This is a genomic window from Streptomyces sp. NPDC088707 (genome assembly GCF_044752725.1).
In the GTDB taxonomy this organism is placed as follows: domain Bacteria; phylum Actinomycetota; class Actinomycetes; order Streptomycetales; family Streptomycetaceae; genus Streptomyces.
On the sequence record NZ_JBIVLV010000012.1, the window covers coordinates 230,687 to 288,357 of the forward strand.

General features: G+C 70.0%; 35 protein-coding genes and 3 pseudogenes (2 of these 38 running past the window's edge). 26 read left to right on the top strand and 12 right to left on the bottom strand.

Annotated features, from left to right (window positions below):
• A protein-coding gene (locus ACIP84_RS31730) for a class I SAM-dependent RNA methyltransferase (RefSeq protein WP_401802530.1) crosses the window boundary here: on the top strand, nucleotides 1–994 show its 3' portion. Its footprint begins 335 nt before the window's first position; the window shows 994 of its 1,329 coding nt (coding positions 336–1,329); the start codon falls outside the window, past its left edge; the stop codon is at nucleotides 992–994.
• 296 nt (nucleotides 995–1,290) lie between these two features.
• Here ACIP84_RS31730 and ACIP84_RS31735 read toward each other — a convergent pair whose 3' ends face one another.
• Nucleotides 1,291–1,962 carry a hypothetical protein gene (locus tag ACIP84_RS31735; protein WP_401802533.1) on the bottom strand — a complete coding sequence of 224 codons (672 nt, stop codon included), beginning with the start codon at nucleotides 1,960–1,962 and terminating at the stop codon, nucleotides 1,291–1,293.
• Nucleotides 1,963–2,136: 174 nt separating this feature from the next.
• Between ACIP84_RS31735 and ACIP84_RS31740 the strand changes: the two are divergent.
• The 7 genes and pseudogenes from ACIP84_RS31740 to ACIP84_RS31770 all read left to right on the top strand — a co-directional run bounded on the left by ACIP84_RS31740 (nucleotide 2,137) and on the right by ACIP84_RS31770 (nucleotide 15,448).
• Nucleotides 2,137–3,620, top strand: a pseudogene (locus ACIP84_RS31740) (hypothetical protein).
• A 498-nt stretch (nucleotides 3,621–4,118) separates the two neighbouring features.
• Nucleotides 4,119–5,789, top strand: a complete 1,671-nt coding sequence (locus tag ACIP84_RS31745; protein ID WP_401802536.1) for a hypothetical protein — start codon at nucleotides 4,119–4,121, stop codon at nucleotides 5,787–5,789.
• On the top strand, nucleotides 5,786–6,433 hold the full coding sequence (locus tag ACIP84_RS31750) for a hypothetical protein (RefSeq protein WP_401802538.1): 648 nt from the start codon (nucleotides 5,786–5,788) through the stop codon (nucleotides 6,431–6,433). Before ACIP84_RS31745 ends, ACIP84_RS31750 begins: the two co-directional genes overlap by 4 nt.
• Entirely contained in the window at nucleotides 6,430–8,526 is a 2,097-nt protein-coding gene (locus ACIP84_RS31755) for an Hsp70 family protein (RefSeq protein ID WP_401802540.1), read from the top strand. The genes ACIP84_RS31750 and ACIP84_RS31755 overlap by 4 nt, the downstream gene beginning before the upstream one ends.
• Before the next feature lie 2 nt (nucleotides 8,527–8,528).
• Nucleotides 8,529–11,495 carry a GTPase gene (locus ACIP84_RS31760; protein WP_401802543.1) on the top strand — a complete coding sequence of 989 codons (2,967 nt, stop codon included), beginning with the start codon at nucleotides 8,529–8,531 and terminating at the stop codon, nucleotides 11,493–11,495.
• A complete protein-coding gene (locus ACIP84_RS31765) occupies nucleotides 11,488–13,230 on the top strand; it encodes a GTPase (RefSeq protein WP_401802545.1) in 1,743 nt (580 codons plus the stop codon). Before ACIP84_RS31760 ends, ACIP84_RS31765 begins: the two co-directional genes overlap by 8 nt.
• Nucleotides 13,231–13,783: 553 nt before the next feature.
• Nucleotides 13,784–15,448 carry an N-6 DNA methylase gene (locus ACIP84_RS31770; RefSeq protein ID WP_401802548.1) on the top strand — a complete coding sequence of 555 codons (1,665 nt, stop codon included), beginning with the start codon at nucleotides 13,784–13,786 and terminating at the stop codon, nucleotides 15,446–15,448.
• 13 nt (nucleotides 15,449–15,461) lie between these two features.
• Here ACIP84_RS31770 and ACIP84_RS31775 read toward each other — a convergent pair whose 3' ends face one another.
• From ACIP84_RS31775 to ACIP84_RS31785, 3 genes are read right to left on the bottom strand one after another with little or no spacing between them, the layout of a single operon-like run.
• Nucleotides 15,462–17,603 carry a UvrD-helicase domain-containing protein gene (locus ACIP84_RS31775; RefSeq protein ID WP_401802551.1) on the bottom strand — a complete coding sequence of 714 codons (2,142 nt, stop codon included), beginning with the start codon at nucleotides 17,601–17,603 and terminating at the stop codon, nucleotides 15,462–15,464.
• A 40-nt stretch (nucleotides 17,604–17,643) separates the two neighbouring features.
• On the bottom strand, nucleotides 17,644–18,852 hold the full coding sequence (locus tag ACIP84_RS31780) for an McrC family protein (protein ID WP_401802620.1): 1,209 nt from the start codon (nucleotides 18,850–18,852) through the stop codon (nucleotides 17,644–17,646).
• On the bottom strand, nucleotides 18,852–20,699 hold the full coding sequence (locus tag ACIP84_RS31785; RefSeq protein WP_401802554.1) for a DUF4357 domain-containing protein: 1,848 nt from the start codon (nucleotides 20,697–20,699) through the stop codon (nucleotides 18,852–18,854). The genes ACIP84_RS31780 and ACIP84_RS31785 overlap by 1 nt, the downstream gene beginning before the upstream one ends.
• A gap of 265 nt (nucleotides 20,700–20,964) precedes the next feature.
• Between ACIP84_RS31785 and ACIP84_RS31790 the strand changes: the two genes are divergently transcribed.
• Complete coding sequence (locus ACIP84_RS31790; RefSeq protein WP_401802557.1) at nucleotides 20,965–23,073, top strand: DUF2786 domain-containing protein; 2,109 nt, start codon at nucleotides 20,965–20,967, stop codon at nucleotides 23,071–23,073.
• A 150-nt stretch (nucleotides 23,074–23,223) separates the two neighbouring features.
• Here the strand turns inward: ACIP84_RS31790 and ACIP84_RS31795 are convergent.
• Nucleotides 23,224–23,697: pseudogene (locus ACIP84_RS31795) on the bottom strand (ATP-binding protein); the annotation flags it as partial.
• Between ACIP84_RS31795 and ACIP84_RS31800 the strand changes: the two are divergent.
• On the top strand, nucleotides 23,696–24,535 hold the full coding sequence (locus ACIP84_RS31800) for a helix-turn-helix domain-containing protein (RefSeq protein ID WP_401802560.1): 840 nt from the start codon (nucleotides 23,696–23,698) through the stop codon (nucleotides 24,533–24,535). The pseudogene ACIP84_RS31795 and the gene ACIP84_RS31800 overlap by 2 nt on opposite strands.
• Nucleotides 24,532–24,717: a DUF397 domain-containing protein gene (locus ACIP84_RS31805; RefSeq protein ID WP_401802562.1), complete on the top strand. Its 186-nt coding sequence runs from the start codon at nucleotides 24,532–24,534 to the stop codon at nucleotides 24,715–24,717. The genes ACIP84_RS31800 and ACIP84_RS31805 overlap by 4 nt, the downstream gene beginning before the upstream one ends.
• Before the next feature lie 42 nt (nucleotides 24,718–24,759).
• On the opposite strand, the gene ACIP84_RS31810 is transcribed toward ACIP84_RS31805, so the two are convergent.
• The 3 genes from ACIP84_RS31810 to ACIP84_RS31820 are packed head-to-tail and all read right to left on the bottom strand — an operon-like array spanning nucleotide 24,760 to nucleotide 38,191.
• Nucleotides 24,760–28,920 carry an Eco57I restriction-modification methylase domain-containing protein gene (locus tag ACIP84_RS31810; protein WP_401802565.1) on the bottom strand — a complete coding sequence of 1,387 codons (4,161 nt, stop codon included), beginning with the start codon at nucleotides 28,918–28,920 and terminating at the stop codon, nucleotides 24,760–24,762.
• Nucleotides 28,920–31,841 (bottom strand): DEAD/DEAH box helicase, encoded by a 2,922-nt coding sequence (locus ACIP84_RS31815; RefSeq protein ID WP_401802568.1) that lies wholly within the window; start codon nucleotides 31,839–31,841, stop codon nucleotides 28,920–28,922. Before ACIP84_RS31815 ends, ACIP84_RS31810 begins: the two co-directional genes overlap by 1 nt.
• 29 nt (nucleotides 31,842–31,870) lie before the next feature.
• Nucleotides 31,871–38,191 carry a protein kinase gene (locus ACIP84_RS31820; protein ID WP_401802569.1) on the bottom strand — a complete coding sequence of 2,107 codons (6,321 nt, stop codon included), beginning with the start codon at nucleotides 38,189–38,191 and terminating at the stop codon, nucleotides 31,871–31,873.
• Nucleotides 38,192–38,374: 183 nt separating this feature from the next.
• Here ACIP84_RS31820 and ACIP84_RS31825 point away from each other — a divergent pair, with 183 nt between their 5' ends.
• From ACIP84_RS31825 to ACIP84_RS31855, 7 genes are all read left to right on the top strand, one after another.
• Nucleotides 38,375–40,504, top strand: a complete 2,130-nt coding sequence (locus ACIP84_RS31825) for an RNA polymerase sigma factor RpoD/SigA (protein ID WP_401802572.1) — start codon at nucleotides 38,375–38,377, stop codon at nucleotides 40,502–40,504.
• Nucleotides 40,505–40,568: 64 nt separating this feature from the next.
• The gene (locus ACIP84_RS31830; RefSeq protein ID WP_401802575.1) at nucleotides 40,569–43,688 is read left to right on the top strand and encodes a helicase-related protein; all 3,120 of its coding nucleotides are present in this window, start codon (nucleotides 40,569–40,571) and stop codon (nucleotides 43,686–43,688) included.
• Complete coding sequence (drmB, locus tag ACIP84_RS31835; RefSeq protein WP_401802578.1) at nucleotides 43,685–45,538, top strand: DrmB family protein; 1,854 nt, start codon at nucleotides 43,685–43,687, stop codon at nucleotides 45,536–45,538. The genes ACIP84_RS31830 and drmB overlap by 4 nt, the downstream gene beginning before the upstream one ends.
• An 8-nt stretch (nucleotides 45,539–45,546) precedes the next feature.
• Nucleotides 45,547–46,644: a DNA helicase gene (locus tag ACIP84_RS31840; protein WP_401802580.1), complete on the top strand. Its 1,098-nt coding sequence runs from the start codon at nucleotides 45,547–45,549 to the stop codon at nucleotides 46,642–46,644.
• 540 nt (nucleotides 46,645–47,184) lie between these two features.
• Entirely contained in the window at nucleotides 47,185–47,478 is a 294-nt protein-coding gene (locus ACIP84_RS31845) for a hypothetical protein (RefSeq protein ID WP_401802583.1), read from the top strand.
• A gap of 226 nt (nucleotides 47,479–47,704) precedes the next feature.
• Nucleotides 47,705–48,154: a hypothetical protein gene (locus ACIP84_RS31850; protein ID WP_401802585.1), complete on the top strand. Its 450-nt coding sequence runs from the start codon at nucleotides 47,705–47,707 to the stop codon at nucleotides 48,152–48,154.
• Nucleotides 48,155–48,156: 2 nt separating this feature from the next.
• Nucleotides 48,157–48,345 carry a hypothetical protein gene (locus tag ACIP84_RS31855; RefSeq protein ID WP_401802587.1) on the top strand — a complete coding sequence of 63 codons (189 nt, stop codon included), beginning with the start codon at nucleotides 48,157–48,159 and terminating at the stop codon, nucleotides 48,343–48,345.
• Here the strand turns inward: ACIP84_RS31855 and ACIP84_RS31860 are convergent.
• Nucleotides 48,342–48,707: a hypothetical protein gene (locus ACIP84_RS31860; protein WP_401802590.1), complete on the bottom strand. Its 366-nt coding sequence runs from the start codon at nucleotides 48,705–48,707 to the stop codon at nucleotides 48,342–48,344. The two genes, ACIP84_RS31855 and ACIP84_RS31860, sit on opposite strands and share 4 nt — an antisense overlap.
• A 125-nt stretch (nucleotides 48,708–48,832) precedes the next feature.
• Here ACIP84_RS31860 and ACIP84_RS31865 point away from each other — a divergent pair, with 125 nt between their 5' ends.
• Both ACIP84_RS31865 and ACIP84_RS31870 read left to right on the top strand, forming a co-directional pair.
• The gene (locus ACIP84_RS31865) at nucleotides 48,833–49,084 is read left to right on the top strand and encodes a DUF2399 domain-containing protein (protein WP_401802623.1); all 252 of its coding nucleotides are present in this window, start codon (nucleotides 48,833–48,835) and stop codon (nucleotides 49,082–49,084) included.
• 319 nt (nucleotides 49,085–49,403) lie between these two features.
• Nucleotides 49,404–49,982, top strand: coding sequence for a WHG domain-containing protein (locus ACIP84_RS31870; protein ID WP_355964987.1), 579 nt, complete (start codon nucleotides 49,404–49,406; stop codon nucleotides 49,980–49,982).
• Nucleotides 49,983–50,041: 59 nt separating this feature from the next.
• Here the strand turns inward: ACIP84_RS31870 and ACIP84_RS31875 are convergent, their stop codons facing one another.
• Nucleotides 50,042–50,677: a ScbR family autoregulator-binding transcription factor gene (locus ACIP84_RS31875; RefSeq protein ID WP_355964986.1), complete on the bottom strand. Its 636-nt coding sequence runs from the start codon at nucleotides 50,675–50,677 to the stop codon at nucleotides 50,042–50,044.
• 142 nt (nucleotides 50,678–50,819) lie between these two features.
• Here ACIP84_RS31875 and ACIP84_RS31880 point away from each other — a divergent pair, with 142 nt between their 5' ends.
• From ACIP84_RS31880 to ACIP84_RS31890, 3 genes are all read left to right on the top strand, one after another.
• The gene (locus ACIP84_RS31880; RefSeq protein WP_401802593.1) at nucleotides 50,820–51,818 is read left to right on the top strand and encodes a ScbA/BarX family gamma-butyrolactone biosynthesis protein; all 999 of its coding nucleotides are present in this window, start codon (nucleotides 50,820–50,822) and stop codon (nucleotides 51,816–51,818) included.
• Nucleotides 51,819–51,852: 34 nt separating this feature from the next.
• Entirely contained in the window at nucleotides 51,853–52,170 is a 318-nt protein-coding gene (locus ACIP84_RS31885) for a LysR family transcriptional regulator (RefSeq protein WP_355964984.1), read from the top strand.
• 153 nt (nucleotides 52,171–52,323) lie between these two features.
• Nucleotides 52,324–53,079, top strand: a complete 756-nt coding sequence (locus ACIP84_RS31890) for an HAD family hydrolase (RefSeq protein WP_401802596.1) — start codon at nucleotides 52,324–52,326, stop codon at nucleotides 53,077–53,079.
• 334 nt (nucleotides 53,080–53,413) lie between these two features.
• Here ACIP84_RS31890 and ACIP84_RS31895 read toward each other — a convergent pair.
• Nucleotides 53,414–53,578, bottom strand: a pseudogene (locus ACIP84_RS31895) (TetR family transcriptional regulator); the annotation flags it as partial.
• Between the two features lie 150 nt (nucleotides 53,579–53,728).
• On the opposite strand from ACIP84_RS31895, the gene ACIP84_RS31900 reads away from it, so the two are divergent.
• Both ACIP84_RS31900 and ACIP84_RS31905 read left to right on the top strand, forming a co-directional pair.
• Complete coding sequence (locus ACIP84_RS31900) at nucleotides 53,729–54,865, top strand: acyl-CoA dehydrogenase family protein (RefSeq protein WP_401802598.1); 1,137 nt, start codon at nucleotides 53,729–53,731, stop codon at nucleotides 54,863–54,865.
• A gap of 281 nt (nucleotides 54,866–55,146) precedes the next feature.
• Complete coding sequence (locus tag ACIP84_RS31905; RefSeq protein WP_355964981.1) at nucleotides 55,147–55,779, top strand: MarR family transcriptional regulator; 633 nt, start codon at nucleotides 55,147–55,149, stop codon at nucleotides 55,777–55,779.
• A 25-nt stretch (nucleotides 55,780–55,804) separates the two neighbouring features.
• Here ACIP84_RS31905 and ACIP84_RS31910 read toward each other — a convergent pair whose 3' ends face one another.
• The gene (locus ACIP84_RS31910) at nucleotides 55,805–56,296 is read right to left on the bottom strand and encodes an FBP domain-containing protein (protein ID WP_401802599.1); all 492 of its coding nucleotides are present in this window, start codon (nucleotides 56,294–56,296) and stop codon (nucleotides 55,805–55,807) included.
• Between the two features lie 104 nt (nucleotides 56,297–56,400).
• Between ACIP84_RS31910 and ACIP84_RS31915 the strand changes: the two genes are divergently transcribed.
• A protein-coding gene (locus ACIP84_RS31915; protein WP_401802600.1) for a DHA2 family efflux MFS transporter permease subunit crosses the window boundary here: on the top strand, nucleotides 56,401–57,671 show its 5' portion. 166 nt of this gene lie beyond the right edge of the window; only the first 1,271 of its 1,437 coding nucleotides appear in the window; it begins with the start codon at nucleotides 56,401–56,403; its stop codon lies off the right edge, out of view.

Here is a 57,671-nt window from a genome sequence, read left to right on the forward strand (position 1 = left end):
GCAGCTCCAGCGGCTCGCCGGCCTGGCCCCCGAGGAGGCCGGCTGGGACGGCACGGTCATGCCGGCCGAGGGCGACAAGCTCCCGCAGGGCGAGGTCCCGCAGTGGCGGACCCGCGTCCAGTACGCGATCGACGCGGACGGCCACGCGGGCCTGCGCAAGCACCGCTCGCACGAGGTCGAGGCCATCGACCACTGCATGATCGCGGCGCCGGGCGTCTCGGAACTGGGCATCGAGAAGCGCACCTGGGAGAACATGGCCTCGGTCGAGGCCATCGCCGCCTCCGGCTCGCACGACCGCCAGGTCGTCCTGACCCCGAAGCCCGGCGGCCGCCTCCCGCTGGTCGAGCTGGACAAGCCGGTCTCCGTCCTCCGCGTCGACGAGAAGGACGGCGGAGTCCACCGGGTCCACGGCCGCGCCTTCGTCCGCGAGCGCGCCGACGACCGCACCTACCGCGTCGGCAACGGCGGCTTCTGGCAGGTCCACCCGAAGGCCGCGCAGACCCTGATGCTCGCCGTCATGCAGGGCCTCACCCCGCGCAAGGGCGAGACGGCCCTCGACCTCTACTGCGGCGTCGGCCTCTTCGCGGGCGCCATCGCCGACCGCGTCGGCGACCAGGGCGCGGTCCTCGGCATCGAGTCCGGCAAGCGCGCGGTGGAGGACGCCCGCCACAACCTGGCCGCCTTCCCGCGCGTCCGCATCGAACAGGGCAAGGTCGAGTCGGTCCTCCCCCGCACGGGCATCACGGAGGTCGACCTCATCGTCCTGGACCCCCCGCGCGCCGGCGCCGGCAAGCAGACGGTCCACCACCTGGCAGGCCTCGGCGCCCGCCGCATCGCCTACGTGGCCTGCGACCCGGCAGCCCTGGCCCGAGACCTGTCGTACTTCGCGGACCGCGGCTACAAGGTCCGGACGCTGCGGGCGTTCGACTTGTTCCCGATGACGCATCACGTGGAGTGCGTGGCGATCCTGGAGCCGGCGAAAAAGGACGCGTGACCTACGGTTTCTAGTTTCTGACGGAATGTCACGCGTGATTGGTGGCCAGGGGACGGATCCCCAGCTGTATGGGGGCTGCAGGGACTCGGGCTGTGCGGCCGCGCGAGCCGTGGGGGCACGGGGACGGGTTGGAGGGGGCTGCGGAGGGCTGCAGGGTCTTCCGCGGGAGGGTACGTTCCGTGTGCCAGATAGTGCTGGCCGGCGTAAGAGCTGCTCTCCCATCCGTCGGCGGGACACCCTGCTGCCACCCACCCAAGTACCGCACCCGGGCGGATGGTGTCAGCGACCGTGGGGAGTTATTTCCGGCCGGGGGTCCATTTCATGCCGAGTCGGTACGCGCGGGAGATCACGTCCTGGACTCCGGGACCGTCCGCTGGGGTGAACCATCGCACCTCGCGTCCGATGACGAGTTCGCCCTTCTCGCGTTTGATGAGGGCGATGGCGCACGCGTGCGCCTGCGGAGGGCATTCGTCCAGAACCACGCGGAAGCGGTCGCCGCGATCGGAGGTCAGAGTCACCACCGCGTTGAGGCCGCGGAAGTCGCCGGACCCTTCGTAGATGTAGACGAACAGCAGGAGTTTCTGGAACTCGGCTTGGTGGTCCAGGTTGATGACCAGGTTCTCTCCCGTTTCCCGGGCCCCGGTCCGGTCGTCTGTGTCGAGCGCGACGTAGGGGAATCGGTCCGCCGCGCCGAAGGCGTTTCCCAGGGCCTGGACCACAGTCTTGGAGCCGTCAGTGCAGCGGATCATGCAGCCGAGGTCCAGATCCACCTTCCTGGCCGCAACCGAGCGCAACGACGCCCGGACCCGGCCGAACAGACCGCGGGCCTCGCCCGCCGCCTTCTGAGCGGCGACTTGCGGCGAGGCCCAGTTGAGGTTGACCTTGATCAGTCCTGAGGTCACTCCGTGCTTGTCCAGGGAGACCGTGGGCGAGGCTTTCGTCAGGTTCACAGTGGCGGGCTTGGTCATGCGGCACCTTTCGGGGAAGGCCACGGGGCCGAGGTGGTCGACGACCATACAGGCGGGGCGTGAGGCACCGCAGGGAATCGGTCGTTGACGGCCTAACGTGAGGATGGGTCTGTGGGGTGGGCAGCCGTCAGTGTGAGGGCTGTGGGGCGAGTCCGAGCCGGAGCGCGGAGAGGCGTGGGCGGTCTTACGGAAGCGACGTTGAGTGCGCCGGCCGGGGAGCGTTCGTTCGAGCGTGGACTCGCTTATGTCGACGAAGAGTTCGGGGTCGAGTTCGGTGACTGCTGGATCAGGGCGTCGGTACGCGGCACGGAGCGGTACGAGGTGGAGCTGCTCCTGGGCGGCCGCAGAAGGCCGACGGGCACGTGCGATTGCTCGTGCGGCCAGGAGGGCAACTTTTGCAACCACCCGCCTGGCTGATCCGGCATGTCACGTGACGATCTGCTCACTCTTGCACGGGAAGAGATGGCCGAGGACCGTGCCCGCGGAGTCGTCTGGAACTGTGGGCCGCGAGTACCCGCGGCGACGTGGCCGGGGTCCGTTCCCGTATCCGCGAGTTGCTCGACAGAGGCCCTTTCGCCCAGTACGGCTACGTCGAGTACGCCGACGTTCACGCCTACGCCGACCAGGCCGCGCAGGCGGTCGAGGCGATCCGATCACTGAAGGCTCCGGCCGGGCGGCCGACTCGATGGCTCTGGCCCGGGAGGCGATCGGGAGGCTGGCCGCTGCGGTCGAAATCGGCGATGACTCACACGGCCGACTCGGGTAGATCGGCACCGGCTTGGCCGACGCTCACTACGAGGCCTGCCGTGCGGACGGCCCCGACTTGGTGGACCTCCGGCACTGGCTGGTGACTCACGCCTGGACGACGCGGGTGATCTGACGGGCATCGTCCCGCTCGACTACGAGGGCCTGCTCGGCGACCCGGGGACGGCCGCCTTGCGCCGGTACGCGATCGAGGCATGGCAGGCGAACCGTACCGGCTGGGCCGAGAAGCGGTCACACCACCTGCTCATCGCCCGCGAACTCGACACCGCCGGGCGTACCGTCGAAGCCCTGAAATGAGCCGAGCGTGGCAGCCGGGAGACCGAGGATCTCGACACCGCCCTGATCGACCACCTCGCCGACCGCTACACCAGGACCGGCCGGCCCGCCGACGCTCTCACCCTCGCCGGGACCCCGTAGCGGCACGCGGCACCCTGCTTGCCTACCAGCAGCTGCGTGCCGCGGCCATCGCCGCAGCGTGCTGGCCGACCGAGCGCGAGAACGCACTGGCCCATCTCCGCGCCGATGCCGAACGGGCGGACGCGCGCGGTGGGCGGGTCCGGGGCGACATCGTCCTGGACGACGAGGACATCGACACCGCCTGGCGGACAGTCGGCGAGTACGGCGCCAGCGACGACCAGTGGCTCGCCCCTCGCCGACCGGCTCCGCCAGACCCGCCCGGATGTCCTGACGGTCTACCTCGGCCGGCCACCCGCCTCACCCGCGAGACCGGCAACCGCGCCCGTGAACAGCCCGTCAGCCTGCTCCTGGCCGTCCGCGACTGTCACCGCCGCCTCGGCACACCGGACGACTTCACCGCGTACATCACAGACTTGCGCGCCGTCCACAGGTGCATGCGGGACCTGATGCGACTGCTGGATGACCATGGGCGGTGATCCAATGCGTTGACGTTGTCAACGCGTTCTGTTCTTGTTTGCGATTGAACTCCCGTGTACGCTGCCTGCGGGGCTGGGGGGCTACCCGCGTTGTGAGACGCGGACATACACCCATGGGGAGTCGTGCGCTCGCAGGGCCGCACGAAGAAGCAAGGGGATGGGCTGTGGCGACGGAGATGATCGCGGGGCGGTTCCGGTCCTGGGTGCTGGGGACTCGGGCACGATGGGAGAGGTCCACAAGGCCGAGGATGTGGACGTTGCTCCGGGCGACGTCGACCGCCGGCCGACTGGGTCGCCGACGAGCCGCAGCTGCCGATATATGGGACCCGAGCGGTTCCAGGGCGGAGCCGCGCCCCGGCGGCGGACCTCTACGCCCTCGGCTGCGACCTGTACGAGACGCTCCTCGCCGGTGCCGCCGTTCGTCGGCACCGGCGAGAACCACACCTCCACTCACACCCCGCCTCCAGGCCACGGCCCCCGTCCCGAAGGGACCGTAAAGTGACGAGTTCGCCGCCGGTCGGCGGGGAGGGGCAGCTGGTGTCCGGGGGGCGCGCCGAGGCGGTCGCGCGGGAGCGGGAGCGGCTGAGGGCGCTCAGGGAGCGCAGGGAGGCGCAGAGCGCGGCTTCCGGGATCGACGGGTTCACCGTACGCAGATGGCGGAAGGCGGGGGTGCTCGGAGCCCAGGCGGTGCCGCTGGTCCACACCCTGCTCCGGCAACTCGCCGACCTCGCGCGCCAGGCGGCACACGACTTCGCGCACGACGCACTGACCGACGCGCTGCGCGACGAACCGGACGACCGGCTGCTGCCCGCTGTCCGGGCCGTACTCGAACGGGCCCACCCGGCCGTGGTGGCCGCGACGCTCACGGAGGTTCACGCGGGCGGCTTCCTCTGGCTGTCCGAGGCCGGGGAGCAACGGCTCACCGCGCTGACGGCGGGCGAGGACACGCTCACTGTCCCTGAGGGCGAGGACCCCTTCGGGGCCTTCGCTTTCCTCACGGAGTCCGCGAAGGAGGGTGCGGCCGCCTTCTCGCCCCGAGTGCTGCTGCGTGTGCTCCCCTGGATACCGCTGAGCGTCCTGGACGACCTGATCGACACCGGAGCGGTCGGTCCCGAGCACCAGCCCTGGCAGTACCGGGCCGAGGAGAGGGAGCACGCGTACCTCAAGGCCCGGCTGGTCCCCGACCAGGTGACCGCCGAGCAGGCGTCCGCGTTGGAGTGGACGGCCCGGGAACGGCGGAACGCCTTTCTCGCCGGCGGCGAGCCGCTGCCCTCTGCCGACGACGTCTACGACCTCTTGGAGCGGGTCGCCGACGGCGATGCCTCCGTCGTGAAGGAGCTGGAAAGGGCGCTGCCCCGTGACCTCGTGCTTCGGCTCCGTCGGCTCCTGGACGGCGTCGCGGTCGGCAACTGGGATCGGGACATATGGGAGGACCGGGGGTTGTGGCGGCTCATTTTCGCTCTGTGGGAGCCCAAAGCGGCCGTCAACCCGTCGCGCTCGCCGCTGCACGCTCTCATGGCCCTGCGTCAGGCCTATGACCTGCTGTGCATGAACGATCTCGCGCGTGCGTCCTCCCAGATCGAGAAGCTGGTGTCGTACGAGGCGGCCGACCCGGCCTGCCGGGCGGAGGCCCTCAACTTCCACGCGTACACGCTGCTCCTCCAGGAGGAACTCGACGCGGCGGGCGTGGTCCTGGAAGGCATCCGCGACGTGCACGAGCGGGCCCAGGCCAACCTTCGTATGATCCGGCGGCGTCGGGCGGTTCCGCGCAATGACAGACCGGCGGCCTCGAACCCCTACCTCGACCTCGGGCTGCCGCACGTCGCCCCGAGCTGGACGACCCGGTACCGGGACCTCCGCCGGGAGCACGTGCGCGATGTGGACATGAGTGCGCGGCTCAACAGCGCGATGAAGCGCATCAGGGACGCCGAGCGTGACGAGGACTGGTCCGGCTTCTTCGTGCTACCGCTCGACCCGGAGGTGTTCGAACTTCCGGACGAGGTGCCGGTCACGCTGGTCCCGACCCTGGCACCCCTGACCAGGCGAACAACATCTCACTCCCCCGACGGCCTGGAGCTCGTGCGACAGCGGGCGGTGGCGGATCTGCTGCCCCACCTGCTCAACGCGCCCCGGCGCCCCGACCGCAACGCAAGGACGCACACACCGTGAAAAAGGTGCCCCGCAGCCAGCGGAAGACCTCGGCGATCTCCAAGAGGGTTCCCCCCAAGGGAAACAACGGTCTCAAGCACCGTAAAGAGAAGCGGCGAGTGGAGGCGGACGCCCCTGCCGCCTCTCACCAGAATTCCCATCGATCTCCTGCGGACTCCCCGCGGACCTATCGCCCCGAGGAACTGCTCAGCCCCCACATGTTACTCGCCCGTTTCACCGAGCGGGCGACCGAACTCCTGGCCCCTGTCCCGGAGGAGGCGCGGCCCACGCAGACCGCTGTGGCGGCTGCCCTGCGCCAGGCCGTTCTGGAGGCGTTTCGCTCTCGGGAGGAGTACGTGGCCCGGATGGTCGAGGTGGATCTGCTCGCCGGTGCACCCAAGCAGAATGCCACCTCGCTTCGGAAGGGCATCCGTACCGCCCTGCTGGACCAGGCAGTGCGGTGCGTGGACACGCCTGACGGCGAACACGAGCTCTTCGTGGTGGTGGAAGGCGAGGGTGAGGCGTTCGAGGTGCTGCGTCCGGCCTACGTGGATCAGGCCACCGGCAAACTGGTGCTCGCCGGCCAGCTGCGTCGCCTGCCCGGCCCGGGCGGAGCGGACCACTCCGCCAGGGGTGTCGACCTCGCGAACGGGGAGGGCGTGTGACCGCGACCGGGATCGATTTCGGCACCACCAACTCGGTGGTGGCGCAGTGGCTGGGCGACGAGGTAGAGGTGCTATCGCTGGACGCCCACCACATCGACGCCGACTGGCATCACCCCGGCTTCGAGTATCTCTTCCCGTCGGTGGTGGGCATGAGCTCACTGCGCCGGGGAGCGTTGTTCGGCTGGGAGGCCAAGCTCCGCTCCGAAGAGGCGGCCGAGGCCTGCAAGCGCCTGCTCAAGAGCGACGAGTACGTCACGATCCACGGCCGCAGGTTCGCGGCCACGACGGTGGCGGCCGGTGTCTTCCAGGCCATGCGCAAGGGCGCGGAGCACAACCTCACCGCCATCGACCAGGCCGTGATCACCGTGCCCGCCAACGCCACGGGTGCCGCCCGCTACCGCACGCGCGCCGCCGCGCGGTTCGCGGGCATCGAGGTCCTGGCACTGCTCAACGAGCCGACAGCGGCGGCGATCTCGTACGTGCACGAGCTGCGGGAGGCCCGTACCATCCTGGTCTTCGACTGGGGCGGCGGCACGATCGACGTCACCGTGCTCGACTACCAGGACGGATTCTTCGAGGAACTCGCGTCACGCGGTGTGACCGAGCTGGGAGGCATGGAGATCGATCGCCGTCTGCGTGACCTCGGCCTCGAACGGGCTCCGGCCCGATCGGCCTGGACGCCCGCGCAGAAGCGGCAGTTCGGGCTGGACGTGGAGCGCAGCAAGATCCGTCTGTCCTCCGAGGAGTCCGTCCTCATCAGGACTCCGGACGGTGACACCGTCGAGGTGTGGCAGGAGGAGTTGGAGGACGCCATCACCGACCTCGTGGACCGTGCTCTCGCACCGGTCCAGCAATGCCTCACCGACCTCCACATGGCTCCTCTGGACGTGGACGCGGTGTTGATGATCGGTGGCACGAGCCAGATCCCGAGTGTCCGGGCCGCGGTCGCCGAAGTCATGCAGCAGCAGCCCGTCGAGGTCGACCTGTGCGATCCCATGACGGCGGTCGCCCGCGGCGCCTCTATCTCGGCGGCCGTCCTGTCGGGGGAGACCGACGGGGTGATCCAGGTTGCGACGAGCCACGCTCTGGGCACGGTCGTCACGGACGGCACCGGACAGCGGGGTTTCAGTCAGATCATTCCGCGCAACTCGCCCCTGCCGTGGAAGGAGCGCAAGAGCTATACGCCGCGCCGGGACAACGCGCGCAGCCTCGCTGTGGAGATCTGGGAAGGCGATCCCGACCGCCCCCTCGACCACGCCGACAACGTGCAGCTGACGGAACTCCGACTCACCTACCAGAATCCCCGGGCCCGCGAGGATTCCCGCTTCCTGCTGGAGTACACGTACGACACCAACGGGCTCCTGCACGTCAAGGCGATCCTTGAACGTACCGGCGAGGAAGTACTGAACGAGGAGATCAAGAGCTTCAGCTCCGGGGGTCCGACGCCGGCGGTACGGAAGGAACTCGACGTTCTCCTCGCGGGCAACACCGTCACCGGGTTCCCGCCGACGCAGGCGCGGAAGCGATCCACGGGCTCGGCTTCCAGGGTGCTCGTGGTCGACGGCTCCAACCTGGCATGGATCGGCAGGTCGCCTCGACAGGCCGGTGTGTACGGCAGGGACGACCGGCCGTCCTACGCCCAACTGCTGTCCGCGCGCGATGCTCTGATAGCGCGATATCCCGACGCCGTGCTCCACGTGGTAGTCGACGCCACCTTCCGGCACAAGGTCGCGGAGGGGGAACGCGCCGCGGTGGACTCGGCGCTCAGCACAGGGAGCCTCATCCAGCCCCCGGCCGGAACCGAGGGCAAGGGCGACGCGCTTGTCACAGCGATCGCGCAGGACACGGACGGAATCGTCGTCACCAACGACAACTACGCCGAACTGCAGGGCAGATACCCCTGGTTGCGGGACAAGGAGCGGGTGCTCGGAGCCACCCTGTCACAAGGCATGTGGGTCTTCACGCCGCGCACCTGCGTACCGCCTCGCCATCGGATTGTACGGGCGGAGTCGTTCCGGCAGTCGCGGGCCCTGATTCCTCCGGGTCCGCATCGACTGCCCGAGTTCAGGTACCACCGCCCACACGAGGAGTAGTGATGCGTGACAGGGCGGGGAACGACAGGACGAGTCTCAGAGCCGAAATGCTGTCGCTCCTGCTCGAACCGTTAGGGGTGGACGCCGTGGCCGGGCCGGCTGCACTCCAGCGATTCGCCAAGGAAGTGGACGCGGTCGCCCAGACGGCTGGGTGCGCCGGCCTGCCACCGTCCGGGAGCACCCTTCCGTGGGTGTCCGACGCGGTGGCTGCGTGCGTCGAAGAACACGAACTGGTCCGTCTGATCACGGAGGGGGGCCGGACTCCGGCGCCGGACGGGGGTAGATTTCTCCGGGAACTGAAGCGGCTCGAAGGGCTACGGACTCACCTCCGGGCACTGGAAGGTGTGCCGGTGGAAGCGCTGCGGGCGGACGCCGCAGCGGTGGTAACCGCGGAACGACTGCTGTCCGAAGTCCTTGAGCCGTGCCGTCGTGCGGACCAGGAATGGCCCAAGGAGATCTGGCACTCGATCCGTCAGATCGACATCGGACCCGCGCTGGCCGACCTGAGTCGTCGACCAGGAGGCCGGAAGGCGGCGGAGGCGCGCGAGCTCGTGCTCAGACACAGTGTCGCGGCGGCCCGGGACCTGCGGAACCGGGAGCTGGTGCCACTACTGGAGAAGGTGCGGGACTTCGTCGCCGCGGAGGAGTCGTACGAGACGGTCCTGTACGAGCGGTCACAGTGGTGGCGCTGGCTCGCACCGGACGCGCGGTCCGGGTTCAGACCGGATCGGCGTGACGCTCTGCTCTGGGCGATCGAGGCCCGTGACACCGGTGTCGTTTCCGGAAGCACGGTGGACATGCTCGCGGACGACAGCGTGCGGGCGGTGATCGGGCACGGGTTCGCGACGGCGCCCGTGGGCACGGCCGTATCTCAGGCCGCGCCCGCCGCGAGCTCGGCCGCACGGCTTACGGCGGGGCTGCCGGCGGTCGCCTCCCGGACCGACATCGACGAGCTGCGGGCGTTCGAGTCCTGGTACAGGAAGAACGCCGAGTTGTTCGACCGCGTGGCAGCGGCCATGGACCTGTGGCGAACCGAACCGGATCTCCGCGAGGCCCTGGTGGCCCTGGCCGGCGGGCTCGCGTCCGGGGCGGTGGACACGAGCCGATCGGCCTACCGCGACATCCAGACCACTCTCCGGGAGGAGGTCGAGGCTCGTCTTTTGCGAACGCCGTACTCCGCGCAGGTGATCGAGAGCGAGGACCTCGTCGGCGTCATCAGCCGCATCGGGGCGCTCGAACGCGAACTGCGCGATGCCGTACGAGTCATGCCCGCGGCGAAAGGCAGGCTGCGCGTGGCCATCGCCGGAAGAACCAAGTCCGGGAAGACCACGCTCCGCAAAGCGCTGACCCACGACGCGGATCGGACCGGGATCGGGCGAGGGGCGCACCGCACCACGCGAGAGACCTCCGCGTTCCACGTCGGCTCCGTGACGTACCTCGACACGCCCGGCTTTGCCGCGAAGGACGACGACCTCGACGCCACGTGCGCTCGAGCCGCGTGTGACAGCGCCGACGCGGTGATATGGAACTACGCCGACACCCTGCGGGAGGAGGAGTCCGCCGAGCTCCAGCGACTCCTCCTCGCAGGGAAACCCCTGCTCGCTGTCGTCAACGTGAAGGGACGGGTCGACGAACCGCACCGCCTTCAGCGTTTCGTCGAGAACCCGGAAAGAGAGTTCGCGTCGGCAGCGGGGCACACCGTGCGGATCGAGCAGGTCTGCAGAGCGGTCGACGTCGCACCGCCCGTCGTTCTGCTGGTCCACTCCGGTGCCGCTCATGAAGCGTTGTCCACGGTGGATCGCGCGCTGGGAGACAGGGCCCTTCGGGCGAGCAGGTTGCCCGAGCTGGAGCAGTCCCTCACCCGGATCCTGGCCGAGCGCGCGATTCCGCTTCGTGCGGTTCGTCTGGCCGAGGGGGTGCGGGTGCCGGTCGCCGCGTTCCACGAACGGCTGATCGAGGAACTCCCCGGGATCGCTCTCGCGCTTGGCGAACTCGAACGCTCTACGTCGAGTGACCGGGCCGCGTTGATCGGGGCTTTCCGGACAGCGGGCCAGGACGCGCGTGACCGGCTCGAAGCCGAGCGTCACCGTGCCAAGGAGCGGTTGCCGGATGTGGTTCGGGACCTGGGCGGCATGGATGACGCGCAGCGGTGGAGCGATTTCGTCACCGGTCTGGAGGTGGAAGGACTTCTCTCCGGTCTCGAGAACGAGTTCGAGCTGGAGGCGCGGAAACGGGGGATGATCCTGCGCCCGCCGGTGAGCACCCCGGAGCACCGGGACGACACCCGGCCGCGTGTACGACCGCGTCCCGATCTGAAGGAAAAGGCCGTGAACCTGGGCACGGCGGCCGCGAAGGGCGCGGCGACAGTCCTTTTGAGCTCCGTCGCCGTCAAGGGGATCCCCAAGAAGCTCGCGGTCTCCCCTCCCGCGGTGACGGTGAGCTACGTGGCGGAGACCCTAGCCGGAGCGGCGAAAGCGGTGAGCAGCGAGCTTGACCGCGCGCGGAGGGCGAAAGACAGGTGGACCAGCGCGACCACGACGGAGGCCGAGGCATGCCTCGATGAACTGTTCGATGGGCTGGCGGCGTGGTTGGCTCGCATCAGCGACGACGCGACGGTTCACGTCGATGCCCGGTCCGAAGCGCGGGCGGCGGACATCAGCAGCACGCGGAAGCGGTTCGAGCGGCTCTGTCGGCTGGGGCCGGTCGTGCGGTCCGCCCTCGAATCGATCGACCTCGTCCTGGCACGCCGGCTCCTGGCTCTCGCGGGCGGGGATCCGGTGGCCATCCGTCTGGCACGTCGGACGCCTGGAGTCGCACTTCGTGTCTGGACCGACGCGTCCCGCGTCGCGCACGTGCGGGCTTGTCTGCACGACCAGTTCGTGGATGTCCTTACCGAACGGATCGAGATTCACACGGATTCCGGATGCCTCGGCACCCGCGCAGGGAGCGAAGGGAACACAGATGACTGACGGTGATTCGGTGGACGCCACCGAGGGCGATAGGGGTCCGAGCGCTCCTGTACTTGCGCTGGCTGCGCGGGCCGAAAAAGTCTTGAACGCCCACCATCGAACTCGCGGCCTGACCGCGAGCCTGCCTCGTGCGGACACGAGCCCGCTGCGGATCGCGTTCATGGGCCCGTACAGCGCGGGGAAATCCACGCTCATCGCGGCACTGCTCCGGCTCCCGTCGGCCGAGGTCGACGAACTCGTCGACGCGGCGCCCAAGACGCATGAGCCGACGTCGTACGAGTGGAACGGCGTGACGCTCCTCGACCTGCCCGGGACGCTGTCGGGTATCGACGCGCACTCCGACGCGGCACGGCGCGGCGTGCGTGGTGCGGACGCGCTGGTGATCGTGACGACGAGCGAACTGCCGGGTGAAGCGGAGACCAAAGCGATTCTGCGGACGCTCGACGCCGACGGGTTCGCCGACCGAAGTGTGGTCGTCGTCAACAAGATGAACGCCGAGAACAGTGATCGCGACGTCATCCTCGACGAGGTCCGCGGGCGACTCGGATCCTTCGCCGATCGTGTCCCGATCGTCCCGGCCGACGCACGCGACTATGTCGACGGGGTCAATGACCCCGGGCTCTCGGCCGCTCAGCGTGAGTCGCTTGTCACGGAGAGCGGTATCGACGCTCTGACGGCCGAGTTGCGGAGAATCATCGCGCCCGGTGTCAGCGGTGTCCGGCCCCAGGCACAGGCCTCCGAACTCCTTCGCGTACTGGCGGACGCCAGACGGCAGTGGGTGCTGACCGGCGAGGAACTCGGTGCCGTGGAGACCACGAAGAAGGTTGAGGAGTCGATGTCCCGGGCGAGGGAGCGCGTCCTGAGCGCCCTGGAGAGGGAGAGCGAAGTCGTCGCTTCCAGGATCACGACGGCCGGAGTCAGAGCCGCTGCCGGCGTCTCGGACAAGGGCGGCGCCATCCCCGGTCCCGTCGCCCGCGCCGTTCAAGAGGAACTGGAGTGCGCCAGTTCCGAGTTCGACGCGAGATTTTCCTCGTCGGTGAGGACGGCGTTCGACATGCTGGTCGCCGAGTACGGAACCGGTGTGCCCGAGCCCGACACCTGGGCGAGCGACCTCGAAGCACCCAGTACGACGATCAACGCGTCCCCGGGCGACGCGTCACCCTTGGCGCATGGGGTGAAGGAAGCGGCGAAGAAGGTCGCGAAGACGGGCGGCGCGAAGGCCCACGAGTGGATCGGGAAGGTCGCCGACGGCGGCAACGCGCCGGGTAGCGCGGCCTCCACTGTTGTGCAGAAGCTCAGCAGGACCCGGGTGGGCCAGAAGGTCCTCGACGCCGGAGGGAAAGTCACCAACGGTGCGGGGAAGTTCAAACCGTGGGGCAAGACCAAGGCGGCCGGCAAGGTAGCCGGTGCGGCCGGCAAGGTGCAGTGGGCACTGGCGGTCATGGGGCCGTTGATGGACCTGACGAGCGTCGCACAGGATCAGAGCAAGTGGATGGCGGTCAACAAGCGGCGGAAGCAGATAAGAAATCACTTCGATGAGGAAGCGCGCGAACAGCGGACCGCTCTCATCGAGTCCGGCGGGCTCTACCTGAGCAAGTGGACCACCGAGGTGGAACGGTCGCTCAGTTGTCTCACGAAGCGGGGTGCGGAGATCAGCGCCGAGCGTGAATCGGCGTTGGCGGCGATCGGGGGGCTCCGCGACGAGGCCGAGAAGCTGGTCGGGCCGCTCCGCTGACCTGGCAGTCCCTGATCCCGGGGCGAACCTGCTCCATGACCACGCGACCGCCGGGACGGGTGCGGCTCAGCCTCCGAGGCGAACCCCGCCGACCGCGCCCTGGCTCCACGGCCGGGGAGCTCGGACCCGTCGGTGTGTCGGTGCCTTGTGCTGTCGGCACAACGGAGCGCGTCGTGCCCGACCGGGCGGACTGCCTGATCACCCTGGACGCCGCGGACGCGCTGTGGGTCGGTCGACGCCGTTCCGACGGCTTCCGGGGCGCTCACCCCTCACCCGGTCGTGCCCGGACGAGGTAGGTCCTTGCTCGGGTGTCGTTTGGTGGCGACGGTCGAGAGGCGGCAGTCAGCGGCGCGTCGCGGGGGAACTGCGGGAGCCTGGCGGAGCAGGGCGCGAGGACGGACGGCTGCTGTCGCCGCCGGTACCGGGCCCTCCCAGCGCCACGGCCTCTCGACGTCCCAGCCCCGCTTCTGGTTGCCTGAGGACGGTCGTGTGTGTACGACGTCAACGCGTTGTTGATGGGGGCTCCAATGGGTCCTCGTGTACGCTCGACGGTATGAGTGAAGGGGACGCAGCAGTGCAGGAAAGGCTCGTATCCGGTTCCGAGATCGCGCGCCTTGCCGGTGTGACGCGTGCGGCGGTCTCCAACTGGCGTCGGCGTTACGACGACTTCCCCTCGCCCCGGGGCGGGGGCGTCAATAGTCCGCTGTTCGCCCTGGACGAGGTGCAGGACTGGCTGGCGAGGCAGAACAAGGTGCAGGACATCTCGGCCGAGGTGCGGCTCTGGCAGGCGTTGCGGGCCGCCTACGGGGAGGATGTCGCCGTAGGAGTCGCGGACGTCGCCCGCCATCTGTCGGGACAGGAGCCCGCACCGGCCCTGCCCTCCGACGCAGCTCGGCTCTCCGACGAACTCGCCCGGACGGAATCCGCGGGCGCGCTGGTCGAGGGCCTGGTCGTTCGGCTTGCCGATTCGGCGGGCCGCGCAGGATCCGACAACGTCACCTCGGGGCGCATCGTCCGGGCCGTGCGCCACTTCGCGGGCGATGTACCGGCCGGGGCCGTGCTGTACGACCCCGCCTGCGGCAACGGCACCCTGCTTCTCGCGGTCGGCCCGGAGACTGGGACGAAACGATTCGGCCAGGACCGCAATCCGCACCGTGCCCGCCTGGCGCAGCTACGGGCGGAACTCGCGGGACGTACGGACGTCACCGTCGCCGCGGGCGACTCACTCGCCGGTGACCAGTGGCCCGAGCTCCACGCGGACCTCGTCGTCTGCGATCCGCCGGTGGGCATCACCGACTGGGGCCGGGAGTCCCTGCTGCTCGACCCCCGCTGGGAGTTCGGCACACCGCCCCGCGCGGAGGGTGAACTGGCATGGCTCCAGCACGCTTACTCTCATGTCGCTCCGGGCGGCCGCGTGTTGATGGTCATGCCGGCCTCGGTCGCGTACCGCAAGGCGGGCCGCCGGATCCGTGCCGAGATCGTGCGCCGGGGGCTGCTCACCCGGATCGTCGCGCTGCCCGCGGGTACCGCCGCCACGCACGCGGTTCCCGTCCACGTGTGGGAGCTCGAACGGCCGCGGGTTCCGGGTGACGCGCCCGGTGTCGTGCGGCTGGTCGACCTGACCGGGAACAGCCCGGACGGACCGCTGGAGCCCGCCCCGCACCAGGTGGCGGACGTGCCGTTGATCGAGCTCCTGGACGACGCCGTCGATCTCACGCCCGGCCGGCACACCGCGGCGGCGCACCGCAATTTCCACGCCGAGTACGACTCCCTGCGCGCGCGCCTTGAGCAGCAGCTGGAGCGGCTTGCCGTGCTGCTGCCCACACTTGCCGAGGGCGCGGGCCCCGGAACCCTTGACACCTCGACGGTCGGCGTCGCCGAGCTGGCCCGGGCAGGGCTCGTGGAGTACGGCGGGACGGAGCCGGTGTCCGTCACCGATCAGCTTGACACCGACTACCTGCGCGGCTTCCTGCGCAGCCCGGCGAACGTCCGCCACTCCACCAGCGCCAGCGGTACGTACCGACTGGACAGCAGAGGCGCCCGCATCCCGCAGCTGGACATCGAGGTGCAGCGCCGCTACGGGCAGGCCTTCAGAGAGCTCCAGGAGTTCGAGGAGGGGCTGGGTGCGGTGGCACAGCTCGGCCGGGAGGCGGTGGAGCTGGCCCGGGGCGGCCTGGGGAACGGTGCCCTGACCCCACCGCCGGCCCCGGTCGACTGAGCGCCGGGGCCGGTCACCGGCTGGCCGCGCGGGGCACGAACTCGCTCGGCACCCCGGTCCAGGAGACGGACAGTGCCTCCCTGGCGCGCGTGCATGCGACGAACAGCAGGCACCGCTCCCGCAGGAGATCCGATGCGTGCTGGATCGGGTCGAGCGCGGCCGGAGTCACCTCCCGGGAGAACGGCAAGGCGGTCGACGTCGCCCCGAGGACCCCGACGCACCGGAACTCCAGACCCTTCATCGCGTGCATCGTGGCGAGCCGCACCCCAACCGACTCCGGCCCGGGATGGTCACGGACCTTCACCACGGGGATGTCCGCCGCGCGCAGTTTCTCCGCCGCCCTGTCGAGGAGGAGGTTGAAGCGGGCACATACGCCGATCTCGGACGGCCGGATGCCCTGAGCGATCCATTGCTTCACGCGCTCGACCAGGGCGGCGACCTCGGCCGACTCGGAGTCGTGCTCCTCCACCTGGGGGATGCGGCCGTGCAGCAGGGAGCGGTACCCGGCGAGGCTGTCTGCCCCCTGCCCGCCGAGATCCTCGACGGTCACCGGCGTCAGGACGCCCGTGGACCAGGTCAGGATCTCCTCCGTACTCCGGTAGTTGATACGCAGGCGGTTCGACCGGCCCGCGACCGAGATTCCCAGCGATCCGAGGGACACCTTGGAGTCGTAGATCCGCTGGTGGGGGTCGCCGGTGAGAAACAGGTCGTCGCTCCCGGGCGCGGCGGCGCCCCGCAGCACCCGCCACTGGGCCGGGTGCAGGTCCTGGGCCTCGTCCACGACGACATGGTCGTAGCCGGGGCCGGTCCGCTCGAGGACGCGGGCGGCCCGGGCACACACCTGAAGGTGTGTGCTCACCCCGCGCTCGCGCAGGATCGACTCGAACAGCTCGACCGCGGGCCACAACTCCTCACGGCGAGTTGTGGAGAGCGCACTTCCCCGGCCCCGCCGCAGCGCGGTGCGATAGGTGTCGAGATCGCGGATGTCCTGCGCCAGGACGACGTGCCGGTACTCCTGGGCGAGGAACCGCTCGCTCCACGGCAGGCCCAGCTTCTTGACCACCCGCTCCCACACCTGCCGCTCGTCCCGGTCACCGATGGGCGACGGCGACCGGCCGTCGGCCCCGGTGACGGTGCGGTGCGCGTAGGCGTTCACCGTCGTCACGTCCACCCGGGCCAGCTGCTCCTCGTCACCGTCGAGGAGCAGGGAGAGGCTTTCCCGCAGAGTGGCGGCGAGGGCGTTGGTGTACGTGGTGAGCAACACACGGGTGTCGGGCGTGCGCGACAGCAGGTGCTTGACCCGGTGGAGCGCCACGACCGTCTTACCGGTGCCCGGCCCACCGGTCACCTGCACGGGGCCCGCGTACGAGACGCGGTAGGCGATACGACGCTGCGAGGGGTGCAGGAACACCCGCCAGGCGGCGAACGGCTTCTTTAGGGCGTCCGTCAGCTCCTCCGGACCGGTGACCAGGGTGATCCGGCTCGCCGTGTTGGCGATGACCACGGCGAGGCTCTCGTCGGGATCCGGGCCGGCGTCGGAGGGACGGCGCACGGCGACGACGTCCCGGTAGACCTCGTCCGGGCTGAACCCCTCGGCGAGGTACTGCAGCGCCTCGAACTGGTCCTCCGGCAGCAGCGTTCCGAACGCCTCCAGCTGGGGCTTGTCGATGACGGTACGCACGGCCCTCAGGACCTGCTCGTCGATGCCGAGGTCGCGCAGCACCTTGTCGGAGTAGTTCGCGAACAGCAGCGACGGAGCGCTCGCCGCCGCCTTCTCCAACGCCGGGGTGAGTTGCTCGATCGCGACGACGTTGCGCACCTCCAGACCCCGCGTCGCCGTGTTCGTGGTGTAGAGCCGCTTGGCCGCCCAGGTGTACGCGTCATCATGCGGAACGACGTTGACCAGCAGGAAGACGTCGCTGCCGTCGTCAGGTGCGAGGACGACGCCCCGCCAGAAGTCGTTGATGCGGATGGTCCGCATGCGGGGATCGCGAGCGTTGTCCACGGACTCCAGGTGCAGTCCCTTGTCCGCGTGCAGCTCGGCGACGGTCAGCAGCTGGAACTTCCCCATCGCCTTGCGTACACCGGCCTTTACGGGCTTCTCCAGGACGTCGAAGCTTTCCCAGAAGCTGTGGGCGAAAGCGAGTTGCGGCACGACGTGGACTCCCCACCCTGGACGGACGCTCAGCCGACGATCATACGGACAGGCCGGTACGCATATGCCGGGATACGGAAGCGACGTCGGCGAGCAGGGCGGCGGGTGTCTGGTCGAGGTCCAGGGCGTGCTGATGGATGACGATGCCGGCGTTCCGTACCCGGTGAGCCGCGTGCGGCTCGTTCCCCTTCGAGTAGACGAGGTGGCCCTCGGGGAGGCCGAGGGCGGTGCAGTAGGCCAGCATCTGGTATAGGTCGGCGCCCGGATAGCCGTCGCGCTTCTCTGCCTTGTACTTGGCGTCGACGACGGCCAACGGCGTGCCGTCCGGGCGGTACAGCACAAGGTCGGGCTTCATACGGATAGCGGCTGCTTCGTCGAGATGATGGGAGGCCTGGAGACGGCAGCCGAAGTCCGTCCCGCGTAGCGACTCCCGCAGCGCGATCGTCACGAAGTCCTCGAAGAGTTTGTTCATGTTGAGCAGGTAGCCGTCGATGCGCAGCCCGCCCGGCGCGTGTTCGGGCGACGCGTCGCTCAGGACGGCACGGGCGAGGTGCAGGGCTTGCTGGTATCGCGCGTTGAGACGGGACGGGTGCCAGGTGGGCAATACCTGCCCCCGGACGATCGGGGTGACGCCGGCGAGCCGCAACCGGTGGTGCAGAAGCCGGCGGCGCACCTCACGCGGCACGCCGGGCAGGCGGAGCAGTCGCTCGACCGCGGACCGCAGGATGCGGTTCTCGGCGATGTCGGTGGTGAACTCGTCGTATGTCACCTCGACCGGAAGGGCGGCACCGAAACGCCGCCGTATCTGGTCGGTCTCGCGAATCCGTCCTCGCACGACCAGAGCGGACTCCTCGGTCTCCCGGTACCCCTGGAGCAGCCCTTGCCGCAGCGCCCGCTCGATCTGCCTCTCCACTGCGTGGGCGAGGGCGGGGAGCAGGTCCTGGTGCTCGGCCACGTCGACCTGGCCGTCACGCCGGCCGCCGCGGGGATCGAGGCTGTAGCCGAGCAGGAAGAACAGCCGGGCGATGGGCACCTTGGGTGTGATCCGGACGGTCACGGGAGAAGCGAGGTCCGGACCGTCGACGCTGACGGCCCCGACCTTGCTGCCGGCCCGCAGCAGCCATCTGCCTGGCGTGTACGGATCGGGGGAGGCGTCCACGACCCGGGAAGCCGCGAGGGCCCGCCCGACCGCGTCCGGCAGGAAGTGACCGGTGGCGGGCGCATGCTCGACGAGCTCGACGGTGGCGATCACGCGGGCGGCTCCGGGAGCGACTGCCGCAGAGCCCCCAGCCCGTACCGCTTCTCGATGTCGACGCCCTCGCCGTAGTGGTGCTCTTCGAGGAGGGGAAGGATCTTCGTCCGCCAGGTCCGCTCCAGGCCGCCGTCCCGGTACACGCCCTTCTTCATCAGGTACGAGGGGCCGATCCGGAAATCGGGGTCCTCGATACGGGAGTTGAGGGCATCCAGCAGATCGGCCGGCTCGGATTCCTTCTCCTGGGACGTGAGCCAGCGGCGCAGCAGCCCGCTGGTCGGCTCGGTTCGCGGGGAGAGCTCCACGAACGCGAAACGGCGCCGCATCGCAGCGTCGACGAGCGCGATCGAACGGTCGGCCGTGTTCATCGTGCCGATGACGAACAGGTTGGGCGGCAGCGCGAAGTCGTCGCCGGAGTAGGGCAGCTGGACGCCACTGTCCCGATACTCCAGGAGGAAGTACAGCTCGCCGAAGACCTTCGCCAGGTTGGCCCGGTTGAGCTCGTCGATGATCAGGAAGTGCGGGATATGGCGGTTGCCCTCCTTGCTGGCGTGGTCGGCCAGATCCCTGAGGGGCCCCGCGGTCAGCCGGAAGGCGACCTCGCCGGTCGTGGGGTCCTCCTTGGGGCGGATGCCTTCCACGAAGTCCTCATAGGCGTACGAGGGGTGGAACTGAACCAGTTTCACTTGCTCGGGCCCGCCCCCCAGGAACTCCGCCAGCTTCAGCGCGAGGTACGTCTTGCCGGTGCCGGGCGGCCCGTAGAGCACCAACTGCTTTTCGTCCCAGAGGAGGTCACGCACCTCACGCAGCCACTCCGTGTCGTGCACCAGGAGCTCCGCTGCCAGCGCGTCCGTCGGTTCCGGCAGCTCCAGATCCCGTCGCACGGTGAGTGCGGGAAGCTCCATGCTCGGGTCGCGTTCTATGGCCTCGGCCTCGTCGGCCAGCTCCTCGTCGGTCAGGCCGAGTCCGTCGATCACCGCCTGGACGGAGGTGAGTTCCACGATGTCGTGCTGGTGGGACAGTTTCTGCCTCAGCTCCCCGGGGAGCTCGTCGTACGGGTGACTGACGTCCTGCCACGACACCGGTCGGCGGAGGTTGGACCGAAGGTCCTCGGATTCGGTCTGCTGCACCTCACCGGTGATTTGACCGACGTAGAGACGCCCGTCGGAAATGGTGCAGACGGTGTCGCCCTCCTTCATCCGGGACAGGAAAGCGTGCACTTCGTCGGTCAGCTGCTGCTTCTGGCCGTAGGTCGCCGTGGACTCGTAGTCCTCCTCGACGAAGGCGCGCACCTGCTCCTTGCTGATGCCCTGCTCGACACCCTGGCGCAGCCGGGGTGCCGCCAGGGTCACCCGCTCCTCCGGCAGCCACATGCGGCGCACGAGGTCGAGACCGGTGACATTGGAGCCGCGTACCAGCCAGGCGCGGTTGGGGCCCCACGACGCGCCAGGCATGAAGTCGCCGAGCGGGCGGCCGTCCTCGGTCCTCCAGGCGGCCCAGCCGTTGAGGCTGCTGCCGGTGAGGACGGACGCGGCTTCGGAGGGGGAGTTGAAGACGAGGTCTTCCGCCGTCTCAAGACAGCCGGGCCAGGTATTCGACGGTTTGATCATGCCGTGGCTGATCAACTGCTCGCGCTTAGTGAAGGCCGACGTCGCCCGGGCTGCGAACGAGGCTGCGACGTCCCTTCGGGCCGGCTGTCCCTGCCCGATGAAGAACTTACGGCTGCCGTTCGTCCCCATCTCGTTCGTCTGCCGCCCGCGTGCCACCGGTCCGCCGTTCGGCAGCCGCAGGAGAAACTCCGGATACTCCTCGGCCATGGTCGCGGCCTCCCCGTCCGTAGACATTGATCCGTAAGGAAGACTAGGCGGCCGCACTGACAGCAGGGGGCTGTCCGGTGGGGGCGGGAAGCCCCGGGGGAGGGGACGCATGAGTTATCGAGGCCTGGAATCACGGGCGGAGGGCGCCTTCAGGGAGACCCGGCAGGAGTGGCTGGAAGCCCGCGTTCAGGACCTTGCGAAGGTCCTGCAGAGGGATGGAGCCCAGTTGTACGAGCTGCTTCCTCCTGATCTTGGCGATCAGCGGGGCGTGGCGGCGGCCACCATCGCGCGAGTGGCAGCGGACCAGGCGCGGGCACAGTCCGTGGGTGACACGGTTCGCTGGCTGGAACGGCTCATCCCGGGTGCCCACCCCCACGACTTGACGGATTCGGTGCGGGGACTGCGTGCCCGCCTCGCCCCGGGTGACGAGCCCGCCCTGTGGTCCTGGAACGCCAGGGCCTGGGAGGAGATGCTGCTGTGGTGGTGGGGACGGAACCAGCCTGGCACCGGTGACACGGAGCGGGACCTCGCCGAATGGAGTTCACGCTGGTCGGCGGATGTGCGGTGGGACGATTCCCTCGACCGTCCCGAGCGGGCACCCCGCCGCCACGGCTGGGACCTCGTGACCCTGGCGGAGTTCTTCACCCACGAGCCCGAACCGCTGAGGCTCCTCGCGCGGGCCGTGCTCGATGCACCGGAGACGGCCGCGATGGTCCAGGACGCCGTCCTCCTGCGCGAGGAGCACCTCCAGGGCGCCCGGCACCTGGCGTGGCTGGCCGAGCAGCAGGCGTGCGTCCATGAGCTCGAAGTCTGGCGACGCAAGCAGCAGGCGAAGGGCTCGGAAGCGACGCGCGCCTTCCTCGTGGAGCTCTCCGAGGCCGTCAAGAGGTACATGTCCGTCGTCCTCCAGCCCGTGATCGATGCGCTGCCCGGCTGCGAGCGCGCTCTCCTGAGCGACAGCAGGCATGGTCCGGGGCGTTCCGCCGCCGACTACCTGGGCTCCTTCCTCGACTTCCTCGACTGGCAGGGCGAAGACCCGGACGACGCCGAGGTCGATCTGCGGGCGACGGAACTGGCGGAACGGGGCGGGACCACCTGGCACGGGATGGAGGGCTCACTGCCAGTCTGGTACCACATCGTCACTTCGCCCCAGGAGAGAGCGGCGGCGAAGGCATACTCCGGGACGCCGTCAAATTCTGTCCTGCGTGTCAGGACCGGTGTCGAGTCCGCGCAAGAGTCCTTCGACCTCTTCCCCAGCGGCATGTGGGATACGGGAGGCGAGTCCGAGTGGTACCCCGAGCCTGGAATCGACGTCCGCTACGACGGCGACAGCGCGTTCGACCTCAGCGCACTGCTGGCCGTCGCGAGACTCGGCTACGCCCGCCTGGAGTTCCTCGTGGTGGGGGCCGACGGGGGAGTTCAGCGGCTGCGCACGGTCCTCGCCCGCGTTCGGGAGGAGGACGCCCTGGCCTGGCGGAAGTGGGCGCTGGCGGCCCTTGAGGTACTCGCTCCCGAGCCCGACGACCTGGCGGACGCGATCACCCGGCAGGACGACGAGGGTGACGGCGCGGAACCGGATGCGGACGAAGGTGACGGGCCGGAGGAGCGCCGAACGCCCGAGGAACCCGTCGTGCGTCCCGCCGGGGGGCTGCCGGCCGCTCTGCTCGGAAGGGTCAGGGCGCTGCTCCGGCAGGCCGAGGACTCGAGCGTCACGGAGCAGGAGGCCCGGACGTTCCTCGACAAGGCCACCGAGCTGATGGCCAAGTACGGGATCGAGCAGGCCATGCTCGAAGACGACTCCGATCCGGGCAAGCCGGTCGACAAGGTCGTCGATGTGTATCCCCCGTACGTGAAGGAGGCCAGGCGGCTGCTGAGCTGGATCGCGGGTGAGATGCGGTGCAGTGCCGTGTACCCCGGCGGCAAGGACAACCGGCACCGAGTGCATCTCTTCGGCTTCGAGGCGGACCTCCACGCGACCGAGGTTCTGTTCACCTCCCTGCGCCTCCAGATGTTGAGCGGGGCGGACGCCGCGGATTTCCGGCACCGGCCGGAGGGCGAGGACGCGCGCGCGTACAAGCGGTCCTGGATGCTCGGCTTCATCCGCGAGGTCACCACACGTATTGGCGAGGCCCAGCGGGCGGCGAGGGCGGCCGCCGACGCCGAGCAGCAGACCGACTCCCCGGGAGCGGACTCGGCCGGACGCAGCGTGGCCCTGGTCCTCGCGGACCGGTCCGCCGTCGTCGAGGCCCAGGTCTCCGCCCGCTACCCGAAGCTCAGCAAGGCCCGCCCGCCCAAGTTCAAGGGCACGGGCTACTGGCAGGGGGTGGCCGACGGGAAACACGCCGAGATCGGCGGGCAGGTATTGGTCGACGAGGAGGACATGGACCAGCTCACCCATTGAGACCGGACGAAGGGCCGCGGGCCAGGAAGATCGCGGCCCACACCGTCTTGCCGCCCGGCGGGAAGGGCACGGCCCCCCACCGGCCCCCCACCGGTCGGCGAGCCCGCCCACCAGCAGGAGCCCCCGACCGCCCTCACCGTCGGTCAGCCCCTCAGGCAGCGCCGGCAGACGGTCACCCCGCGCGTCGGTGACCTCGATGTGAAGGGCGCGGGGTGTGCCGCCGAGCAGCAGCCGGAGCCGGAATCCACGCCCCGGCACCCGTCCGTGCAGAACCGCGTTGGCGGCGAGCTCGGCGACGATCTGCTCGGCACGCTCGGTGACGTCAAGCGGAATGGCCCAGGTGCGGAGCTCCGTCCCCGCGAGCAGCCGGGCGAGCCGGGCGCCCCTGCGAGTGCCGGGGAGCAGCTGACTGAACATGGTTTCACCGGCAGGTGATTGAGTTGCTGTGCGGTTCATGGTGACCACGGTGGTGGCCGCGCAGGGTCGTACGCGAGCAACCCACTCCGTACGCAAGGTCAGCGTACGGGCACACTGGGTAGACAGTACGGAGCGTCGGCCGTCACTCTGGGTGAATCCGTCGCGGGGGAGGGCTCGCGGGGTGCGCACGTGGAGGTGGCTGTACATGGCGGTGTACGGCGACGACGGGGAGCGGAAGCCGGACCCCTCCGACAGCCTGCGGACGTTCGGGGCGGTCGTCCAGGCCCTGAGGGAGCACGCGGGGCTGAGCAGGGTGGACTTCGGGACGCAGGTCCGGTTCTCCAAGCACGCCGTGGAGTCGGTGGAGCGGGGCCGTCGCATGCCGGACGAGGTGTTCGTGGAGCGGGCGGAGGAGGCGACCGGCAACACGGGCGCGCTGAGGAAGTCGTCGCAGCACCTGTCGCGGGGAGAGCCGGGCCTTGCGGCGTGGTTCAGGCGGTGGGCTCGGCTGGAGCGGGTGGCGGTGAGGCTGTGTACGTATGAGTGCAGGCTGGTGCCGGGGTTGTTGCAGTCGGAGGCGTACGCGAGGGCAGTGTTCGAGGGCACCGTTCCGCTGGTGCCGGACGAGCAGGTGGAGGTGCTCGTCGCTGCGCGGCTTGAGCGTCAGAAAATGCTGGGCGAGCGACAGACCGTCCCGTTCAGCTTCATCGTGGAGGAGCACGTCTTCCGGCGCCGGTTCGGTGACGTGGAGAGGGTGCGGGAGCTGCTCGACTACGTTCTTGAGCGGACTGCGCTGCGCAATGTGGCGCTCAAGATCATCCCGCAGGAAGTCGGGTTGCATGCGTGTCTGGACGGGCCGGTACAGCTACTCGAAACGCCCGCAGGTCGCCGTCTTGCGTACTCCGAAGGGCAGCAGAACGGACGACTGATCGGCGACCCGAAAGAGGTGAGTCTCCTTCAGCAGCGCTATGACACACTGCGCTCGCAGGCCCTGAACCCCCAGGAATCGCGGGGTCTGCTGGAGCGACTGCGAGGAGAGCTATGAGTATGACGGAACGCTTCTGGTTCGAGTCCAGCTACAGGGGCAGTCAGGGGGACAGCTGCGTGGAGGTGGCCCTCGCCGAACAGGCCATCCACGTGCGCGACTCCAAGGACCTCACCCGCCCCGATTTCTCTGTCGGCCACGACAGCTGGACGCACTTCGTACGGTACGCCGCGCGCGGCTGAGCTCCCTTGTCTCGGTGGGCCCAGCCGCGCTGCGGCGACGGCTCAGCCGGCCTCGGGCCGGGCCTCGTGTCGAGGGCCCTGGCCCGGGGGCGGGGTGAGGGTCGACGTGTAATTCTTGCCGTCGATCAGGGGCGTCTCCATGGTGAGACCGGCCTCGGCCATGCGGTCGTACTCGGCGAGGACAAGACGCTTGGTGCGGTACTCGCCGTACTTGCCGATCTCGTTGTTCTTCAGACCGCCCTGCTTGTCGGTTTGGAATGACTCCAGGATGTAGTCGGCGTCCTCGCGAGAGACCCCATAGAGGTGGAAGAAGTACGCGTCGAGCTCGGCGCGGATCTGAGTGCGGCGGTCTTCGTTCCAGGCGAATGGGGCGCCGGTGTCACCGAGGTCGCGAGCCAGGGGTTCCATCTCCCAGGAGGAGTAGACGAGTTCCAGCACCCGTGGGGTGGCGAAGGCGGTATGGGGGCCCAAGTCGTCCGGGTGCGGGACGGGGAGCTGCTTCCAGGTCATCAAAGCCATGTGGATGCCGCCGACCTTCTGGCGGGCCACGAAGTCGAAGACCAAAGAGCTTTGGGCGGCGACCAGCGCCACCGCAAGATCGACCGAAACCGAGGGGAGCATGAGCGGGAAGGTGTGGCCGACTCCCACCTTCGGAAGCAGCGCTGGAATGGCAGTCCGCTCATCGGTCGTCCGGGCGACATCTCGCCACCCAAGGAGCCAGTCACGCCTCCAGTCGCCCAACCGTAGGTTAATGCCAGGTACGGTGACCTGCTTCCCTTTGCGTACGGTGAGGATTTCGTCATTCGCCAAGACCCAATTGCGGGGCAACGCCACGCCATGGGGGTCGTTCTTCTCTTCAGGTGCGACGGCCTCGTAATCGTTCTCGCCAGCCCCGTAGTACCGGTTCCACCTGTGGTCGAAATGGTGTGCCATCTTGCCCTCAAATAGCGGCAGCATCCGTTCGTTGTCGCGAATGAAGGTATAGCCATCGAGCTGCCATCCCTCGCGCTCCAGCACTGCACGGCCCTGGTAGAGGTCTGCGTCGTTGGCGCTGCGGAAGAGATACTTGAACGTGAGATGCCATGGGTTTCCTTGAGCGTGCTGCTCGTTGACCAGGACAGGGATGCGCCTTTGGATGTCTGCCGTTAGATCTGCGTCCCGGCGAGTACGAAAGACGGGAAGCGTTCCTGTGTTGGGGTTGATGAGGCTGATCTCGTCGGGTGACAGGGGGAAGGCGGCTTCACCGTCGGCAAGTTCGTCCGGGTGTCCCAGGAAGAACGCGAACTGTGCGGCCTCCTCCCTCATGTTGCGACCGGTCAGCGAGATCAGCGAGAACTGGTAGCTGGAGTGAACTGCCGGAAACAATCTCTCCCGCTTGCCGTTTTCGAAGTCGTACAGGTGCTTCAGTGCGCCCCGCCTCGTGAGGTCCTGGAACAGGAATTGGGCACCTGCGCCGGTGGCAATCTGTGTGGGAACGACTGTTCCGCACCGCCCCTCTGGCGCTGTCACGGACACGAAGCGCTCGGTGAACAGCTGGTCCACCTGGAGCTTGGTTACGCCCCCCAGCGTGAGTCCCTTTGCGCACAGAGGGAACACCCCGGAAACTCCCGCAAACATGAACGTAGACCTAAGTTTGCGCCGCGCAGCCAGGTACCGCTCGCTGTTCTCGGAGCTTTCCCCCATCCATTCTTCGATGCGCCGCCTGCGGGCTGTATCTCCGGAGATCTCGGCGATCGTGTGATCGATTCCGCTGAAGTATTTCTTGTCCTCGAATTCGAGCCTGTCCCACGGCGGGTTCCCCAGCACACAGCTGAAGCCCCCCGCCCACCCCGTCACCGGGTCGACCCCGTCCGCCGTCGGGTCCTCCGGAACGTTGAAGACCTCGGGGAACTCCAGGTGCCAGTGGAAGAATCGGTACTCCTGGCTCAGCCGGACGATCTCTCGATGCGTCTCCTCCAGCGCGCCCGCCCCCTCGCCCTCCTGGGACTGGAGCGACTTGAACACGCCCTGGGTGACCGGCGCCGGCGCCGTGTCCGTCTTCTCCCACATGAACGCGGCGCACCAGGCATCGGCGATCTGAAGGGCGTTGATGTAGGCGGGGGACTGCTCCCACAGGTGGTAGCGCTCCGCAAGCGCCCGGACCTGGCCCAACTTATCTGTCGGCGAGCTGTCCACGAGAGTCCGCAGTTCCGAGGCGAACTTCGCGTTCGTCACGCTCACCATGGCGGCTTCCGTGGCGTCCAGCGTGAAGACGCCCTTGTGCTGCTCCTTGTTCTCCCGCTGCCACCTGCGGGCGACTGCGGCGTCGTCACCCTCCACCGCCTTGAACGCCTCCTCGGGGATCCCGCCCCGCAGCAGCGCCGGCGTCGCCCCGATCAGGCCGTTCCCCAACTTGACGTGCGCGTCGAGGAAGCCGAGCGCCTTGCCCGGTTCCAGTGCCTCCATCCACAGCGACACCTTGGCCAGTTCCACGGCCATCGGGTTGAGGTCGACGCCGTACACGCACTTCGCCACGACCTCGTGCAGGGCGTGCCGCACGCTCTCCGGCGTCGGCTCCGGCGTGTTGTGACGAACCGCCGCCACCCGCTTGGCGATACGCCGTGCCGCAGCGACCAGGAAGTGGCCCGAGCCGCACGCCGGATCGCAGACGGTCAGGGACAGCAGCTCGGCGATCACCGTCTCGGCCGCTTCCGTGCCCGTCTGACGGGCTTCGGCGGCTCGCCGCTCGCCGCGCTCCTGGGCCTTGTCGATCACCGGGTCGAGCGTCGAGTCGAGGAGGACGTCGACGAGGGAGCTCGGGGTGTAGTACGAGCCGGTCTTCTTGCGCTCGTTCCCGGCTCGTACAACCAGTTCGAAGGAGCTGTTCTCGGCGCTGTACTTGGGGACGAGGGCGAGCAGCGATTCGTAGATCGCGCCCAGTTCCTCGGCGTCCAGCGTGCGGTAGTCGACCTTCCGCAACCGGCCGGCCTCTGTGTCCCGTACGACCGAGAGATGCCGTATGGCGGCGAGCAGGTACTCGTTGGAGAGGCTCATCCCGCGCAGAGGGGCGTCCGCGTTCGTCGCGTCGAAAAGGCCGCCAAGCCCCGGCAGCCCGAGTTCCGGACGTCCAGCCTCGTCGCCGAGCGCGTCCAGGACCAGGGAAAGGGCCTGGTACCGGTCCGTGTGGGAGGTGCCACGGCGGCGGCGGGAGTGCTCACGCAGACGGGAGGTGGAGAAATAGGCCGCGTAGCGCTGCCGGGCCTCCGGGCTTGTCTCCCGCGGGTGCAGGGCGTCGCGGTCCTCGGCCACGAAGACGAAAAGCAAACGATAGACGAGCCTCAGAAGGGCGCCGTGGAAGGCGCCGGCGTCAAGGCCGCTCCGTACGGCGGCGGCGTTGGCCGGGTGCTTCAGGAACCCCGTACCGAGCTCCTTGAGCGCCAGCCGTACGCCTTCGCTTATGTCGTCCAGGAAGCGCGCTCCGAGGCGGATCGCCGCGTCCCGCCAGACTTCCAGCCAGCAGTTCCACTGCGTCGCGGCGCCGTCCGGGGAGCTGAACCGGGAGGCGTGCAGCAGCCGGTACAGCAGGACGAACTCGCTGAACAGTTCGCCGTCGAAGATCGCTTCCAGGTCGAACTCGACGTACGACGTGGTGGCGAGGGCGTTGGAGTCGCGCAGCAGGCGGAGCTTGCGGCCGTTCGTCAGCAGGGCCCAGATGTGCGGGTCCGTGCGGTTCAGCGCCTCCTGGAGGAGTGACTGCGGAGCCGCCACTCCGGCGCCCTGGCGCTTGTCGAACTTGGTGTCCCAGGCGGTGATGTGCACGAGCGTGTTGTCGCGGCGGTGGCTGACCGCCCAGGTCCTGCTGCCGTCGGAGGCGACGATGCCGTCCGCCCCGACGGGGCTGAGGCGACCGAAGCCCAGCGCTTCGAACAGGGGCTCCACCCAGTTGGCGCGGGCGTAGCCGGTGCTGTCGGCGCGTACCGACGCCTCGGGTTCGACAGGCAGCTTCTCGCGCAGCTCGCGCCAGAGCGACTTGAGGTTGTCCCAGTGGCGCTCGGCCTCGTCACGGACGGACCGGGAGCCGGCGATGCGGTAGTCGGAGGGGGCCAGACCCCGCAGGTCCTTGGTGGACTTGGCCTCGGAGATGCGGACCAGCATGTCGGCCGGCAGCAGCGCGCCGACCGTGTGGACGGCGGTGAACACCTGGTTGCGGTTCGTGGAGGACATCAGGCGGACACTCCGGCGGAAGCGGCCGCGACGGCGGCGGGAGCAGCGGGCAGGTAGACGTACGTGCCGAGGATGTCGGCGGGCTTCTGGGCCGTGACCGTCAGGCCGCGGACGATCTCGCCCGACGCGGCGCGCACGCGGCGGTGCGAGGCGTCGAGCTCGGCGGCCAGTTCGTCACCGTACGCCGCCACGTGGTCGGTCACGCTCGGAAGCTGGTCGAGGATGTTGGTCATGGTGCGCTCACCGAAGTGCGGGGCGGTGTTCTCCGTCGCCGAGGCGTCGAGGAGCTCCACCGCTTCTTGCTGCCCCAGCCACACCGCGTTCTTCGGGGACCCCTGGAAGGCGACGAGTCGGGTGTCCTCGGCGATGAGCTGCTTCTCGCCGCTGCGGGACGGCAGCGTGAGGTGGAAGCGGAAGCGGACGAGGAGGAGCGTCGTCCGGGTGGTCACCGCGTCCGTCTTGATGACGCCGCAGCGGCGGGCCGGCCGGGCGCCGTCCGCCTCCGGGTCGAGGGCGGTGTTCAGCACGTGCGCGGCGAGCGCGCCGACCACCGGGTCGGTGCGGACCAGAGCCGCCTCGCCACGTCCTACGGCCGGGTCGGAGCGGAAGAGAATGGGTCGGTCCTTGTCGACCGTGTCCAGGCCCACGAGCGGCGCGAGCGCGTCCCGCAGCCCGGCGGGTGTGCCGCCGACCTGCGCGGTGAAGTCCTCGCCGCTGTCGCGCAGGACCGCGTTCAGGGCCTGGAGTGAGTGACGTACGAAGCTGCGGATCTCGCCCGCGCCGCCCAGGGCCTCGCGGATCGCGACGACCTCCCGGGCCACCTCCTCGGGGTGGATGGAGCGCTGGGCGAACCGCGAGCGGGACTCCTTCTCGCGCTCGGCGGCCGAGTTCCAGTCGCTCTCCAGCTGAGCCGTGCTCACTCTGAACGCGTCCGCGCCGAACAGCGCGTCCTGGTCCTCTCGGCCCCGCATGAGCAGCCACTCGACGATCGCGTCCGTGACGCCCGTGGACGTCTCGTCCGGTACGGACACGGAGATGCCCAGGTCCTTCTGGATCTGCCGGTGCTTCTTGATCAGCACCTTTAGGACGTTGCCGTCGATCCCGTTGTCCGCGCCGTACAGGGTGATGACGCGGACCGCGTCGCGCCGCTGGCCGTAGCGGTCGACACGGCCTTCCCGCTGGTCGTGGCGGGTCGGGTTCCAGGCGAGGTCGTAGTGGACGACAGCGTCGAAGTAGTGCTGGAGGTTGACGCCCTCGGAGAGGCAGTCGGTAGCGACCAGGACGCGGCGGGCGGCGGGGTCGTCGCCCGCCTGCTCGGCGAGCTTCTCGATCCGCTCGATGCGCTGCTGGGGCGAGAGCGTGCCGGTGACGGCCTCGACAGTGGCCTTGATCCCGCCCTTGTCCCTAAGCTTCTCCGCCACGTACTCGGCCGTCGGGATGTAGCGGCAGAAGACGATCGGGTGGTAGCCGTCGGCGAGCAGCGCCTTGAGGTGCTTGATCAGGGCCTTGAGCTTGAGGTCCTGCTCCGTCCCTTCCAACGCGGCCGCGCGGTCGGCGAGTTCGGCCAGACGAGCGCCGGCCTCGTCGGTCTCCGCGCCGGGGGCCACGTCCATGCCCTCCAGGCTGTCGCTGTCGGCGGCGTCACTGGTGAGGGGGGCGCCGAGCCGGTCGGCCTCCTCGGCGGACGCGGCCACGGCCGCCGCCGAGCGCGTGCGCAGGGTCTGGGACGCCGCCCGGGGCGAGGACACCAGGGAGCGCAGCAGGGCGATCGCCGACCACCAGGCGATCCGGGCCTCCCGCTTGCCCTGGGTGCCCGCCGCTTCGACCCGGTCGCTCGCATAGGCGATGGCGTCGTCGAGCAGGGCCCGGTAGGCGGGGGACAGCTTGTACGCTTCGTCCTTGGAGTAGCGGTCCGAGGGGAACGCGGTCCGTTCGGCCAGGCTGTCGTCGCCGAGCCCATCCTCCTTGGTGAGGTACTGGCGCACGTCGGCCCGCTTGCGGGCGACGAAGTGCGGGGCGAGGAGTTTGCGTCCCGCCTCCGACTCCAGGTTCACCTGGGCGAGTTCCGGCTTGACCAGGCCGAGGAGGTTGCGGAACGCGGACTCCTTGCCGCTGTGCGGCGTCGCCGTCACCAGGACCAGGTGACGGGTCTCGTCCTCCGCGACCCGGCGCAGCAGCTCGTAACGGAGCTGGTTCTGCGAACCGGCGGACACGTCGTCGGCGGCCACACAGGTGTGGGCCTCGTCCACGATCACCAGGTCGGGACAGTGGCGGACGAAGTCGTCCCGATGACGCGGGGACTTGATGAAATCGGTCGACACGATCACGTTCGGGTGCCGGTCGAAGAGCGACTGGCCCAGGTCCAGATCGCGTTCGAGGCGGGAGACCGTGGAGGCCAGGACGAGCTCCGCGTCGATGCCGAACTTGGAGCGCAGCTCCTGCTGCCACTGCTCGGCGAGCGCGGGCGAGCAGAGCACGGCCAGACCCGTGGCTTCGCCCTGGGCGAGGAGTTCGCTCGCGATCAGGCCTGCCTCGACGGTCTTACCGATGCCGACGTCGTCCGAGATCAGCATCCGGACCGTCTTGTGCCGAAGCGCCATGAGGAGCGGCACCAGCTGGTACGCGCGAGGCTCCACCGCGATGCCGGCGAGCGAGCGGAATGGTCCCGCCCCAGACCGGAAGCCGATCCGCAGGGCGGTACGAAGAAGCCCGGCCGCACGCTGGTCGCCGAGATCGCCTGCCTCGGGCGCCGCGAACTCGGCCCCCTTGACCTTCTCGAACGCTGGGAACACGGCGGCGATGTCGTCGTCGGAGCCGCCCAGCGGACGCAGCACCAGCAGATCGGGCGCGCTCTCGGGGAGCACCACCCACTCGCGGCCGCGGGCCGTCACCAGGGATCCGGCCGTGTACGTGAATGTCATGTGGATCGTCGAGTCCTCGTGGTGAGCGGTCAGTTGGCGGGCGGGGTGCCGAAGTAGCGGGCGTGCGGGGCCACGATCTCGTCCCAGTCCGCGTCGTGCGGGAAGCGGACGAAGTCCCAGCAGGCGTCCAGGAGCCGCTCCTGCGCGTCCTCGTCGCGCAGCGCGGTCGTCTCCGTGTCGGGGCCGTCGACGAAGACGGCGAGGTTCACCCCGGGAAGCCGGTACACGAAGTCGGCGAGGACGTTGGCCTCCGTGATCAGGGTCTCCTTCTCGTCCGGAAGACGGAGTCCGCGTGCGCTCAGCCAGGTAACCAGGTTGTCCTGGCCGATGGCCTCGGCCACCGCGGCCTCTGCCGCGGTCGGCTCCTCCGGAGTCCGGTCGAGCAGCCGCCGGAACTGCTCGGAGCGCGACTCGCCCCGCGCGTCCTTCGTGGCCTTCGCCGACGCCAGACGGACCAGGGCCTCCCGCACCGTATGCCGGTTGATCAGGGCGTGGTTGAGCTGGTTTCCATACGTCAGCAGGCATTCGTAGCAGCCGAGCGCGCACGGCCGGTCCGGGTGCGGACCACCCAGGTCCCTGCCGTCCTCGTCGAAGTGACAGATGGCCAGCGCGTGCCGGGCCGCCTTCGCCAGTGCGTCCTTCTCGGCCTGGAGGCGGCGCAGCACGCCCGCCCCGCCCTCCGCGGCCTCGGTGAAGAGGATGCGGCGCCGCGGACCGTCGTCGGGAGGCAGCAGCTCGCTGTTGAGCTCCGCGTCCTCCAGCTCGAAGGCCGCCTCGATGCCCCGCTCCAGCGCGTACATGAGGGAGAGCGCGATGGGCTCGGGCAGGGCCTCGTCGAGCGTCACGACGAGGATGTTGCGGCGGTCCTCGACGTATGGGATGACACGCTTCTTGCGGCGCCGCTCGTTGCCGTCCGCGTCGATCACCGGCAGCTCGCTGGAGTCGCCGGACGCGTCCGCCGCGTCACGGTCGTTCATCCAGCGGCCGTCGGCCAGGTCCAGCCAGTAGCCCGGCGGCTCGTCGTTCTTGGCGCGGACCCGGCCGGTGTTGGTGATCCGTACCGTCGCCGAGTCCCCGTACGCGAGATCGGCGATCGGAGCACCCGAGGCGTCGGCGACCGAGGCGTTGAGCCGTCCCTTGCGGGCACCGTGGTCGTGGAAGCGGTACGACGTCTCCAGCCTGAACCCGGCGCGGCGCCGCTCCTCCTCGTCGGAGGAGATCCGCTCCCGCCGGGTCGTGTACACGGTGTGCAGCTGGAGCAGGCCGTACGTCGCCGAGCCCAGCGGCTCCTCGCACATCTCACAGCGGTCGGCCCGGAGTTCCGGATCATGGTGGTAGCCGCAGTGTGCGCACCGGCGGGCCTCGCTGGTGGCCAGGTCGCCCGAGGAGTCCGGCGGGAGCTGGATCCGCGTCACCTGGTAGCGGGCGCCCTCGTGGTAGATCAGGGCGCCCGGCCCGAACTCACGGATGGCGAGGAAGCGGGGCCGCTGCAGGTAGTCGCCGTCGCCACGTCGGCGGCCGACGGTCGGGATGTACGCGGCAAGGGGAAGCCGCGGGAAGCTGTAACCGGGCAGGAAGCCCTCGGACGCCAGGTAGCGGTACGGGTTGAAGTCCGAGAGGACCGACTTGCTGTCGGCGCTCTCGTTCATCAGCAGATTGAGCTGGGTCTCCGCCTCGCGGCGCCGGGCGTTGGCCCGGATCCGGTCGCCCTCGGTCAAGCTGTAGTCGAGGCGGCGCCTGTTCTGGATGTACTGGTCGTCGAGCGCGGCCCGGAAGAGCTTGCGCCAGCGGTCGAACGCCTCGTCGAAGCGTCCCGCCACCGTCCGTACGCGGTCCTGGATCCACTCGTCGTACCACCAGGTCGTCTCCGAGAAGTCCCGCAGCAGCGGGCCGAGGACGCGCTGCGCGGAATCGACCGTACGGTCCTGGGCCGACCGGTCGAGAGAGGCGGCGAGGATCTCGGGATGGAGCCCCAGGGCGGGAGAAGGACGCTCGCCGGTGTCCGGATAGGACACGTCGAGCACCTCCGGGATGGCACGGCCCAGCTTCAGGCCGGCCTCCGCGATCCAGATCCCCTGGAGGTGCGACAGGACCAGGTCCTCGTTGGCGAGATCCAGGCGGGGCGGTGCGACCGTGCCCGCCACCATCCGCTCCGAACGACGGAAGTAGTACTGGTCGTGGCTGTTGCCGGTCGCGCAGTACGTGGTGACGAGAGCGGGCTGCCCGCTGCGGCCCGCACGGCCGGAGCGCTGCGCGTAGTTCGCCGGAGTGGGCGGTACGTTGCGCATCATCACCGCGTTCAGCGACGAGATGTCGACGCCCAGCTCCATCGTCGGCGAGCAGTACAACAGCTTCAGCTCCGCCTTGCGGAACGCCTCCTCCCGCTCCTCCCGCTCCTGCGGCGACACCTGGGCCGTGTGCTCGCGCGCGAACAGGCCGGACAGCGCACCGGCCGCCTCCTTGTACAGATCACGGAAGAAGGTGTTGACGCGCGGGCCGTCCCCGCTCTGATACGTCCGCGTCAGCGGGTCGTGCGTACCCGTCTCGCCCTTGCCGGCACGCCAGATCAGGGACTGCGCCGCCACCCGGTAGCCGGTCGGGACGGGCGCGGTGGTGCGGCGGTAGCGGCCCGCCCGCTCGGGGGCGTCCGCGACCTCCTTCACGAGGCCCGCCGAGGTCAGCACCTTGAGCAGGTCCTCGATGACCAGCTGGAGACCGCCGGTGTCGAGCTTCCTGAACGAGGTGTCCGCGCGTCCGAGATACTTGCCGAACTTGCCGCGTGCGGAGAGGAAGAGCGCCGATCGGTCCAGGCCGGGCCGGGACGGGTGCGGGTAGGCGGTCCCTACCTTCGGCCGGTCCGAGGCGGATAGGACCCACGGGTCCACCAGACGCTCCTCGCTAGCCCGCTGCAACGCGTCGAAGTCCTCGCGGAAGTACGACACGTCGATGGCGAGAGAGCGGCGCATCTCGTTGAGGAGCGCCTTCATGATCTCGGCGCGCAGCGCGGGATCTGCTTCGCCCAGTACCTCGTGCGTGCCGGCCCACCGGTCCTCCTTGGCAGCCACCCAGTCCAGGTCCTCGTAGTCGATCTCCAGGAGACCGGTCTGCTCCAGGTTGGGCATGGTGATGCGCCAGCCACGCTCCAGATCCAGATAGAGCCGGAAAGCGATCACGTCACGAAGGGTCTTGGCGGCATTGCGTGCGAGGGACGGCGCCAGATCGGTCTCGCCCGTGTAGTCGACCGGATCGAGACCGAGCGCGCTGCCCACGAGGGACGCGAGGTCCTCGTGGTGGATGCCGTCCTCGCCGGCGTCGAGCGCCGCCCGGTACAACGCCCCGCGCAACTGCGTGATCTGGACGAAGTCGTTGAAGTGACCGGCCTGGAGCGAGGCGTCCTGCCGATTGTCGACGAAGGTGAGTAGCTTGCGCGCCTCCCTGTCGAGGGACTCCTCGGGAACCGACTTCAGCGACCGGACCACCGAGGCGGAGATCAGCGACGTCGCCGAGGAACGGCCCTCCTGGTCCAGCGTCGCCAGCTTCGCGAAGTCCTTGCCGCGGGTCTGCTCGTAGGCCACTCCGCAGTGCAGGCAGAAGAGGAACGGCGAAGGGATGAACGCGGCCCGCAGCTCACCCTGACCCTCGTGCCCCCGCGGGTCCAGGGTGACAGCGCGCGGCACCCGGTCGCGGTACGACCTCTTGACCACCTCCTGCCCCCGGTCGTCCAGCTCCAGCCAGGATTCGGGCAGACGGCGGTCGTCCACCGCGTACTGGACGCCGGTGGGCCAGGGGCGGTCGTGGTCGACGTACAGGTAGCCGTCGCCCTGTCGGCCGCCGGTCGCGGAGGTGTCCCGTCGCGCCTCGTAGCGGACCTCCCCGTCCTTCTCGGTGCGCCAGACCGTCAGGTACTCCTGGCCACACTCGCGGCAGAACGCCAACGGCATCAGCAACTTTCCGCCGCTGTTCGGCTGTTCGAGCTGGTAGGAGCGAGTGAGGTGGCGGGTGAGCTTGTCCTCCAGGGTGACGTACACGGTGTCACCCTTGGAGAGGAACTGGTGGAGCCGGAACGCGAACAGCGGCCGCTCGGTCACCGGATGCCGGGCCTCGGATCCGGCCTCCAGCGTGGCGCGGATCGCCGCCACGCACTCCCTGGCGTCGACCCCCGAGGCCTCCGCGAGCTCCTGGGCCGCCTCCTCGATCTTCGCGGGCTGCCGGCGTACCAGCCGGCCCGCATCCACGGCCAGGCCGAAACGGGTCTCGATCCAGCGGGCCAGCGGGTCCCGTACCAGATCCGCATAGGCACGGGGGGCAGCCGGTGCGCGCAGTCGCTCCGCCGCGACCGTGTCCGGTGCTTCGTCGGTGGCCCGGACCAGCGTCTCGACGATGACGTTGCGAGGGTGGACCGGTGTACCGAAGAGCGTGGTGGCGGTGTCGGCGACGACCTTGCGCTGATCGTCGACGGTGCCCTCGGTGGACATGGTGGCGGAGGTGCCGACGCACTGGAGACGCTGGGCCTGGCAGGCTTCGCGGACCCGGCGGATCAGCAGGGCGACGTCGGCGCCCTGCCGGCCGCGGTAGGTGTGCAGTTCGTCGAAGACGAGGAAGTCCAGGCCGCGGGCCATGCTGATCAGGCTGGCGCGGTCGGCCGGCCGGGTCAGCATCAGCTCCAGCATCACGTAGTTGGTGAGCAGGATGTCCGGCGGGTTGTCACGGATCTCCTTGCGGCGCGCGTCGTCCTCCTGCCCGGTGTAGCGGGCGAAGGTGACCGGTTCGTGGCCACTGCCGTAGCCGTCCCGGAGATACTTCTCCAGTTCCTTCAGCTGGCTGTTGGCGAGCGCGTTCATCGGGTACACGACGATCGCCCGTACACGCTTGGCCGCCCGGGACCCCGCGGCCTCCCGTTCCCGCAGCACCCGGTCGACGATCGGAACGATGTAGGAGAGGGACTTGCCGGAACCGGTACCGGTGGTCAGGACGTACGAGTCGCCGGAGGCGGCGGCGTCGATCGCCTCGCGCTGGTGCTGGTGCAGGGTGAGCGGGCGTCCGTCGCACACCGTGCCGCCGGGAGTCTTGCGGGACTGGAAGATCTGGGCACACTCGCGGTGCAGCACGCCCTGGCCCGCCAGCTCGACGACCGTGCCGCCGCTCGCGAAGAACGGGTTGAGGGACAGCCAGGGATCCGGCCACTGAGACTTGGCGTTGAGGTCGTCCTCGACGAAGGCCGCGATCCGGTCGTCCCGGATGACGGTGCCGCCCTCGGTGAAGGAGCGGTAGTCCTCGATGAGCTTGTGGTGCACACCGAAGACGTCCATGCCGGTCCCCGCAGTCGCGATCGGACGCGAGCGTTCCTGCGCCACCGGCGCTGCTGCCGTGGGGACCACGGCATGGGCCGCCGGGCGGAACGTGCGGACCGGGTCGAGTGCACCCCAGTGGGGGAGCGCCGTGGTCTCGCCGGCAGGGTCTACACCGTCCGCGGCGCAGGCCTCGGCGAGCAGGGGCAGCAGGGCGTCACGTACGGCGACCGCGTCGGCGGGCCGCTCGGCGGGGTCCTTCGCAAGGAGCCGGTCCACCAGGCGGACGAGCCCGGCGGGCGTGGCGGGCCGCGCGATCCGGACGGACGTGGGCACCTCTTCCACGTGCTTGCGTCCCAGCTCGTAAGCGGAGCCGCTGGTGAACGGCGGGACGCCGGCCAGCATCTCGTACAGCACACAGCCGAGCGCGTACAGGTCGGCGGCCTGCGTCACCTGGCGGGCTTCGAACTGCTCAGGCGCCATGTAGCGGGCGGTGCCGACACTGACGCCGGTGCTGGTGAGACGGGTCTCCTCCGGGTCGTCGGCGATCCGGCCCATGCCGAAGTCGAGGACCTTCACCGTGCCGCCCGTGACCAGCATGGTGTTCGCGGGCTTCAGGTCGCGGTGGACGACGCCCGCCATGTGCGCGGCGGCGAGTCCGGAGGCGATCTGCGCACCGATCGCGACGGCCCAGGAGACCGGAAGCTGCCGCTCCTCCTCGATGAGATCGCGGAGGGTCTCGCCGTCCAGGTACTCCATGACGAGGTAGGGGCGACCGCCGTCGGTCTCGTCGATACCACCGTCGATGAGCCGCGTGAGGTTGGGATGGTCCAGGCGACGCATGATCCGGACCTCGCGGGCGAACCGCTGGACGGCCTTGCTCTCGGGGCCGGTGTCGACCAGGGCGCCGGAGCGGCGGCGGAGCACGGTCTTCACGGCGACGCTGCGCGCGGGGTCACCTTCGGCTCGGTGCAGGTCCTCGGCGCGGTGGACCTCCCCCATGTTCCCCGCCCCGATGACTCCCGTCACGCGGAACCGGCCCCCGATCAGCCGCTCGCTCACTGCCGCCCCTCTCTTTCGCACGATGCCCCACTGTCATGGTCGCAGAGGCCAGGCTGCCTCGTGCCTGTCTTCACCTTCCGGGAAGGTACACACCCGATCCTCTACTGTTCAAGTGTCAACGCGTTGACATTGTCAACACGGTGACCCTAGGGTTGTTTCGCAACGGGTGAGGGAGGGGTGGCCGTGGGGGAAGAACCTCGGCGCGAACAGGACGCGGCCGGGCTCCGGAACGCGCTTCGCGCTCTCTACGCCGAACTCGCAGCCGCGGCCGTGGGCGGCGTCCTCTCCGCGAGGGTGTTCCAGGACCATGTCGGACACCTTGGCCTGACACAGGCCGAGCGGGAGCGCCTGCAGGACGAGCTGGCGCTCTTGGGATTGCACGTCCGAGGGGAAGCGGAGCATGCAGACCACGACGAGCGCGACGCGGAAAAGGTTGTACGCGCGGCGCCGGCAGCTCGGATCAGCGCCGTCCATGCCCTGCTCGGCAGGTACGCGGACGAGTGGGGCCGGGTGCCCGAGGAGACCGTGGAAGGCGTGGCCCGCCTCGCCGGACTGACACCGGTCGAGACACGCGAGCTCCTGGGCGTGGCCGGATCGACCCGGCCCACGACGTCGGACTCGGCCGTGGTCCCCTCCCCGGAGCCGGAGCCGGAGCCGGAGCCGGAGCCGGAGCCGGAGCCGGAGCCGGAGCCGGAGCCGGAGACCGAGTACGAGGTCGAACCTGAACTTGTCGACTGGGAGGAATTCGACTCGGCCCCCGACGGAACCACGTCACCTCCGGTCGACGTCGCACGTGCGGTTCACGCGGTGCTGAACGAGGACCGCTTCAACCGGCGCCCCGAGAAGCGCGTGCTCACCGCAGAAGAGGAAGTGGGCCTCGCCGTCCTGGTACGGGGAGGGGCGGATCGGATCGGGGAACGGCCCACCGACGAGGAGATCGCCGCGTTGCCGGCCACCGGTGTCCGTGTCAGGGCGCGCGACTGCCTCATCGTCCACAACCAGGGTCTCGCCCACAGCATCGCTCAGCGCCACGGCGGGCAGGGCCTCGACTACGAGGACCTGTTCCAGCAAGGAGCCATCGGGCTCATGAAAGCGGCGGTGAGGTTCGACCCCGCCAGAGGCTACAAGTTGTCCACATATGCCACCTGGTGGATTCGACAGTCGATCAGCCGGGCCATCGCGGACAAGGGGGCGGTCATCCGCATCCCGGTGCACTTCCACGAGCAGATCAGGAAGGTAGCCGCGGCGGAGCGGAAGCTGGAATCGGAGGGGCGCCCCTGCCGGGCCGCGGACGTCGCCGTGCTCTGCGACCTCACGGTGAGCCGTGTGGAGGAGATCCGGCGGGTCAGCCGACGGACCACATCGCTGGACCGGGTGATCGGAGACGGCGTGAACCTGGGCGACCTCGTCGCGCTGGACCGCCCGTTGCCCTCGGCGGAACACCTGGCAATGGAGGCCGTGAACCGCACTTTCCTGCTGTCGGTACTGGATCGTTTCGAGCAGCGGGAGGCACGCATCCTGCTGCGCCGCACCGGGTTCGACGGCGGCGAGACCTCGACGCTGGACGAACTCGGCAAGGAGTTCGGCGTCACCCGCGAACGCATCCGACAGGTGGAGAAGAAGGCGTTCGGAGTGCTGCGCGAGATGCTGCGGGAGAGTGGGTTCGGCCCACGGCATGCCGAGCCGCCGGACCCGAAACCCCCTCGACGCAAGGGCCCGGGCCGCCGGATCGTCCGGCGGACGAGCACCCCCGTACCCGCTCCGCGCACATCTGATGTTTCGGAGGCGGTTACGGTGCCGGCGCAGTCGACGCTGTTCGAGCAGATCGACATCGGTCCAACGGCGGAATCGCCCCCGGGCCAGAGTGTGATGGGGGCGCCCCCGGACGTATCAGAGGCGCCGTGCGAATCAGGCGGACGGGAGCGGACCCCAGCAGTGGACGAGGAACACGAGCGGCAGCTCGATGAGCTGGAGGCGATCCTGCTCAAGCGTGTCGACAGGGCTCTGCGCTGTCAGGAGCGCTCGTTGCGGCAGGAGGCCGATGATCGCCTCGCTGACTCCGTGGCCCGGGTCAACGCCTTGGAAGAGCGGTTACGGGGGGCGGAGTACGCCCTCGCGCAGCGGGAGGCCGCCCTCCAGGCAGCGGAAGCCGGCGCGGCCGCCCAGGTCGAGGCCGTCGAACGATGGGCAGCCCAGCGAATCGCGGAGACCGAAGCCATCGAGCGTGACACTCTCCTGCGGCTCGCGGAACTGGAGAAGCAGCTCGAAGCCCTCGCAGGGGACTCCGAACGCCGACCGCCGAGCGGCTGGTGACGCCCCAGCTCATCTGCACGTCCTTCAACAGGCCCGCCCCGCCGCACTCCTCCCGAGGAACCACATGGACCCGAGGCAAGAACTCGTCGACTACCTGAACCGCCAGCTCGTCGGCCCCGTCCACGGCGAGGGCGAGATCCTCGACTCGCCGCCCGACCGTCAGTACCTCATGGGCACGCTCTATCCCCAGGACGCCGACCTGCAACGCCAGCTGACGCTGGCCGCCGAGGACACGGACGGCCTCGGAACCGAAGGAGCCGCCGCCGACACCGACCCCGCGGACGACCCGGTGCCGGAGTCCAACGCCTGGCTGCCCTCCTCCCTCGGCCTCAGCTTCTACACGGACACCGACACCGTAGAGATCGACTGCGGCGGTGCCCACTACCGCACCCTGCGCGCCCAAGGAGACGAGGGGCGCCGCTGGCAGCGTGTCCCGATGCCGCAGGAGACGCACCACGTCGGCCCCGACCGGGACGTGGTGTCCGTTCTCGACGGGCGGGCCGAGCTGCGACTGCGTCGCCGACCCCTCGGCGCGGGGCAGTTGGTCACCGTCGCCCTCGTGAACAGCGCCCGCATCGAACCGGCGCTTGGACGCGCCGCGCAGTGGGACCGCATGCTGTTCCAGGTCGAGCTCGGCGTCCGGCCTCACGGCGGGCGGGTACTGAGGTATCCGAGCGTCCGGCTCGCTAGCCGAGACCTGGAGGAACAGGAGCTGCGGCTTCAGTACCGCCACGTCCGTACCTACGCGGTCGGCCACGGCTGCGCCGTCGAGGAGCACCGCGACGGCGAGGCGGTGACCGGGCTGCGCGCCATCGTGCTGCCGACGGCAGAGGTACCCGCGACCCGGCCCGCCGGGCCCGTCGGCACCCCCGTCCTCAACGTGCTGCACCTCGCCGACCCCGAACTGCCCGTCGCGCAGGTGCGGCGGGAGTTGACGGACTTCACGGCCGACTACCGCCGCTGGTACGAGGACCAGTGCGGCATCGAGGTGCCCGCCTGGGGACGGCCGGCGGCCGACCGTGTACTGGAACGCATCGGCAGCGTCGTCACTCGCGTGGAATCCGGAGTGCGCACCCTCTGCGACCCAGCACACCCAGAGCTGCTGGAGGCGTTCCGCGCCGCGAACCTCGCCATAGCTCTCCAGATGCGGCACTCGGCGCACGACCAGGCGGGCGAGCGGCGCTCCCGGCACGACCCCGTACACCTAGAGCCCGCGCCCGACCCGGCCGCAACCTGGCGTCCGTTCCAGCTGGCCTTCTTCCTGCTGACCCTGGACGGCGTCGCGGACCCGCACCACCCCGACCGGTCCATGACCGATCTCATCTGGTTCCCCACCGGCGGTGGCAAGACGGAGGCGTACCTCCTGCTCGCCGCGTTCGTGATGGTGCTGCGGCGACGCGACCCGAAGGGCGGCGGCACCGCCGTACTCAGCCGCTACACCCTCAGTCTGCTGACCACCCAGCAGTTCCAGCGCGCCGCGACGACCGTGTGCGCCCTGGAGACACTGCGCCGAGCCGATCCCGGCCGTTACGGCGACGAACCGTTCTCGATCGGACTGTGGGTCGGCGAGGCGACCTCGCCCAACTCGTACGAAGCCGCGGTGACAGCCGCACGCGACGTCCGCTCAGCGGCCCGCCCTGAAGACGTCTTCATCCTCGACCGCTGCCCCTGGTGCGGAACCCGCATCCTCCCGGCACACCGGTCCGCCGATCACGCCGACTACGGCGTTCGGGCCGCCGCCGACTCCTTCGCGTTCTTCTGCCCGCGCGACGCGTGCACCTTCCACGACGAACTGCCCGTCGCCGTCGTAGACCAGCAGCTCTACGACAGGCCGCCGACCTTCGTGCTCGGCACCGTCGACAAGTTCGCCCGGCTCGCCTGGGAGCCACGCGCCGGACGCCTGTTCGGGACGGGTACCGGCAGTCTGCCGCCGTCACTCGTCATCCAGGACGAGCTGCACCTGCTGACCGGGCCGCTCGGCACCACCGTGGGACTGTACGAGTCGGCCATTCTCGGCCTGTGCGCCACGGCCGACGGGACCGGCCCCAAAGTAGTCGCGTCCACGGCCACGATCCGCCGGTCTGGGGAACAGGTACGCGCCCTGTACGGCTCCGAGGTGCAGCTGTTCCCACCGGCCGGTCTTGACGCCCGCCACTCCTACTTCGCCGAACCAGACACCTCGCGCCCCGGCCGCCTCTACATCGGAGTCATGGCCCAGGGCCACACCGCCGGCCGGGCCGCAGTCGCCACCGCCGCCGCGATGCTCCAAGGCGCCTGGGAACTGCCCGAGGAACACCGCGACGCCTACTGGACCCTCGTCGCCTATCACCACAGCCTGCGGGAGCTCGGCCGTACCGTTACGGCGGCCTCAGACGACATCCCGGCCCAACTAGCCGGACTGCGGGACGGATCGGGCAGCCGGGGCCTCGCCGACCACCAGGTGCAGGAGCTCACCAGCAACCTGGCCCGGGCCGAGCAACCGGTGCTGCTGGACCGGCTCGAGAAGCCCTGGACCCACCCGGAAGCCATTTCCTTCCTGCCTTGCACCAACATGCTGTCTGTCGGCGTGGACGTCAAACGGCTCGCCCTCATGCTGATGCAGGGGCAGCCCAAGACCACCGCCGAGTACATCCAGGCCACCAGCCGCGTCGGCCGACACGGCGTGCCCGGCCTCGTCGTCACCTTCTTCAACGCGACCCGCCCCAGAGATCGCTCGCACTACGAAGCCTTCGACCCGTACCACCGGGCCCTGTACCGGCATGTCGAACCCACCAGCGTCACGCCCTGGTCCCTTCCCTCGCGCCGCCGCGCGCTGCACGCCGCGCTCGTCATTCTCGTACGGCACCGACTCGGCCTGAGTGCCGAGAACCAGGCGGGCGAGTTGCCGGAACGCGTCTGTGAGGCACGGGAGTTGGCCGAGCTGCTGGCTCGGAAGGCGGGCGCGAGCGACCGGCGTGCCGCGCACGCCGTCCGTACCGAACTGGCCGAGCTGCTCGCCGCGTGGGAGGAAGCCGCTCGGAACGCCAGGCAGGAGGGCAAGGAGCTGTACTACCGCAGCCAGGGCAAGGGGCAGCACCACCTCTTGAAGAACTTCGAACAGTATGGAGGGCTCTGGGAGACCCTCCACTCCATGCGCAGCGTCGACCGCGAGTGCCAGGTGACAGTCAAGGGAGCCGACCAGTGAACCGCAAACTCCGAGTCCGACAGGCCCAGACGGTGCTGCCCTTCGGCGTCGGCGCGGTCTTCGACATCCAAGGAGAGTCCTTCGTCGCGACCGGAATCGGCGACTGGCCTCGGCTGCGACAGGCCGTGGCTTCCCCACGCCTGGCCGCACGACTCGGAGTGAGCGGGTTCTTCGCGGCGCCCGCCACGCTCAACGACCGATTCGACCGCGCGGACGCACCCGGCGCACCCTACATCCGGTTCCCGTCCTGGCTGTTCTGTGGCGCCTGCCGCCGCATGGTGCGCTGGCGCATCACCGACGAGAAGCCCGGCGAACCGCCGAGCTGCTCGTCGTGCACCCCGAAACGCAGGCTCGCACCCATGCGCTTCGTCCAGATCTGCGCCGCGGGACACCTGGGGGACGTCGACTGGTGGTTCTGGGCACACGCCCGGCTCGACACCGCCCAGCGGCAGTCGTGCGGCTCGCGCGAGCAACTGCGGTTCCGGGTGTCGGACCGTGCGACGGGCCTGGAGGCGCTGTCCGTCTCGTGCGCGGCGCCCGGCTGCGGCGCCCGCCGGGACCTCCTGGACATCCTCGGCACGCATGGCATGCGGTGCTCCGGCAGGAACCCCTGGCAGAGGGTGTCCGAAGCCGTGGACTGCGTCAAGCCGGTCCAGGTGGTTCAGCGCACCGCGGGCAACCTGTACTACCCGGTGGTTCATTCGGCGCTCTCCCTCCCCGAGACCGACCTGCCGGCCGTGAGGGGAGAGGAGCTCGCCGGACGGGTCCGCGACAGCGACTACTGGGTGCCGCTGTGCAAGGCCACCGGAGCCCGCGCGGAGACCCTCCGGGACATGATCAAAGAGGACACTGGGGCGGACGACATCCTCCTGGACGCCCTCCTCTCCGAGGAGACGGGTACGGGAACGGCAGCCCACGCCGACGGCCCTCACCACGTATCCGGTGCCTCCGGGGCGTCCGCCGCCGGAAGCGACCTGCGCCGCGAGGAATGGGCGGCGCTGACGGCGGCCGAACCATTGACGAGCCGAGTATTCTCGGTACGCGGATCCTGTCTCGGCCTCGACGGCGAGACCACGGAGCCCTGGGTCGGACTGCACCGACGGATGGGCCGTGTCGTCCTCGCCGACCGCCTCCGCGAGGTGCGTGCCCTGTCCGGCTTCAGTCGGGTGTCGCCGGATGCCACCATCGTCCCGGCCGACACCTCTCGCAGACTGCGCTGGCTGCCCGCGGTCGAGGTCTTCGGCGAAGGCATCCTGCTCACCCTGGACCCTGATGCACTGACGGCCTGGGAACAGCAGTCCGCAGTCCGGTCCCGGGTGGCCGGGCTCCGGGCGGATCTGGACCGGTCCTTCCAGAGCGACCGCCTTCAGGTACTGACCGGCCCGGAGCTCGCACCTCGCTTCGTGATGCTGCACACGCTCGCCCATCTCCTGGTACGCCAACTGTCGTTCGAGTCCGGATACACCACGGCCAGTCTCCGCGAGCGCGTTTACGCCCGCCCCGAGCACGACCAGTACGGGGTCCTCGTCTACACCGCGGCGGGCGACGCCGAGGGCACACTCGGAGGCCTCGTCCAACAGGGCGAACCGCCTCGGCTCGCCGAGACACTGCTACGGATGGCCGAGGCCGCCGCATGGTGCTCGGCGGATCCCCTGTGCTCAGAACACACCGGCCAGGGCTTCGGCAACCTCAACCGCGCCGCCTGCCACGCCTGTGCTCTCCTCCCGGAGACCAGCTGTGAGACCGGCAATACCCTGCTCGACCGCGCCCTTGTCGTCGGCGGAGGCGGTGCGCCGGGCTTCCTCGAACCCATCATGGCCGCGGCCCGAGCGGCCGCCGCCCAGAAATGAGCACGACGATGACGCTGACCTACCTCGACCTCACCCCCGCCCAGCGTGCATTGCTCGACGGGCTGCCGTTCGATGGCAACCACCTGGTCGACGGCCCCCCGGGGAGTGGCAAGAGCGTGCTGGCCGCGCAGCGAGCCGTGATGCTCGCCCTCAATGGCACCCCCGTCGTCCTGCTGACCCGGTCCAACCTCCTGCGGCAGTCCTTGGCGCCGATGGTGTCCGCGCTGTGCTCCGACCGAGCAAAGGTCACCGTGGCCACCGCGCACTCCTGGCTCGCCGGGTGGTACGGCCCGGATGCTCCGCGCACCGACGACGGCTGGTACGACTGGCCGGCGTTCTACGAGCGGGCCGCGCTTGCCGAGCCGGCTGACCCTGCGCGCCCGCTGACACTGGTGGTGGACGAAGGGCAGGACCTGCCGCCTGCCTTCTATCGCCTGTGCCGAATTCTCGGTGCCCGTACGACGGTCTTTGCGGACGAGTGCCAGCGGCTGACCACCACCCACTCCACCCTCGCGGAGATCACCGAGAGCCTGGGGCGATGCGCCACCCGCGACCTCCACGGCAATCACCGCACCACCCGGCAGACAGCGGAACTCGCTGCCCGGTTCCACACTGGCCCTCACCCGCCCGAACCGCCCGGCCGCGAGGGTCCTTTGCCCCGACTGCACGCACTCTCGCACCGAGCGGCCGCCACCGATCTGCTGCTCGGTCTCGTAGCGAATCGGCCGGACCGGAGCATCGGAGTGGTGGTGCACTCCACCGAGGCCCAGTTCGAACTTCTCACCCGCCTCGAACAGAAGGCCCCGCGACTCCGGGCGCAGATGTACACATCGCAGGCGAGCGGAGGCCGGTACCGGACGCTCGACCTGTTGCGCCCGGGCGTCGTCATCGTTCACCGGTCCAGCGCGAAGGGGCTCCAGTTCGACACGGTCGTGGTGCCGGACTCGGAGGCAGACGCGGCGGTGGACCCCACCTCCGGGTCACTCCGCATGACGTACTACGTGATGGCTACTCGAGCGCGGCACGAACTTCATCTCGCCTATGCGGGCGACAGAGAACCCGGGCTGCTGAGGGACATTCCGCCTCGTGTCCTGGCCCGGGGCTGAGGCCGGTTTCCGGAGTTACGGACCCGGCACCGGAATTCGCAGTCGCCCCCACGGTGGGGATGGAGGCGCCGCACGGACCGCGGCAGAGGGGACGGGCCTGCTGGACGAAACCCGTACCCGGCTCGCGGACGCGATCACCCACCGCGACGCGACTGCTGGTGCCAGGGACGAAACCGTCGCCGCCCAGGCGGAACTGCTGCTTGCCCGGGCCCGGGACTGCACGGAGCTGCGCATCCCCGACCTGGATGAACTGGCCGCCAGGGCGGCGGTCGAAGCAGACGTGCGCGAGCTGGTCGAAACGGTCGCACGACCGCTGGACCAGGAGATCACCACGGAGCGGGCAGGAGCCCGCACCGCACAACAGGGCTTGGAGCAGGAACGGGACCTGCTCGACGCACAGAGGCGCAAGCTCAGCGGTGAGATCGATCTCCCGCCCGCCGCTCCGCCGACCCGCACCACCGTCCGTACGGCCGCGGCGGGTGCGCCGCTGTGGCGGCTGGTTGCCTTCCACGAGGACGTCCGCTTCCCGTACAGGCCGCGATGGAAGCGGCACTGGAGGCGTCGGGCCTCCTGGACGCCTGGGTCAGCGCATCCGAAGGGCTCACCCTCCCCGGGCACGACACCCGCGCCGAGGCCGGCCTCGCCACGACCGCTCCCGGCCCCAGCCTGCTGGACGTGCTGAGGCCCGAGGAGAGCGTCCCCGTACCGGCCGACACGGTGACCCGCATCCTCGCCGGCATCGCGTACGGAACCACCCTGACCGGCGGGCACCCCGCGGCCGTCTCCTCCGACGGCGCCTCGCGCCTCGCGCCGGCCACCGGCACCTGGAACTAGCCGGAGCCCGCCCACATCGGCGCCCTTGCCCGGCAGCGGGCCAAGCAGCGTGAGATCGCCGAACTGACCGAGCTGATCGCCGAGAAGGACGCCTCCCTGACCACCCTCGCCGACCGGCTGAGGGAACTCGCCGCACGCGCCGCCCGGCTTGCGGACGACCGCACCGCCCGGCCCGACCCGGGAACTCAACCCCCGCCGACGGGACCGGGACCGGGCGGAGGAGAAGGTGGCCGCCTGGGACGACGCCGTGCGCGACGCGACCGAGCACCTGGCCGCACGCGAGGGTGACGTGGCCGGCGCGCTGCGCACGTTGAGCCGCAGTGCCGCCGAACACGGACTGCCCACCGACCGCGACCGGCTGCAGGAACTCGGCCGCAGCGTCGAGCGGTTCCGCGCCCTCGCCGACACCTGGACGGACGCCCGTATCGACGCGACCGCAGCCGCCGAAAGGGCCAGAGTGACGGCCGCACAGGCGGACCGGTCACACAGTCTCGCCGAGAAGCAGGCCGCCGACGCGGCCGCCGCCGAGGCGAAGGCGGCCGGCATGAGGGCACGCCTGACGGCGGTGGAGGAGACGGTCGGCGCGGACTACCGGCAGATCGTCGCGCGCGTGGCGGAGACCCGCGCCGAACGCGACCGCTGCCACATAAGGAGGTCCGCCGGTCGGCCGAGCTAATCATGGGTCTGGCAGGCCGCATCGGAGAGCTGAGGGCCACCAGCGGCCAGGACGCCGACCGGCAGGAGAAGGCAGTCGAGGCCCGCGACGGTGCGGCGCCGCGGTTCCGGCACCTGTGCCTGGTGGGTCTGGCCGAAGACGCGGGCGTCACCCCGAACCCGACGCAGGCGACGGCACCAAGGCCACGCTAGAGGCCGCCCCTGCCATGGCGGCACGGTGGCCCCGGATCCCACACGCCGCGCGCCACCACGGCGACGCAGCCACTCGCCTTTCCGAGGTCGGCCACGAGGCACGCCGGCACCTTGGCGTCCGTGCCGACCTGGAGCTGGAGCCCGACGACGACGTCCAGCTCTTCACCGCCACCCTGGAGGGCGTCCGCGTCGGGGCGACCGGGCTGCTCACCACGCTCACCCAGCAGCGCGACCGCAGCCGCGACGACATCAGCACCGCCGAACGGCGCCTCTTCGACCAGATCCTCACCGGTGACACCCGCCGCCACCTCGCCGCCCGCATCCGCCGGGCCGACGAACTCGTCGCGCAGATGAACAGGCACCTGGAGCGGGTCCGTACCGCCTCCAACGTCGCCCTCCAACTCGTCTGGGACGTTCGCCCGGACCTCCCTGACAGCACCCGCTCCGCTCGCCAGCTGCCCAGGTCAGGAACCCGGGCCGGCTCACGCTGCCCGCCACCCCTGCCTCATCCGTCGTCCACGTTGTGGAGAACCCCAGCATCTTGGCCCTCGCCCTCCGTCGCTTCGGCTCCCCCTGCCCGCCGCTTGTCTGCACGTCCGGGTGGCCCAACAGCGCGGCTGTCCAGCTCCTGCGCATACTCGCGGACCAAGGCGCCGTTCTCCGGTGCCACGGAGACTTCGATGACGAAGGCATCCGCATTGCCGCATACGTCCTGGAGAAGACAAGGGCGGACCCCTGACGTATGGCGGCGGCAGACTACCGATCCGCGGTCGTCTGCAACGCGCACGGTCCTCAACCCGGGCGCACTACCGGAGCCTTACACCGGTGCTGACCTGCGACTATGCCGACCGTCGTTTCGCATAACGTCATTCCGATGCCCACCACGTCGAGTGCGTCGCGATCCTTGAGCCGGTGAAGTAGGGGCCGCCGACCGGGGACTTTGGCGGGGGTGTGGGGGGCTGTGGCAGGCTGCGGGCGCCCGGGTGCGTTGAGGGCTTCGGGTGCCGGGGACTAGGCTAGGGGCTTAAGGTAGAACACTTGAGCTCCTAGGGAAGCATGTGAGAAAGCGCGCCGGCCTCACCGTCGAGAAGATCACGAAGGCCGCTGCCGACCTGGCCGACGAGGTCGGTGTCCAGGCGGTCACCCTCTCGGCGCTGGCCCGCGACTTCGGGGTCAAGGACGCCAGTCTGTACGCGCACGTCAAGAACCTCCAGGACGTGCGGACCCGGGTGGCGCTGCTCGCCGCCGAGGAGATGGGCGACGAACTCGCAGCCGCCATCGCCGGCCGGTCCGAGGAGGACGCCCTCACCGCTTTCGCCGACGCGTATCGCGCGTACGCCCTGCGCTGCCCCGGACGGTACGCGGCGACTCAGATGGGGCTGGACCTCGACGCGATCTCCGGCTCCAAGGGGTTCGTCCGCAACATCGAGCTGACGTACGCGGTGCTGCGGGCCTACGAACTCGAAGAGCCTGACCTGACCGATGCGGTCCGGTTCATGCGCAGCACCTTCCACGGCTTCATCACCATCCAGGCGACGGGCGGTTTCGGGCACCCCCGGGATCTCGACGGATCCTGGCGCAGGGTGGTCGCGGCGGTGCACACCGCGCTTCGGCAGTGGTCGCAGAGCGCGGTCTGACGCCTCGGTGGTGCCGGTGCCCGCGGCGGCCCGCGCCCGCCTCGGGCTCTGATCCCTCGTCAGTCGACGATGAAACCCTTGAACACGGCGTCGCGCATCTCCCGGTAGCGCTCCATCATGTCGGCGCGTTCCGTCAGTACGTCCGAGATGTGCTGCACGCCGAAGAACGCGGACACGACGACCCGGGCGAGCGCCTCGGGGTCGGTGTCGGGGACGAGCTGCCCCGCGTCCCTGGCCTCCGTGATCAGGGCGGCGAGCATCTCCCGCCACCACTCGTAGGGCTTGGGCAGGTTCGCTCCGATCAGGGAGCGCTCGATCTGCAGCCGCGCGCCGGCCTGGACCATGGTGTCGCCGCGGAACGCCTCCGCCGTGCTGTCCAGCACGGCGAGCAGCGTGTCGAGCGGACTGGCCTTCGACGCGCGCACCCGCTCCACGAGTTCAGGCCAGCGCTGGTAGTGCTCCTCGACGACGGCGATGGCGAGCACGTGCTTGTTGGCGTAGTGGAAGTACACCGCGCCCTTCGTCATGCCGACCCGGTCGGCGACGTCCTGGAGGGTGACGGTGGGGTATCCCTGCTCGGCGAAGACCTCGGCGGCGGCGGTCAGGATCTGGGCCTTGGTGCGTCGCGCACGCTCCTGTTTGGGCTGGCTGGTGGCCGGTGGGTTCGTGTCCGGGCTGCTGTTCGTCGCGCGCATCGAAGCCCGCCTCCTTCGTCGTGTGAGCCCCACGGAGCGCCCCTGCGGGCCCGTGGTTCACGCCCTTGAAATATCCCTTCGGAAATGTATATTTTCCCGAGTCGATCATAGTCCCACTCGCTGGGTCTGCTTAGGGGGAAACATGGCGATCGGTATCGTCGAGGACGTCCGGGGCGCGGACGTGTCGGGGCACTCTCTTACCTACGACCAGACGGTGTCGCGCGCCCTGGTGCACCGCGCCGCCGTGTCCGAGGTGTTCCTGACGGACGGGTGCAGGTCGGCGGAGACCGATCGCGTCCTCATAGCCGCGCAGTGGCCGCGCAGCCATGCGCTGTACGAACCGGACGCCGCGGGGTTCAGCGACCCCGTCCTCCTGGTCGAGACCGTGCGGCAAGCGGCCGTCTACGCTGCACACCGCTTCTACGACGTGCCCCTGACCCGTCGCTTCATCTTCTGCGACCTCCGGCTCGACGTCGAGGACCCCCACCCGCTGCGGGTCGGGGCGACACCGCTGCACGTGGTGCTCGACGGCCGGTTCCACCCCGAGGGCGATCTGCCCGCCGAGCGTTTCGGAGCGCGCTACTCGACGACGGTCCATGCCGGCGGACAGTACTGCGGGCGGGCCTCGGTGAGGCTTCTCGCGGTCGGCGACGACCTCTACGACAGACTGCGCTACCGCGTGTCCACCCCGGTCGGCGGACCCCGGCCGGCACGGCCCGGGACGCTGCTGTCACCCACCGAGGTGGGGCAGGTCCGTCCGGAGAACGTGCTGCTCAGCAGGGAGGGAGCGGGCAGGTACGGCATGCATCTCGCCACCGGGCACCCGGGCTACTTCGAGCACGCGTGCGACCACGTTCCCGGGATGGCCCTCGTCGAGGCGTTCCGCCAGGCGGGTCACCAGACGCTGCGTCAGTCCGGAGACCTCAGGTCTCACCTGATGACGGGGTGCGAGGTCAGCTTCGACGCGTTCGGTGAACTGGACGCGCCCGTCACGATCCTGGCCCACGAGCAGCATGCGCCGTCCGCGGGCTCGGACGACCAGCCGGTCCGGCTGACGGCGTTCCAGGGCGAGGTCGTCCTCGCCCGGGCCACCACGACGTACCGCCTCCACAGCACCTGTCAGCCGGCCGTCGCCGTCTGACGTCCACCGTCGCACGGCCAGAAGGGGGATCGTCGTGGAGATCCATCAGCTGCGTGTCTTCCGTGAAGTGGCACGAGAGGCGAGCTTCACGCGGGCGGCCAGGAACCTGCACTGCGCCCAGTCCACCGTCACCGGTCAGATCAAGAGTCTGGAAGCGTCCCTCGGCGTGGTCCTCTTCCTGCGGCGGGGCCGCTGCCCCATCGAGCTGACGCCCGCGGGCTCGGTGCTCCAGAGCCGGGTGGACCAACTCCTCCGCGAGGTCGAGACGATGGGCCGCGAGGTCAAGTACGCCGCACAGCAAGGAGAGCTCGGCCACCAGCGCTGCCACGTCAAGAGCGCCCATGCGGTCTGAACCGGCGGTCGCCCCCTCGTGCGGGCCCGCCCGGACGGTCGTCCCTCCCCTCCGGCCGACCCCGTCGGCAGGTCACCCCGGCCCGACCAGCCGCGGTACGGGCCGCTTCCCCACGATCCGCCGCCGCCCCGGGCCGGAGGCGGCAAGGACACCATGAACCACCCCTCCCGCATCGTCGCCTTCTTCGACGTGGACGAGACGCTCATCAACCTGAAGAGCATGGCCGGCTTCCTCGCCTTCTACTGGCAATGGTCCGGCGAGGACCCGAGCCGCTTCGCCCGGGCGCGCGACGCACACCTGCGGAGACAGGCCGCCGGGGCGTCCCGGACCCAGCTCAACCGGGCTTTCTACCGCAACTTCCGCGGTGCTCCCGAGGGTGAGCTGGAGCGGGCCGGACGGGACTGGTTCGCGGCCGAGCAGGCCCGCGGGGACCTCTTCCACCCGCCCGCCGTCGAGGCCCTGCGCGCCCACCGGCGCGCCGGTCACCACATCGCGCTGGTCTCCGGCTCCTTCCTTCCCTGTCTCGCGCCGGTCGCCGACGCGCTGCGGGCCGACACGGTGCTCTGCACCACCCCCGTGGTCCGCGAGGGTGTGCTGACCGGGGAGGTCGGCCCGCCGGCGATCGGTCCGCGCAAGGCCGAACTGGCGCGACGGACGATGGGGGAGTGCCGCGCGGACCCGGTCGGCTGCCATGCGTACGGCGACGACTCCAGCGACGCGGACCTGCTGCGCGCGGTGGGCCGGCCGGTGGTGGTGGGCGAAGACCCCGTGCTCACCTCTCTTGCGCTGCGAGCCGGCTGGGCGACCCTTCCGGGAATTCCCCGGGAGCGGCGCGGCGTACTGGCGGCAGCAGCGTCCGCCACATCTGCGGGGAGTCGTCGTCCGGTGCCCCCGGGGAGCCCGCGCTGAGGTGTCGCAGCCCCAGGAGGACGGCGAGGAGCAGTCGGCTGAGCACCTCGGGCCGATGGGCCCGGTCGATCGTGCCGCCGTCCTGTGCGACCGCCACCAGTCGCAGCAGGAGCTCCTGCAGCTGCTGCACCTGCTGGGCGCGCAACCCCTCGGACCACGCCCTGTCCATCACCAGGCGCAGGCCGGCGCCGAACAGCGCGTCGTTCCGGACGCGGTCCGAGAGGTTCGTGAGCAGTGCGTCCAGCACCTGGTCCGGGGCCGAGTCGGAGTAGGCGGCCGCGTCGAGCGCCTCCTGCCAGCGCTGCTCGAACTGCCTGGTCACTTCGGCGCTCAGGGCGGCCTTGGACGAGAAGTGCCCGTAGAGCGCTCCCTTGGTGAGACCGGTGCGTCGGGCGATGGTCTCCAGGTTGGCTCCCGCGAACCCCTGGGCGGCGAACTCCTCGGCCGCCGCGTTGAGGACCAGCGCGTAGGTACGTCGTGCTCTGTCCTGCTTCACCATCGCGTGGCCCCCACCTGAACACCCCTCCCGAGAGATTCCTTCTTGACGGAATTTTTTCTGATCCCGCAGTACGACGCAAGTGGCTCCGGACGGTGAAGTCGGGCCACTTCTTCAGGTGCGGGTAATGCCCGCATAGAGAAAGAGTAAAAGATGACGCTCACCGACCACCTCGCCCCGTCCCCCTCCGGGGTCTCCGTGCAGGACGCGGCGGCCCTCGGGGCGCGCCACGCGGCGGAGTCCGAGCTCGCCCGAAGCCTCCACCCGGCCGTGGCGGGCGCGCTGACCGGGGCCGGGTTCCCGCGCCACTTCGTCCCCGCGGAGTTCGGCGGAGTGCCGGGGACGTTCGCCGAACTCGTCGAGTCGGTCGCCCTGCTGGGGGAGGGGTGTACCTCGGCCGCCTGGTGCGCAGCGCTCCAGGCGGCCCACGGCAGGCTCGCCGCGCACCTGCCGCGGCGGGGGCAGGCCGAGCTCTGGGGTTCCGGCCCGGACGTGCCGATCGCGGCGGCCGTGGTGCCGCCGGCCGGGGAACTCGCCGAGGAGTCCGGCGGGTACCGGCTGACCGGCCGGTGGCACCTGGCGAGCGGCGTCGACCACGCCGACTGGATACTCCTGGCGGCGCCCGAGCCCGGCGGCGGCGACCGGAGCCCCCGCGTCCTCGCGCTGCCCCGCGCCGACTTCGCGGTCGAGGACACCTGGCGCAACAGCGGACTGCGGGGGACCGGCAGCAACTCCGTGCTCGTCACCGACGTCTTCGTGCCCCGGTACCGCACCATGTCCCGCGACGTGCTGGCCGCCGGGCGGCCCGAGGAGAGTGCGGCGCGCTGTCACCGCGTGCCGTTCCCCCTGGTGGCCTCGCTCATGTTCGCCGCCCCCGCGCTCGGCGCGGCGCGCGGAGCCCTGGCCGCCTGGACCGCGGTGGTCGGGCGCGGGACGGGCGACGGCGGCGTACTCCTGGACGACGGCCTGACGCAGCAGGTGCTGGCCCGTTCGTCCGCCGAGATCGACGCCGCGCACCTCCTGTTGCGCGGTGCCGCCGAACGTGCCGACCACGCCCCGCTCGACCGGCTGCCGGTGGCCCGGAACATGCGGGACGCGGCGGTGGCCGTGGAGATGCTGGTCGCCGTGGTGGAGCGCCTCTTCCGCAGCGGGGGGACGCGGGTCCAGTCCGAGGCGGAGCCGTTGCAGCGGTTCTGGCGCGACGTGCACGCTCTGGCCGGTCACGGCGCCCTCCGTCTCGCACCCGCGGCCGCCGCCTATGCGCGCTCGGTGGTTGCGGAGGGGGTCTAGGCGGGTGTCGAGTGTCGTGCCGAGAGCCCCGCCCGGAAGGGGGCGGGGTGCTCGGTGGTGGCCCGGGTCGGGGGTGGGTGGGGTGCGCGGTGGTGGCCCGGGTCGGGGTGGGCGGGATGGCGGCGGCGCCATCGGGATCTCCGATAGAATTTGAAACCTTTGCGAAGGAATGATTTTCTCCTCGTGGGACACCTTGTGGCCTCCGGGGCGCGTCGGGAGGCGGGTGCCCGGCCGCGAGCAGGCTCCTCCTGCTCGGCATCGACCGAGAATGGATGATTCCCGTGACCACGTATCCCGGACCGTCTGCCGTCCTCGCCGTCAGCCGTCGACCCCACCCGGTCGACCGCGGTGACGGCTCGTCGTGCCAGCCCGCCTCCCGAGAGCCCTACGCGGTACAGGGCGGCGTCGATCGGCGCGGTGCGGGTCTCGCGCCCAGGGTGCCCGTCGAGCCGGCGTCCGGAGTGCCGGCCGAGGCGGTCCGCGGCTCCGGCGCCCGCGAGGCGTCCGCCCAGGAACTGGCCTGGTGGCAGCGCACGGAGGAGCTGCGATGTCGCTTCGAGCGGGCGCTGACCCGTGAGCTCAGCCGGCTGGGGCTGTCCCCCTCGACCTATCTGGCGCTCGAGCAGCTCGCCCTGCACGACGGGCAGTTGCGGATAACCGAGCTCGCGCAGGAGGTCCGGCTCAGCCCTTCCTCCGTGTCCCGCGTCGTGGACCGCCTGGTCCGCGACGATCTCGCGGTGCGCATGCCGAGCCCCGGTGACCGGCGCACGGTGCACGGCCGGATCACCCAGCGGGGCATGGCGGTCTACGAGCGGGCGCTCCCCGCCTACCGCAAGGCCCTTGCCCTGGCGCTCGACGCCGCGCCGCGCACCCGGGGTGAGGTCGAGGGTCCGTACGCGGCGCCCGGTCGCTAGCGCGCCCCGCGGCCCCGCCCGGTCGCTAGAGAAGCGCGCCGAGGAAGCCGGCGAACTTGGTCCGCAGGCGCTCGACCTTCTCGTCCACCGTCAGTGACTCCTTCATGCGGCCGCCGGGCTGAGCCCGCTTCTTGCCCCGTACGTACAGGGAGCACGCGAGGTCGCTGCAGATGTACTCGCCCACCGTGTCGTCGCCATGGCCGCTCTGGCGCGCGCGGCGTGCGGTCATCAGCGTCACCCCGCTCGCCGTGTGCGTCGTGAGGCAGATCGAGCACATGGACTGGTGCCGCACGCCGGCCCGCGGGGACGGCAGGCGGAAGGAGAGGCCCACGAGGCGGCCCTCGTGCTCGGCCACGATGTAGCTGCGCTGCGGTGCGGCCGGGTCGCGCCAGCCGAGGAAGTCGAGGTCCGGCCAGGGCAGTTCGGGGAGATCTCGCGGCGTCGTGAGGCGGGAGGCCTCGCCCTTGCTGCAGTTGACGAACGAGGCGCGGATTTCCGGGTCGGTCAGTTCCTTCATGATCCTGACCGTAACAGTCCCTATGTATAGTAGGCAAGTGCCAAGGGATCCTAGGTAGAAACCCATGCTCCCTTGCATCCATCGCGCAGAGAGAGGCGAAAGCCATGTCCGAGGAGATCAGCACCACGAGCGCCAAGGAGGGGGCACCGGCCGAGCCGGATCCGCAGCCGGAACGTTCGCCCGTCGTCGTGGCGCTCGTCCTCGCCCTGGGCGCGTTCGTCGCCCTCCTTGACACCACGATCGTCGGCGTGGCCATGCACTCGTTCACCGAGTACTTCGGCGTCGGCCTCGCGGACGCCCAGTGGGCGTCCACCGCCTACCTGCTCGCGATGTCGTCGGTGATCCCGGCCACCGGGTGGGCGGCGCAGCGCTTCGGCGCGGCCCACACCTGGATCGCCTCGCTCTCCGTCTTCCTGGTCGGTTCGCTGCTGTGCGGCATCGCCTGGTCGATGGGCAGCCTGATCGCGTTCCGGGTGGTGCAGGGCCTCGGAGCCAGCATGCTCTTCCCGCTGATGCGGATCATCGTGGTCGAGGTCGCGGGCCGTGCCCAGATGGGCCGCATGATGACGATGATGGCCCTGCCGCTGCTCGTCGCCCCGGTGCTCGGTCCCGTGCTCGGAGGCACGCTCATCCAGGAGTTCTCCTGGCGGTGGGCGTTCTTCCTCAACGTGCCGATCGTCCTCGCTGTGGTCGTGCTGTCCGCGCGCAACCTCCCCAACACCAAGGGTGAGGTGCCCGGTCGCCTCGACGTCGCCGGACTGCTCACCATGGGCGGCGGCCTCGTCGCCCTCATCCTCGGCTTCAGCAACCTCGCCAAGGGCACCGCGGTGACGAGCCCGCCGGTCTTCCTGCCCGCCGCGATCGGCGTGGCCCTGCTCGCCGCCCACGGCATCCGGGCCGCCCGCTCCCTCGCCCCCGGTGTCGTGGACTTCTCGCTCTTCCGGGACCGGGCGTTCACCGCGTCCACGTCCATCACGCTGCTGAACAACTTCGGCCTCTACGGCGTCGTCGTCCTCGTCCCGCTGTTCTTCCAGCAGGCCGGGGGCAAGGGGCCGCTGGGGGCGGGAACCATCATGGTGGCGCAGGGCCTCGGCACGGCGGTCGCCGTCCTGCTCGTCGGCCGGGTCATCGACACCAAGAGCAATCCGCGCGCACTCGTGCTCTGCGGACTCCTGCTGGTCGCCGCGGGCCTCACCACCTTCGCCGTGGCCGACACGGGAGAGGTGAGCGTCCTGCTGCTCGCCGCCCTGTTCGCGCAGGGCATCGGCCTCGCCCTGGCGTCCTCACCCGTCATGGTGACGCTCTACCACTCGCTGCCGGCCACCAGCGTGCCCGCGGCGACGACGGCGAACGCCGTGTCCCAGCAGCTCGGCGG

Bases quoted from the DNA above. Each gene is read 5' to 3' on its own strand.
- ACIP84_RS31735 (WP_401802533.1), bottom strand. From the start codon at position 1,962: ATGACCAAGCCCGCCACTGTGAACCTGACGAAAGCCTCGCCCACGGTC.
- ACIP84_RS31760 (WP_401802543.1), top strand. From the start codon at position 8,529: ATGCGTGACAGGGCGGGGAACGACAGGACGAGTCTCAGAGCCGAAATG.
- ACIP84_RS31765 (WP_401802545.1), top strand. From the start codon at position 11,488: ATGACTGACGGTGATTCGGTGGACGCCACCGAGGGCGATAGGGGTCCG.
- ACIP84_RS31770 (WP_401802548.1), top strand. From the start codon at position 13,784: ATGAGTGAAGGGGACGCAGCAGTGCAGGAAAGGCTCGTATCCGGTTCC.
- ACIP84_RS31785 (WP_401802554.1), bottom strand. From the start codon at position 20,699: ATGTCTACGGACGGGGAGGCCGCGACCATGGCCGAGGAGTATCCGGAG.
- ACIP84_RS31800 (WP_401802560.1), top strand. From the start codon at position 23,696: ATGGCGGTGTACGGCGACGACGGGGAGCGGAAGCCGGACCCCTCCGAC.
- ACIP84_RS31805 (WP_401802562.1), top strand. From the start codon at position 24,532: ATGAGTATGACGGAACGCTTCTGGTTCGAGTCCAGCTACAGGGGCAGT.
- ACIP84_RS31810 (WP_401802565.1), bottom strand. From the start codon at position 28,920: ATGTCCTCCACGAACCGCAACCAGGTGTTCACCGCCGTCCACACGGTC.
- ACIP84_RS31815 (WP_401802568.1), bottom strand. From the start codon at position 31,841: ATGACATTCACGTACACGGCCGGATCCCTGGTGACGGCCCGCGGCCGC.
- ACIP84_RS31830 (WP_401802575.1), top strand. From the start codon at position 40,569: ATGGACCCGAGGCAAGAACTCGTCGACTACCTGAACCGCCAGCTCGTC.
- ACIP84_RS31840 (WP_401802580.1), top strand. From the start codon at position 45,547: ATGACGCTGACCTACCTCGACCTCACCCCCGCCCAGCGTGCATTGCTC.
- ACIP84_RS31845 (WP_401802583.1), top strand. From the start codon at position 47,185: ATGGAAGCGGCACTGGAGGCGTCGGGCCTCCTGGACGCCTGGGTCAGC.
- ACIP84_RS31855 (WP_401802587.1), top strand. From the start codon at position 48,157: ATGGGTCTGGCAGGCCGCATCGGAGAGCTGAGGGCCACCAGCGGCCAG.
- ACIP84_RS31875 (WP_355964986.1), bottom strand. From the start codon at position 50,677: ATGCGCGCGACGAACAGCAGCCCGGACACGAACCCACCGGCCACCAGC.
- ACIP84_RS31880 (WP_401802593.1), top strand. From the start codon at position 50,820: ATGGCGATCGGTATCGTCGAGGACGTCCGGGGCGCGGACGTGTCGGGG.
- ACIP84_RS31890 (WP_401802596.1), top strand. From the start codon at position 52,324: ATGAACCACCCCTCCCGCATCGTCGCCTTCTTCGACGTGGACGAGACG.
- ACIP84_RS31900 (WP_401802598.1), top strand. From the start codon at position 53,729: ATGACGCTCACCGACCACCTCGCCCCGTCCCCCTCCGGGGTCTCCGTG.
- ACIP84_RS31910 (WP_401802599.1), bottom strand. From the start codon at position 56,296: ATGAAGGAACTGACCGACCCGGAAATCCGCGCCTCGTTCGTCAACTGC.